The sequence below is a fragment of the Mesorhizobium sp. M0618 genome, from assembly GCF_040320765.1.
Taxonomy (GTDB): domain Bacteria; phylum Pseudomonadota; class Alphaproteobacteria; order Rhizobiales; family Rhizobiaceae; genus Mesorhizobium.
In genome coordinates this window covers 113,662-162,149 of sequence record NZ_JAMYQH010000016.1, presented here as the reverse complement: position 1 = coordinate 162,149, position 48,488 = coordinate 113,662, and the positions used below count along the sequence as shown (strand labels likewise).

Sequence of the window (48,488 nt, the reverse complement as noted above, 5' to 3'; positions counted from 1 at the left end):
TGAACTCGCCGTCATAGTGGCTGAGCTTGCGAGCGAGGCCGGCAACCCCGTGCGCTTGATAGCTCGCAACCCATTTGCGCACCGTCGCAGCATCTACGCAGTCGGCTGCACCGGCGCTCGCATAGCTCTCTTCACCACTCAAATAACGATCAACAACAGTGCGCTTCAAACTCTCGCTGTGTTTGGACATGAAAACCCCCGAAGGTTGATGTCCAACTTTCGGGGGTCAGTTCATTGTGGCGGGTTTTTTGTTGCGGCGCGGCGCTACTCGGCCAGCAATTCCCTTAGCGCCATGCGCTTGTAGGCGGCGACCAGCCTGTCGCCCTCCTGGCGCTCAACCGAGATCGCCAGCCGCATGGCGGCCTCGCCCATCTGCCAGACCAGAAACGCCGTGGTTTCCAGTGTCGCCGGATCGACCGCCGGCCGCAGCCGTTTCAGCACCGCGGTGAGGAATTCGGCGTTGGCGCGGCTGTCGGCGAGTTCGAGTTGGCGCAGCGCCTTGTCGGCCTGCGTGCCCGACCAGATGTCGCGCATCACCGGCTCGGCCAGGAACAGCCGGTAATAGATGTCGACTAACTCTGAAAACGCGGACTGCAGGCCTTCGGCGTCGCTGACGCCGGCGAGTGCCGCCGAGATGCAGGCTTGGCTTTCGGCGGTGTAGCGCTCGGCCAGCGCCCAGATGATCGCCCGCTTGTCCGGAAAGAACTGGTAGAGCGAGCCGATCGACACACCGGCCCGTTCCGCCACTTCTCCCATGCGCATGGCATCGCTGCCTTGCTCGGCGATCAGCGCCGAGGCAGCCGCCAGCATGCGCTCGACCCGCTCGCGGCTGCGCTGCTGGCTCGGCGCCCGGCGCGGTGAAGCAACCTGCTCCTGCGGGGAAACGGGGGCTGCCGTGTCTTCCAATGACTGACTCCAAATGCATCAAAATCGCTTGACTCACAAAATACGAGGGTTTATCACGTTTTGCAAACGTGAGGATTATTCATGTTTTGGTGCGAAGGAAAACATAACGGGCATATGGAGCAAATGACACGATCGCGAAACTTCTTCCCACCCTCATCTTCATTGCCGCACTCGGCTCAGGCGTCGTCGGCGGCGTCTTCTTTGCTTTCTCCAGCTTCGTCATGCCGGGCCTCGCCCGCATGCCGGCCGCAAGCGGCATTGCCGCGATGAATTCGATCAATGTCACAGCTGTGACCCCGCTGTTCATGACAGCGCTGTTCGGCACGGCGCTCGTCTGCATCGTTGTCGCCATCGGTGCGGTGATTGGCTGGAGCCAGCCGGGTTCGCTCTGGCTGATTGCCGGCAGCCTGCTCTATCTCATCGGCATCGTGGTGGTGACGATGATCTTCAACGTCCCGCTGAATGATGCGCTCGCCGCCGTCGATCCAGCCAGCAGCAATGGCGCAGCCCTGTGGCCACGCTACCTCAATGAATGGGTGATGTGGAACCATGTCCGCGCCATCAGCGGCATGGCCGCGCTGGCATCCTTCTGGTTCGCCACGCGTTGACGACGATGGAGCGACCGATGAAGGATCAATACGCAAATATGGCCTTCGGCATGGCAATCGGAGTTGGTGTCGGTGCCGCGATCGGCACCGCTCTGGATGACCTTCCGATGGGCGCCGCCGTGGGTATTGCGATTGGCGCCGCCTTCGGTGCGTGGCCACGCAAGTGACGGCAGCGCCGGCGACCTCTACGCCTTTGTCTTCCGATCGGAATGACCGAGGTCGCGATCCGGGTCGATGACGTCGCGGACCAGTTGCTTCAGTTTGGCCGCGTCCGGAAAACCGCCGTCGCGCTTGCGGTCCCAGACCAGCACGTCATTGCAGCTGATGGTGAAGATGCCCCCAGTGCCGGGCACCAATGTCACCTCGCCGAGATCGGTGCCGAAGGTCGACAGCAGTTCCTGAGCCATCCAGCCGGCGCGCAGCAGCCAATGGCACTGCGTGCAGTAGGTGATGCGGATGGCGGGGAGTATCTGCTCGCTCATGCCGGGCTTCCGCTCATGCCGCGCTGAGCTTGGCCATGGTCTCGTCGTCGACTTCGAAGTTGGCGTAGACGCTTTGCACGTCGTCGTCATCCTCGAGCGTGGCAACCAGCTTCATCAGCGACTGTGCCCGCTCCTCGTCGACTGGAACATTGTTCTGCGGCTGCCAGATCAGCTTCACCGATTCTGCCTCGCCGAGCGCGGTTTCCAGAGCCTTCGACACCTCGCCGAGATTCTCGAAGGCGCAATAGATCGTGTGGCCTTCCTCGTCGGTTTCCACGTCGTCGGCGCCGGCTTCGATCGCCGCTTCCATGACCTTGTCGGCGCTGCCGGCCGATGCCGGATAATAGATCTCACCGACGCGGTCCCACATGAACGACACCGAGCCGGTTTCGCCCATCGCGCCGCCGGCCTTGGTGAAGGCGGCGCGCACATTGGACGCCGAACGGTTGCGGTTGTCGGTCAGCGCTTCGACGATGACGGCGACGCCGCCCGGACCATAGCCCTCATAGCGCACGGCTTCGTAGTTCTCTGCATCGCCCATCGAGGCCTTGTTGACGGCGCGCTGGATGTTGTCCTTCGGCATCGACACCGCCTTGGCGTTCTGGATCGCCAAGCGCAAGCGCGGGTTCATCGATGGATCGGGCGTGCCGCTCTTGGCGGCGACGGTGATTTCGCGCGCCAGCTTGGAAAACATTTTAGACCGCACCGCATCCTGGCGGCCCTTGCGGTGCATGATGTTCTTGAACTGTGAATGGCCAGCCATGGCACCCCTGTCGTCTTCTCGGCTAGAGCATCCCGAAGCGAAGTGATCTGACCTCGTCTGCCGCAATGCCCGAATTCAAAATTTCAGAGCGTCCCAGGTGCAACTCGTGGAAGCACGGCGTTCTCTGTCGGAATGGCCGGCTTATAGATAAATCGGCTCAATTCGTCCAGCCGCACCGCGCAAGACATGGCACTGCATGGCATGCTGCGGCCGCTCACGCCTCGAGGTCCGACTTCAGCCGGTCGATGATGCTGAGCGCATGTCCGGCATACTGGCTGATCCAGCGGTCGTGGATCTGCTTGATCGGCAGCGCGTTGAGATGGTTCCAGCGCTCGCGGCCGTCGCGCCGCGCAACGATCAGGTCGGCCTCCTCCAATACCTTGAGATGCAGCATGACGGTGCAGCGATCGATTTCGGGAAAGGCCTCGCACAGCATGCCGGTCGTCTTCGGCGCGTCCTTCAGCTGATCCAGTATTTCACGCCGGCGCGGATGCGCCAGCGCCTTGAAAACATTGTCGTCTTGCGATCGGCTTGACATGTTATGTTTCTATAACATATTGTTGGGCCGATCAAGGGAAGGAGTTGTGGATATGTCACTTGGATTCAGTGTTTCCGGACGCATCGGCAAGCCGGTCGCCGACGTCTTCGACGCAGTCGTCAATCCGAAGAAACTGAGCGGCTACTTCACCACGATCGGCGGCGCCAGCGCCCCGCTGGAAGCTGGCGCCGGCGTCGTCTGGTGGGGCAAGGTGCCGGTCGAGGTCGACGAAGTGGTCAAGGACAGCCGCATCGTGCTGCGCTGGGATGCCACCGACGCCGACGGCAAACCCGCCTACAAGACCCGCATCGAGATGAATTTCGAGCCGCTCGACGACGGCGGCACCTTCGTCACCATCGCCGAGAGCGGTTGGCAAGAAGGCGCGGTCGGCCTGAAGAAGTCCTACCTCAATTGCGAGGGCTGGTCGCAGATGCTGGCCTGCATGAAGGCCTATGTCGAATACGGCATCAATTTGCGCGACGGCTACTACCGCAGCGAGATGAAGGGCGAACCCGCCAACGAGACCAATATCTGAGCGGCCCCCATATCTCACCGCCAGGGAGCAAGACGGAGGTCAACGATGAAGAAAGTAACGCCATTCCTGATGTTCGAGGGCAAGGCCGAAGAGGCAATGACGCTCTATTGCGAGACCATTCCTGACAGCGGCGTCCTTGACGTCACAAATTACGGCCCCGGCGAAGATGGCTCGGACGGAACGGTCAAGCTGGCGCGCGTGTCGATCGCTGGCCTGGAAGTCATGGTCTTCAACAGCCCCGTGCACCACGCCTTCACGTTCACGCCGTCGGTCTCGCTCTATGTGGACTGTTCCTCTGAGGACGAACTGAACCGAATTGTCGAGACACTGGCAAAGGACGGCGGGTTTCTGATGCCGCCCGACAATTACGGCTTCAGCCGCCGCTTCGCATGGCTGAACGACAGGTTCGGGGTCTCCTGGCAGGTCAATCTCGCATAACCAGCCTGGGCAAAGCCGACCAACAACAGCTGAACACGACAAGGGAGCCAGCTATGACCGCGAAGATCACCGGCGGCATCAACATCGCCATGAAGGTGCCGCCGCACCAGTATCAGGCGACGATCGCCTTCTACCGCGACGTCGTCGGCCTGAAGCCTTTCACGGACAAGGCGCCGGCCATCGGCTTCGAGCTTGGCCCCAACCGCCTGTGGATCGATAAGGCGCCGATGATGAGCCAGGCCGAGGTGTGGCTGGAGCTGTTCACCAAGGATTTCCCCATGGCTGCGGATCATTTAGCCAAGGCCGGCGTTGTGCGTTGCGATGCCATCGAGCCCTTGGGCGAGGGCTTCCGCGGCGGCTGGATCACCAACCCCGCCAATATCATCCACATGCTGCGCGAACCGGACGCCTGGTGAGCGCCAAGCCACGAAAGGAGCATCCGATGGACATTCAGGAAAAACCGACCGCCGAAGCCGGCATGCTGATCCGGCGGCCTGTCGCCGAGGTGTTCGAGGCCATCGTCGACCCCGCCATTACAACGAAATTCTGGTTCACTCATGGCAGCGGCCGGCTGGACAGCGGCAAGCAGATCCGCTGGGAATGGCGCATGTACGGCGTGTCGACGACGGTCGACGTCAGCGAGATCGTCGCGAACGAAAAGATCGTCATGCAATGGAGCGATCCGCCGACCACCGTGGTCTGGACTTTCACGGAAATGCCTGGCGAGACGACCTTTCTCGAGGTTCGCAATTTCGGCTTTGCCGGCGATGGCGACGAGCAGGTGAAAGAGGCCGTCGGCTCAACCGGCGGCTTCACGCTGGTGCTGGCCGGCGCCAAGGCGTGGCTGGAACAAGGCCTGACGCTCGGCCTGATCGGCGACCGTCACCCGAAGGGCGTGCCAGGACATTAGGTATTCAGGGTCTGCCTAATGCCCGCCGCCCGACTTCTTACGTCGCCGCGCCAGCATGTTGAGCCCCTCGACCAATGCCGAAAAGCCCATCGCCGCATAGATGTAGCCCTTGGGCACATGGTAACCCATGCCGTCTGCGATAAGCGTCATGCCGATCATCAGAAGGAAGCCCAGCGCCAGCATGACAATGCTCGGGTTCTTGGCGATGAAGTTGGCCAGCGGCCCGGCCGCCAGCATCATCACGCTCACCGCCACGATCACGGCGATGTACATGATGGCGATCTCGTCGGTCATGCCGACGGCGGTTATGATTGAATCGATCGAGAAGACCAGGTCGAGCAGCAATATCTGGAAGATCGCGCCGGCAAGGCTGATCTGCAGCGTCTCGCCCATCATCGTATCCTTGTGGTCGTCGGGATCGACCGTGTGATGGATCTCCTTGGTCGCCTTCCAGACCAGGAACAGGCCGCCGGCGATCAGGATCAGGTCGCGCCAGGAAAAACCGTGGCCGAAGGCCGTGAACACCGGCGTGGTCAGCTGGACGATGATCGAAATGGTGGCCAGCAGCACCAGCCGCATGATCAGCGCCGCCGAGATGCCGAGCCGGCGGGCACGGGCCCGTTGTGCTTCCGGCAGCTTGTTGGTCAGGATCGAGATGAAGATCAGGTTGTCGATGCCGAGCACGACCTCGAGCACAATCAGCGTCAGCAGCGCGACCCAGGCGGTCGGGTCGGACACGAATTGGAAATGCGGCGCCAGGAATTCGATGAGCTGCATGGAGGTCGTCCCCTCTTTTAACGATCTAGAGCAGTGTCGCCGGCAGTTAGGTACTAAGCGTGCCTATATCAATGTCACGACCAGAAGGACGGTGCGGTTTCTTCCAGCCGTGGCCCGCGACGAAACGGCGCGATCCGCTCGGTCAGCCCTGTGCGGTCGGAAATATCGACGCCAACGCCGCACAAGGTCGCCGGTCCGGTCGCCGCCTCGAAGCGGCCTTTCGGCACCTTCGACAGGAACCGGTTGAGCGGCTCCTCCTTGTCCATGCCGAGCGAGGAATCGTAGTCCCCGCACATGCCGGCGTCGGACATATAACCGGTGCCGCCGTTGAGGACCTGGTGATCGCCGGTCGGCTGGTGGGTGTGGGTGCCGACGACGAGGCTGGCGCGGCCGTCGACGAAATGCGCGAAGCACATCTTTTCCGAGGTCGCCTCGGCGTGGAAGTCGATAATCACGGCATCCGCCTGCTCGCCGAGCGGACAGGCGGCAAGCTCGCGTTCGCCGGCCTGGAACGGATCGTCGAGCTCGGGATGCATGAACACCCGGCCCATGATGTTGGCGACCAGCACGCGCGCGCCGCTCCTGGCGATGTAGACGCCGGAGCCGCGCCCGGGCGTGCCCTTTGGAAAATTGGAGGGACGCAGGAAGCGCTCTTCGCGCGGCGCGAAGGCAAGCGCGTCGCGCTGGTCCCAGACATGGTTGCCGGTTGTGACGACATCCGCACCGGCCGCGATCGTCTCGCGAAAAATATCTTCGGTGATGCCGAAGCCGCCGGCGGCGTTCTCACCGTTGACGATGACGAAATCGAGTTTGAAGTCGGAGATCAGGCCGGGCAGTTGTTCCCACACCGCCGTCCGTCCTGTCTTTCCAACCATGTCACCGAGGAAGAGAAGTCTCATATGATCCCGCACCGAAGGTCAGCGAAGCAAAAGCTGCATGACGTTTGTGAAAGATCATGCGTCCTTTTTATCTACAATTTTGGCGCGAAGCGGCGCAACCCGCTCTCGGTCAGTATTTCCGGAATGACGACGTCATGTTCCTCATCCGGCACCATTGCCACCTCCTGGCAGTCGAAGGCGATGCCGACCAGCCGCGGCGGCTGTCCCTTGTCGATCAGCTTGGCGATGGCGCGGTCGTAATAGCCGGCACCATAGCCGATGCGATGGCCGCGCGCATCGAAAGCGGCGAGCGGCACCAGCATCACAGAGGGGTCGAGCACCTCGGCTTCCTCGTGAGGGCCGACCGTGCCGAAACCCATCTCGACCATCGGCGCGCCGCGCACCAGCTCGCGAAAGACAATGGTGGTCTTGTCGAGAATGGCCGGCAGGCAAAGCCGCGCGCCCTTTTCACGCAAGACAAACATCAACGGCCGAACGTCGACTTCGGAACGCATCGGCCAGAAGCCGGAAACGATCTGGCCCGGCTCGACGTGGAGGCGGTCGCGTGCCGTCTCGGCCATTTCAAGCGCGACCTCCACCCGCCAGAACTCATCGAGCGCATCGCGGCGTCCGAGGGCCTTACGGCGAAGCTGCTTTTTCAGGTCTTTGAGAGAGGTCATGCAGCCAGGGTAGAAAAGGTCAGATCTGGATGGAGTTTTGGGAGCGACGTTTTCCACCGCAATCATCCACCGAAATGCGGGACGCGTGGCAAGTAAGTGACGATCCACACAACCGGTGGAGAGAGCGATCCCGGGAACCTACAAAGTAGGTGGGCGCCGTGTGAGAAAACCCACGGGTCTTCCCAGGGACAGCTCCCTAAGGATCGTTAAGGCCCCGGGGAAAATGTTCTCCTGCCGGGAAGCACAGACCGTCCCGCCCAATATAGGCTGCCGGCCGGCTAAGCGCCAGTGAGACGGGCATATGTTTCCATCAGGGTTCAAGCCCATTCGTCGCGGCCGGCGCACCCTTGCACAGGGTGAGCCGCGTCCTTACGGTTGCCATGATCAACCGAGGAGCAAGAATGCGTTTCGAAGGCACGGCGGCCTATGTCGCCGACAAGGATCTGATGGTGGCCGTCAACGCGGCGATCGCGCTGGAGCGGCCCTTGCTGGTCAAGGGCGAGCCAGGCACCGGCAAGACGGAGCTGGCCCGCCAGGTGGCGTCAGCACTTGGCCTCGACCTCATCGAATGGCACGTCAAGTCGACCACCAGGGCGCAGCAGGGCCTTTACGAATATGACGCCGTCTCGCGCCTGCGCGACAGCCAGCTTGGTGACGAGCGCTTCAACGACATCAGGAACTACATCAAGCGCGGCAAGCTCTGGGAGGCGTTCGCCGCCGGCAGGAAGGTCGTGCTTTTGATCGACGAGATCGACAAGGCCGACATCGAATTCCCCAACGACCTCCTGCAGGAACTCGATCGGATGGAGTTCTTCGTCTACGAGACCGGCGAAACCATCCGCGCCGCCGTCAGGCCGATCGTCATCATCACCTCCAACAACGAGAAGGAGTTGCCGGACGCGTTCCTGCGCCGCTGCTTCTTCCACTACATCCGCTTTCCCGACGTCGACACGCTGCACAGAATCGTCGATGTCCACTATCCCGGCATCAAGCAGAACCTGGTGCGCGCGGCGCTGACCCAGTTCTACGAAATCCGCGACGTGCCCGGCTTGAAGAAGAAGCCGTCGACCTCCGAGGCGCTCGACTGGATAAGGCTGCTGGTCGCCGACGACATCGCGCCGGAAGATCTGCGCGCCGATCCGAAGAACGCCCTGCCCAAGTTGCATGGCGCATTGCTGAAGAACGAGCAGGACGTGCATTTGTTCGAGCGGCTGGCGTTCATGGCACGAAGGCAGCAATAGGTAGCAGCAGCGCTTTCCCTTCTGTGGACCGTTGCCGGCAGCCGAACAGGCAGGCAGCTTCGGCCAAACCTTGAGAGGAGATGACATGGCTGAGATTATCGTCCGCCCGCTCGCGCAGTCCGACCACGCCGACTGGCGGCGCCTGTGGACCGACTACCTCACCTTCTATGAGACGAAGCTGCCGGAAGAGGTCTACGCCGTCACCTGGAAGCGGCTGTTCACCGAAGGTGAGTTCGAGCCGAAAGGCTTCATCGCCACGCTGGACGGCAAGGCGGTTGGCCTCACCCACTATCTCTACCACCGCTCCGGCTGGTCGGAAAAAAACAACTGCTATCTGCAGGACCTGTTCGCCGACCCTGACGTACGCGGCAAGGGCATCGGCGCTGCGCTGATCGAGGCAGTGAAACAGGAAGCCGAAAAAGTCGGCGTCAAGAACGTCTACTGGATGACACACGAGACCAACACCACCGCGCGCAAACTCTACGATCATGTCGCCCGCCGCACCGGCTTCATCGAGTATGATCTGCTGTGAAGAAAACGGACGATTGAAATAGTCGCCAGTGCGCAATATATTGCGCATATTCGGGAATGCGAATGCCGTTGATCGAGACCAGTACGCGCAAAATTATCACAGGCTTTTGCGCGATGGCTGGGAAAGTGTCGGAGGCGGCAAGCATGACAAGTATGAGCATCCGGACCGACCTGAGGTGATGATCATCGTGCCCAGGCACCGCGAACAATCTCCGGGTGTCGCACGGTCGATCGCACGGCTAGCTGGATGGATCTGAGGAAGAATCACATGACGCACTATGTTGGAATTCTCGATGGCGCTGATGATGTCTGGGGGGTGCGGGTTCCTGATCTTCCCGGCTGTCACGGAGGCGGCGCAAGCCCCGAAGAGGCCATTGCCGATGTGACTTCCGCCGTGCGCGAATGGGTCGAAGCACGTGCACCGAAACATCCGCAGTTGCCGGTCTCGCGTACGGTGGCGCAACTGCTCCTGGATGACGAACTCGATACGGCCGCGGGCGAATCCGCGGTAATAATCCCGGTGCTGATCGACTCCGGCCGGCCGGTCCGAGCCAATCTGTCGCTCGACGCCGGTCTGCTGGCGGCGATCGACGAAGAAGCAGGCCGGCGTGGCCTGACGCGCTCCGCATTCATTGCAAGTGCCGCACGAGAGAAAATCGAAGGCCACAGATAGCCAAGCATGTTCATCCCCTTCTTCCTCGAACTGAAGGCAGCGCGCGTTCCCGTTTCGCTGCGGGAATATCTGTCGCTGCTCGAGGGGCTGGAAGCCGGGCTGGTCGACTATGATGTCGAAGGTTTTTATTACCTCGCCCGTGCGGCGCTGGTGAAGGACGAGCGCCATATCGACCGCTTCGACCAGGTGTTTGCGCATGTCTTCAAGGGCATCGAAGCGCTGGGCGGACCGGATGCCGTCGATGTCGCTGACATCCCCGAGGAATGGTTGCGCCGCCTCGCCGAAAAGCACCTGACCGACGAAGAGAAAAAACTGGTCGAGGCGCTGGGCGGTTTCGAGAAATTGATGGAGACATTGAAACAGCGGCTGCAGGAGCAAAAAGGACGCCACCTGGGCGGCTCGAAATGGATCGGCACCGGCGGCACCTCGCCCTTCGGCGCCTATGGCTACAATCCCGAAGGTGTGCGTATCGGCCAGCATGAAAGCCGCAACCGCCGCGCGGTGAAGGTGTGGGACAGACGTGAGTTCAGGAATTTCGATGATGCCGTCGAACTCGGCACCCGCAACATCAAGATCGCGCTGAAGCGCTTGCGTCGCTGGGTGCGCGAAGGCGCCGAGGAGGAATTCGACCTGCCCGGCACCATCCACGCCACCGCCGAACATGGCTATCTCGACGTGCAGACGCGGCCCGAACGGCGCAACGCGGTGAAGCTTTTGATGTTCTTCGATGTCGGCGGCTCGATGGACGACCACATCAAGAGCGTCGAGGAGCTGTTCTCGGCCGCCCGCGCCGAATTCCGCCAGCTCGAATATTTCTATTTCCACAACTGCCTCTATGAGGGTGTGTGGAAGGATAATCGCCGCAGGCATGCCGAGGTGATTCCGACCTTCGACCTCCTCCACAAATATGGCCCGGACTACAAGGTGATCGTCGTCGGTGACGCCTCGATGAGCCCTTACGAGATCGCTCATCCCGGCGGTTCGGTCGAGCACTGGAATCCGGAGGCAGGCAGTGTCTGGCTCGGCCGTCTGCTGCAGCAATGGCCGAACGCGGTATGGCTGAACCCCGAAGACCCCAAGAACTGGGGCTACACCCATTCGATTGCGATGATCCGCGACATCTTCGGCGGCCGCATGTTCCCGCTGACTTTGGCCGGGCTTGAGGGCGCGACCAGGCAGCTTTCAAGAAAACACTGAAAGACTGACAGGAGATCCGATGACCTGCTTTCTCTGCCTGCAATGCGGCGTCCAGTTCGCGGCGACAGAGACGCCTCCAAAACATTGCCCGATCTGCGAGGACGAGCGCCAATATGTGCGCTGGGAAGGGCAGGCGTGGATCACGCCGGAGGAACTTGCTGAAGGGCATCGGCTTGTGATGAAGGATGATGCCGGCGTTCTCGCCTTCGGCATCGAGCCGCGCTTCGCCATCGGCCAGCGGGCGCTGCTGGCACAGACGCCACACGGCAACGTGCTGTGGGACTGCGTTTCGATGGTCAGCGACGAGGCGGTGGCCGAGATCAACCGCCGCGGCGGCCTGGCGGCGATCGCCATCTCGCACGGCCATTATTATTCGGTGATGGTCTGTTGGAGCGAGGCGTTTGGCGGCGTGCCGATCTATCTCACGCCGATGACCGCCAGTGGATCATGCGGCCGCACAAGGCGATCGTCAGCTGGGAAGGCGAGACGCTGGCCATAAACCCTTCGCTGACGCTCATCCGCTGCGGTGGCCACTTTGCCGGCGGTCAGGTGCTGCACTGGAAACGCGATGGCGGCGACGTCTTGCTGGCCGGCGATATCCTGCAGGTGACGCCGACGCGCCGCCATGTCAGCTTCATGTACAGCTATCCGAACTACATTCCGCTCAATGCAGCGGCCGTGCGCCGCATCGCGGCGGCGATGGAGCCATTCGCGTTCGACCATATCTACGGCGCGTGGTGGAACCAGAATGTCATCGGAGGCGCAAAAGCGGCGTTGGCTGCTTCGGTCGATCGCTATCTGGCGGCGATCGCATGAAGATCACGATCGAAAATGCGGGAAAATGCCGTAACAAATGCCTATCTTGGTGCGAATATGAGGTTGCAATCCGCGCATGACCCCGAGCCTCCGGTTCGGAAAGGATCATGCGCAAAACCAAAGTGCTACAGCGTCCCTTGCGCGTCCGATGGACGCGCGGCGCTGTAGGAGCGAGCCGGCAAGGCTGAGGAGATCACATGGACACCCACACCTACCCTGTAACCCGCACCGACGCCGAATGGCGCGCCCGGCTGACGCCGGAGCAGTATGCCGTCATGCGCGGTCACGGCACCGAGCGGCCGGGAAGCTGCGCTTTGCTCTACGAGAAGCGCGCCGGCACCTTTTCCTGCGCCGGCTGCGACCAGCCTTTGTTCGAATCCAAGCTGAAGTTCGAGAGCGGCACCGGCTGGCCGAGCTTCAACGACCCGGTGCCGGGCTCGGTCGAAAACACCGTCGACCGCAGCTACGGCATGGTTCGCACCGAATGCCATTGCGCCCGCTGCGGCAGCCATCTCGGCCATGTCTTCGAGGACGGCCCGCCGCCGACCGGCCTGCGCTATTGCATCAACGGCGTGGCGCTGAAATTCGAGCCCTCGGCTTGAGCCATCCGGGTTCGACACTATAGGGCGGCATCTGTCGCCCTTTTCGTTTAAATATCCGTCGCCCCCCTCTGGGCAGACGATCAGACCACGATCATCGCCACCAGCCACAGCGTGGCGCCAAGCGTCATCATCCAGGCCTTGGCCCCGGGAATCTTTTCGGTGGTCCGCCACACCGCCAAGGTCAGGAACAGGCTGTAGGGCACCGACGCGAAATGCACTGCCAGCACAAGCCCGAGCGGCAACTTCAATCCGAGCAAGACGAGCGCCAGCACCGATGCGGCGATGCTGACCGCGGTGCCGACGAGGACAAGGTCGCGCCAGAACAGCCGATCGAGCGGCACCTGGCCTTGCCAGCGTGAGCGGAAAAAGGAGCCGATACCTTCTGGCAACACCGGATGTCTATCCCTGCCCCAGGACTTCGGTTACCGCACGCTCGAAGCGCGAACATTCGGTCACCAGCCAGTCGGCCATGGCTGGCCAGTTGTCCTCGGCATAGCAGTTCACCCGCCACATCGAATTGATGCCGAGGCCCTCGCAACTCTGTTCCGGCCTGAGCTTCAGCCTGTCTTCGATTTCACGCTGAAACGGCTTCAGCCGCGACCAGGCTTGCGTGGCGCCGAATTTCTCGTTGCGACCGAAGAAGACGCCGACCTGGCTCTGCGCAGGCGCGACATACATGGAAAGGACCAAGGCGAAGTCGGGCAGCCCGCGCTGCCAGAACCAGGGTCCGCGCCGCGCCATCAGAGCCCTTTCTTCCGGATGCCGCTCAGCGAACAGCGTCCAGAAGCCGCGCTGGCGGAATTCAGAGGCGCGGCGGGCGCCGAAGTCGAATTCGCTCATGGCTCAAACCGTATCTCCGGCAACCGTGTCGGTGCCGGGGCCGGCTGATCTTACACCATGCCGAGCGCGGCCTTGTACAGATCGAGGATGGTTTCCTCTTCCTGCCGCTCGGCCTGGTCCTTCTTGCGCAGCCGGATGATCGTGCGCATCGCCTTGGTGTCGAACCCAGTGCCCTTGGCCTCGGCGAACACTTCCTTGATATCGTCGGAAATGGTTTTCTTCTCTTCCTCGAGCCGCTCTATGCGCTCGATGAAGGCACGCAGCTGGCCGGCGGCAACAGTCTGGCTGGTATCGGTGATATCGTCGGCCATATTTTTCTCCAAAAGCATCGGCTCCGCGACTCGCGGACGACTGCGGCAAAATTTGAGCCGGTTCGATGCCCGACCGGCGGCGACGGGTCAAGCCGTTATCGACCAAGCCACGCGGGCTGCCGCCAGAAGCCGACAACCAGTCCGTTTTGCGAACTCTAATTGAAAGCGATCAGCAGATCCTTGGCATCGATCTGGTCGCCTGCCTTGACCAGCACCTCGGCGACCGTACCGTCGCGCTCGGCATGCAGCGCCGTCTCCATCTTCATCGCTTCGATGGAAAGCAGCACGTCACCGGCCTTCACAGCTTGGCCGGCAGCCACCGAAAGCGCCGAGACGACGCCCGGCATCGGTGCGCCGACATGCGCCTCGTTGCCGGGTTCGGCCTTGCGGCGGGCCTTGGCGGCGGACGCGCCATGCGCCCGGTCGGGCACCTTGACACGACGCGGCTGGCCGTTGAGCTCGAAGAACACGGTGACCATGCCCTTTTCGTCGACATCGCCGATGGCAAGGCATCGGACCACCAGCGTCTTGCCTTTCTCGATGTCGACGAAGATCTCGTCTTCCGGCTTCATGCCGTAGAAATAGGTCGGCGTCGGCAGGACGCTGACCGGCCCATAGGTTTCCTGCGCTCCGGCGAAATCCGTAAACACCTTTGGATACATCAGCCACGAGGCGAATTCGAACTCCGATAGCTTGCGCTCGAGCTTCTCCTCGATTTCCTTGCGGTTGGCCTTTAGGTCGGCTGGCTTGAGCAGTGAGCCGGGCCGCACCGTGATCGGCTTGTCGCCCTTCAGCGCCTTCCCCTGCAGCGCCGCCGGCCACCCGCCTGGCGACTGGCCAAGGTCGCCGCGCAGCATCGAGACGACCGAATCCGGGAATGCGATATCCTTGTCCGGGTTTTCGACATCGGCAACGGTGAGATCCTGGCTGACCATCATCAATGCCATGTCGCCGACGACCTTGGAGGACGGCGTCACCTTGACGATGTCGCCGAACATCAGATTGACGTCGTGATAGGTCTGCGCCACCTCGTGCCAGCGCGTCTCCAGTCCGAGCGAGCGCGCCTGTTCCTTCAAATTGGTGAACTGCCCGCCCGGCATCTCGTGCAGATAGACTTCCGAAGCTGGCCCCTTGAGGTCGCTTTCAAAGGCGGCGTACTGGTTGCGCACCGCTTCCCAGTAGAACGAGATTTTCCTGATCCATTGCGGGTCGAGACCGGGGTCGCGTTCGGTGCCCTTCAGCGCCTCGACGAGCGAGCCAAGGCATGGCTGCGAGGTGTTGCCGGAGAAAGCATCCATCGCCGCGTCTATGGCGTCGACGCCGCTTTCCACCGCCGCCAGCACCGTCGCCGCCGACAGGCCCGACGTGTCGTGGGTGTGGAAATGGATCGGCAGGTCGGTCGCCTCGCGCAGCGCCTTGAACAGCACGCGTGCCGCCGCCGGCTTCAGCAGTCCGGCCATGTCCTTGACGGCAATGATGTGGGCGCCGGCCGCCTGCAATTCCCTGGCCAGGCCGACATAGTATTTGAGGTCGTATTTCGCCCGCGCCGGATCGAGGATGTCGCCGGTGTAGCAGATCGCCGCTTCGATCAGCTTACCCTCGGCGCCGACCGCATCCATGGCGACGCGCATATTGTCGACCCAGTTCAGGCAATCGAAGACCCGGAACAGGTCGATGCCACCGCTTGCTGCCTGCTTGACGAAATGCTGCACGACATTGTCGGGATAGTTGGTGTAGCCGACGCCATTGGCGCCGCGCAGTAGCATCTGCAACAGCAGATTGGGCGCCGCCTCGCGCACCAGCGACAGCCGCTCCCACGGATCCTCGGTGAGGAAGCGCATGGCGACATCGAAGGTGGCGCCGCCCCAGCATTCCAGCGATAGAAGCTGCGGCAAGGCACGCGCATAGGTACCGGCGATGCCGGCAATGTCATGCGTTCGCACACGCGTGGCGAGCAACGACTGGTGGCCATCGCGCATCGTCGTGTCCGTGACCAGCACTTGCCTCTGATCGCGCATCCAGGCGGCGAACTTCTCCGGCCCGAGCACATCCAGCTTCTGCTTGCTGCCGCCGGGCACATTGCCGTTGAGGTAAGGCACCACGGGTGCGGCCGCATCGGCCTTCGGCTGCGGCCGGCCGCGCGTCTCGGGATGGCCGTTGACGCTGACGTCGGCGAGATAGTTGATGAGCTTGGTGGCGCGGTCCTGGCGCTTGACCTGCTGGAACAGTTCCGGCGTCGTGTCGATGAACTTGGTCGTGTAGGAATTGTCGGCGAAGCTCGGGTGGTTGATGATCGCTTCGAGGAAGGTCAGATTGGTGGCGACGCCGCGGATGCGGAACTCGCGCAGCGCCCGGTTCATGCGGGCGATCGTCTCGGCCGGCGTCGGCGCCCACGCCGTCACCTTCTCCAGCAGCGGATCGTAGAAGCGGGTGATGACAGCGCCCGAATAGGCGGTGCCGCCATCGAGGCGGATGCCGAAGCCTGTTGCGCCGCGATAGGCGGTAATGCGTCCGTAATCGGGGATGAAATTGTGCTCGGGGTCTTCCGTGGTGATGCGGCACTGCAGCGCGTGGCCGTTCAGCCTTATGTCCTTCTGCGCCGGCACGCCTGATTCCGGTGTGCCGATGGCAAAGCCGTCGAGGATATGGATCTGCGCCTTGACGATATCGATGCCGGTCACCTGCTCGGTGACGGTGTGCTCGACCTGGATGCGCGGGTTGACCTCGATGAAATAGAATTTGCCGGTGTCGGCATCCTGCAGGAACTCGACCGTGCCGGCGCCGATATAACTGGTCTCGCGGGCGATCTTCAGCGCATGGCCGCAAAGCTCCTCGCGCTGCGACATTTCGAGATAGGGCGCCGGCGCCCGCTCGACGACCTTCTGGTTGCGGCGCTGGATCGAACAGTCGCGCTCGAACAGGTGCACCGCATTGCCATGGGTGTCGCCCAGCACCTGCACCTCGACATGGCGCGCGCGTTCGATCAGCTTTTCGAGATAGACCTCGTCCTTGCCGAAGGCGGCTTTCGCCTCACGCTTGCCTTCGGTGACTTCACGGGCAAGGTCGGCTTCGGCGCGGATGGCGCGCATGCCGCGGCCGCCGCCACCCCATGATGCCTTCAGCATCACGGGATAGCCGATTCCCTTGGCCAGTTTCTTGACCGCCTCCATGTCATCCGGCAACGGATCGGTGGCGGGGATCACCGGCACCCCGACCTCGATGGCGAGATTGCGCGCCGCGACCTTGTTGCCGAGCCGCCGCATCGTGTCCGGCTTCGGCCCGATGAAGGTAATGCCGGCTTCGGCACAGGCGTCGGCGAATTCGGGACTTTCCGACAACAATCCGTAGCCGGGATGGATAGCATCGGCACCCGACAGCCTGGCGACGCGGATCACCTCCTCGATCGACAGATAGCTTTCGATCGGCCCCATGTCCCGGGTCAGATGCGGTCCGCGCCCGACCTGGTAGCTCTCGTCGGCCTTGAAGCGATGCAGGGAGTATTTGTCTTCTTCGGCCCAGATCGCCACGGTTTTGAGGCCGAGTTCGTTGGCCGCGCGAAAGACGCGAATGGCGATTTCGGACCGGTTGGCGACGAGGATCTTCGTGATGGCCAAGGACTGGGCTCCAGCAACGGAAGGAAGAGAAATCGGCGCAATGATTAGCGTGAAAATGCTGCAGTGCAAACAAATTTGACGCGCATTTAAACCGATTGAAATGGAAACATTGCGCCAGAGGCCATCGCATTCATCCAAACAGCCAGAAAAAGCGCCGGCTCTGCCGTGACGCACGATCATTCCCGGCTAAGGGACCCGGCTCCATCGGTCGCCCCCTGAATGGCAAAAGAAAATGCCCGGCGCGAGGCGCCGGGCATCCGCAAACGGTCTGGAGACTGACGAGTCTTACATCTTCTGGATGTAGGTGTACTTGCCGTCGTCGCCCTTCTTCCATTCGTACATCACGTAGCCGGGCAGCGTCGGGTCGCCCTTGGCGTCATAGGACAGATCGCCGAGCACGGTCTTGAACGGGCCGTTTTCATGCAGCGCCTTGGCAACTGCCTGCGGGTCGTTCGACTTGGCAGCGGTCGCTGCCTCGGCGATAGCCTGTACTGCGGCGTAGGAGTAGAGCGTATAGGCTTCCGGTTCGAAACCCTGCGCGCGGAACTTCTCGACGAGTTCCTTGTTGGCGGGGATCAGGCGCGGATCCGGACCGAACGTGTTGAGCGTGCCTGCAACAGCGTCGCCCGCGATCGAAGCCAGTTCGTTCGACACGATGCCGTCGCCGGAAATCAGTGTCGCCTTGAGGCCCTGGTCGGCCGCCTGGCGGATGATCAGGCCTGCTTCGGTGTGCAGGCCGCCCCAGTAGATGATCGAAACGCCGGCTTCCTTCATCTTGGCGATCAGCGCCGAGAAGTCCTTGTCGCCGACATTGATGCCTTCATACATGACTTCCGTCAGGCCCTTGGCATTCATTGCCTTCTTGGTTTCGTCGGCAAGACCCTGGCCATAGGTGGTCTTGTCGTGGATGACGGCGATCTTGGCGTCCTTGAAGTTCGCGGCGAGATAAGCACCGGCAATGCTACCCTGCTGGTCATCGCGTCCGCAGGTGCGGAACACATTCCACAGGCCGCGCTCGGTGAACTGCGGGTTGGTCGCGGCCGGCGTCACTTCGACAATGCCGTTTTCCGCATAGACTTCCGAAGCCGGAATCGAAACGCCCGAGTTGAAGTGGCCGACCACGAACTTGACGCCGTCGCCGACGAACTTGTTCGCAACCGAGATGCCCTGCTTCGGATCGGAGACGTCGTCGCCGACTTCGAGCTTGATCTGCTCGCCGTTGATGCCGCCCTTGGCATTGATGTCGGCGACGGCCGCTTCCGCACCCTTCTGAAGCTGTGCGCCGAAGGCGGCGTTCGGACCGGTGATCGGACCGGCGACGCCGAACATGACGTCAGCCCACGCGTTGCCGCCGAACGCGACCAGCGCGGTCAGGGCGACGGCGGACAAAAGTGACTTTTTCATTTAAACGCTCCCATTTACGGAGTGGGCGTGGATGAAGCTTTCATGCGATGCCCACCCTTATCGCAGAAAGCATAGTTTGCCGATTTTCAGGCACTTGTCACGCCGATTCAATTTCGAGACGGCGTTAATGATGAACGTCAACCTTTCGGTTTCCAGCTCAAGAGTGAAGCTCTTTCGTAGAGCCAATTATACTGTGTCACCATCTGGTTGGTGCGCGTGTATTGATAGCCGACGAAGCCGAGGATCATCAGCACGATGGTGTCGACGACATAATAGTGCAGCGAGAACATGGTGCCGCCGAACAGCGCGTGATGGATGAAGCGGATGGCGATGCCGAGGCCCAGCATATAGGCGAACAGCTGGATGAAGCTGCGCCATGTCTGGGCACTGGCCTTGCCGGTCATCCACGCCGCCCAGCCGCCGAGCAGACAGGTGACGAAGAAGAACTGCCAGATCGAGGGTTCCTCGTAAAGAATGCCCTGCATGGTGAAGTCTCCTTAGCATGATCCCGAAAAGTTGCGGACTTTCCGGACAAGATCATGCGACAAACAAACAATCTGGAGCGGAATGGCGAATGCACGCATTCCGCTCCGAACTCAGTGGTGTCCGCCTTCGAGATAGGCGGCGCGCACTTCCGGATTGGCGAGCAGCTCCTTGCCGGTGCCGCTCATCGTCACATTGCCGTTGACCATGACGTAGCCGCGCGTGGCGAGCTTGAGCGCGCCGAAGGCGTTCTGCTCGACCAGGAATACGGTCAGCCCCTGGGTGCGGTTCAGTTCGCGGATGGCGTCGAAGATCTGCTTGACGATCAGCGGCGCGAGACCCAGCGACGGCTCGTCGAGCAAAAGCAGCTTCGGTCGTGCCATCAGCGCGCGTCCGATCGACAGCATCTGCTGCTCACCGCCCGACAGCGTGCCGCCGCGCTGGGTGATGCGCTCTTTCAAACGCGGGAACAGCGTGAACACCTTCTCGACGTCCTCGTCATAGTGCTTGAGGTTGTCGAGGCTGGCGCCCATCTGCAGGTTTTCCATCACCGTCATGCGCGGAAAGATCCGCCGGCCCTCGGGCGACTGGGCAATGCGCATGCGCGCGATCTCGTGCGTCGGCATCTGGGTGATGTCGGTGCCGGCAAAGGTGATGGTGCCGGCGCGAGCCCGCGGCGCGCCGAAAATGGTCATCATCAGCGTCGACTTGCCGGCGCCATTGGCACCGATCAGCGCCACGATCTCACCCTGCTTGACGGTGACATCGACGCCGTTCAGCGCCCGGATGTTGCCGTAATAGGTCTGCACGCCCTTGATATCGAGCAGCGTTGTCGCGGCCATCACTTGCCCCCTCCACGCTTGCCCGCCACGGGCTTGGCAGCGGTCTTGCTCGCGGTCTTTCCGGAGGCTGCCTTTGCAGTCTTTGCGGAAGCATGGCTTGTCGCCACCTTGCCCGCGTCGACGCGGCGCGAGAATTCCGTGTCCTTGCCCTGGCCGAGCAGCCTGGCCTGTTTGACCCATTCCTCGCGCGCGATACGTCCGTCAAAGGCGAGATAGGCTTCGGCGGCCTCGACGTCGGCCTTTTTCCAGGCGCCGATCTGGTCGAAGTGGAAGATGCCGTGATCGTTGAGCTTCTTCTCGTTGACCGTACCGATGCCCTTGATGCGGGTCAAATTATCGGCCTTGCCGCCGCGAGGCGCCGCCAGCCGATTGGAGATCTCTCCAGCCTTCGCCGTGGCCTTGACTGCCGGCTTGGCCGACGCGGTCGACTTCGCCGCCGTGCCGGTTGCCGCCTTTGAAGCCGCTTTCGGAGTAGGCTTTGCCTTCGCCGCCGGTACGGCTGCCAGCGAGGCTGCCTTGTTTGCCGCGGCGAGCGACCTGGCGTCGACCTGACCGGCCTTTGACGCTCCCTTGGCCACCGTAACCCGCTCGCCCGAACTGTGGCCGACCGTGTCGGTCACCGGCCCGGCGAGATAGGACGACGATGTTCCCGGACCATGCTCGGCATCCGGCCCTGTATCGAGCTGTTCGATGACATCTTCGTCGCCGACTTCGGTAAGGACGGCTTCGACTTCTTCGTCGTCGACGCCGAGATAGGCGGCGATGACGCGCGGATCGGTGCGCACAGACTGCGGACTGCCGTCGGAAATCTTGCGGCCATACTCCAGCACCACGACATGGTCGGAGATTTGCATGACCACCGACATGTCGTGCTCGATCAACAGGATCGAGGTGCCGGATGTGTTCTTGATGTCGATCAGCAGCTCGTTGAGCGCCGCCGATTCCTTCGGATTGAGGCCGGCCGCCGGTTCATCGAGGCACAGAAGCTCGGGTCCCGTGCACATGGCGCGAGCGATCTCGAGACGGCGCTGCGCGCCATAGGGCAGGTCGCCGGCCGGGTCGTCGGCACGGTCGACAAGATCGGCCTTTTCCAGCCAATGCTTGGCGAGATCCACCGATTCGGCCGAGGCCTTGCGATAGCCGCTGAAGCCGAACAGGCCAAGCACCGTGTAGCCCGATGCCTTCATCAGTTTGTTGTGCTGGGCGACCAGCAGGTTCTCCAGCAGGGTCATGCCGGAGAACAGGCGGATGTTCTGGAAGGTGCGCGCCACCTTGGCGCGCGCCGGGATCTCATGGTTGGGCAGCCGCTCGAGCAGGAAGGTCGAACCATCGTTCCGGTTGAGCGTGATCATGCCTTCCGAGGGCTTGTAAAAGCCGGTGATGCAGTTGAACACCGTGGTCTTGCCGGCGCCGTTGGGGCCGATCAGCGCGGTGATCTCGCCGCGCTTGGCGGCGAAAGACAGATCGCCGATGGCCACCAGGCCGCCGAACTTCATCGACAGATGATCGACCTGCAGGATAGCGTCGTTCACGCCGGAATTGGCCTTCTGAACAGGGTTCGCATTCATCAGCCGTGTCCTTCCTTGGTGAAGGAGCTTGAGACAGCCTTTCGCTCCTTGAGGAAGGCGGTTGGTTCACGACTGCCGACGAAGCCGCGCGGCTTCCACAGCATGACGATGACCATGGCCATGCCGAACAGAAGCATGCGGTAGAGTTCCGGTGTGAAGTCCGGTCCGAAGACCTGCTTGAGGAAGTCGAGTTCGCGCAACGCCTCGGTACCGCCGATCATCACCATTGCGGCGACCGCGATGCCGACCAGCGAGCCCATGCCACCGAGAACGACGATGGCCAGGATGATGGCCGATTCCAGGAAGACGAAGGATTCCGGGCTGACGAAGCCCTGCCGTGCGGCGAAGAACGCGCCGGCGAAGCCGCCGAACATCGCACCCGTGGCAAAGGCTGTAAGCTTCGTAGTGGTGGTGTTGATGCCGAGCGAACGGCAGGCGATCTCGTCCTCCCGCAACGCTTCCCAGGCACGGCCGACCGGCATGCGCCGCAGCCGGATGGTGACGAAGGCTGTCAGCAGCGCCAGCGCCAGGATCAGGTAATAGAGGAAGATCTTGTAGTAGGCGCTCGATGTCGCGAGATGCAGCACCTTGGCGATGTAATTGGGGTCCGACACGTTGAAGGTCATCAGGCCGAAGAAGGTGACCTTCGGAATGCCGGAAATACCGGCCGAACCGTTGGTGACCTCACGCCAGTTGATCAGCACCAGGCGGATGATCTCACCGAAAGCCAAGGTGACGATCGCCAGATAGTCGCCACGCAGGCGCAGCACCGGAAAACCGAGCAGCACGCCCCAGAAGGCGGCCATGGCGCCGGCGGCCGGCAAAAGGATCCAGAACGACAGGCCGTATTGCGTGCCGAGCAGCGCATAGGCATAGGCGCCGACCGCGTAGAAAGCGACATAACCGAGGTCGAGCAGGCCGGCGAGGCCGACGACAATGTTCAGGCCCCAGGCCAGCATCACATAGATCAGAATCTGGATGCCGAAATTGTCGACCCATTTCAGCGAACCTTGCAGCCCGCCGACGAACGACCAGGACATCAGCGACAGGATAGCCACCACCAGGATCGGATAGAGGATCAGCGCGGCAATGCCGAGTTTGGTGAAGTTGGCATGGATGAAGCCCCGGAAATAATAGATCACGCAGGCTAGCACATAGATGACTGCCAGGGCGCGCAGGAACTGCAGATAGCCGGCCGGCTCGGCTCCCACCCATCCGACGAGAGAGCTGTTGACCGCAAACAACACCACTGCCGCGACCAAGGCCACGATGAAGGCCGGCAACTGGAAGAAGCGTGACGCCACGCTGGCCGGCAGCAGGCCGGTGGCGACGTCGGTGATCTTCTGGTTGGCCAGGAAGGGCTGTCCATAGGCGACATAGAGGAAGCGCCCGACAGCCGTGGCGATCACCACGGCGGCAAGCAGGCCCCAGCGTGTCGTCAGGACCAGTTCATTGGAAATGTTCTGGCCGGTCTTCAGGCCGATGAACAGCACGAACAGGCCGAACGATATGGCAGCGGCATAAAGTGCCTCGCGCAACGCGCGCTGCATGGGGGTGGCGACGGTGTCGCGCTCCGGAGATACGGTGACGGCCATGGTCTCAGACCTTTTCGACTTCTGGCCGGCCCAATATGCCGGAAGGCAGGAAGATCAGCACGATGGCCAGGATCGAGAACGCCGCGACGTCCTTGTAGTCGATCGAGAAATAGGCCGACCACATGCTCTCGATGAAGCCGATCATCAGCCCGCCGACCACCGCCCCAGGCAGCGAACCAATGCCGCCCAGCACCGCCGCCGTGAAGGCCTTCACGCCCGGCGTGAAGCCATCCGAGAAGGCAATGACGCCGTAATACATCAGGAACAAAGTGCCGGCGACCGCGGCAAGGGCCGCACCCATGATGAAGGTGATCGAGATGGTACGGTCGACATCGATCCCGAGCAGCGCCGCCATCTTGCGGTCCTGCTCACAGGCCCGTTGCGCTCGCCCGAGCGAGGTCTTGTTGACCAGATACCAGAACAGCGCCAGCAGCAGCGCCGTGACGACGACGATGATGATCTGCTTCAGCGACACGCTGATGCCGTTGATGTTGTAAACCTGGCTGACCATCGGCGGGATCGGCTTGTTGCGTGGACCCTGCGTCACCTGGACGAAGTTCGACAGCGCGATCGACATGCCGATGGCAGTGATCAGCGGGGCCAGTCGGAACGAACCGCGCAACGGCCGGTAGGCGACCTTTTCGATCGTCCAGTTATAGAGGCTGGTGAGCAGCATCGCCACGATCATCATGATCAGCAGCGCCAGCACAACCGGCACCGAATAGAACAGCGCGCCAAGGGCGAGGAAGACGATCAGTGCCGTGAAGGCACCCACCATGAAGATGTCGCCATGGGCGAAATTGATCATGCCGATGATGCCGTAGACCATCGTGTAGCCGATCGCGATCAGCCCATAGATCGATCCCAGCGTCAGCCCGTTGATAAGCTGCTGGACAAAATACTGCATGTGTACATGGCTCCCCTGGAATGTCGCCCATGCAGACGCATTCCTTTTCGTATTTCCCCTAGTCGTAAAGTTTCGAGCCCGGATTGCAACGTCATTTTTCAATCGTCATGCGTGTTTTCGAAGCACGCTGTCCGATTGCCCGTTTGCCATCATCCAGCCCCTGGACTATCGCGGACCCTATCATTGGCATAACGCAATGTCTTTGACGATTCGACCGCATCATGCGCTCCGTTTCGAAGAAATCACCGTCAAAATTAGGTGATGAAAGGAATCCTTGCGTTTTTTGCACGGTCCATTTTTCAAGCCGTTGCTTTCCGCAAGGTCAGGATCCCCATCACTTGACAACGAATCCGTGAGCGAACGGGTCGCGGTCGTCGATGAAGATGGTGTTCAGTCCGGTCATCCGCGCCCAGCCGCCGATCGAGGGAATGATGGCCGGCTTGCCGGCCACGCTAACATCCTTTTCGACCCTGCCTTCGAACAGCGAACCGATGATCGATTCATGGACGAAGCTGTCTCCGGCCTTGAGTTTGCCCTTGGCATGAAGCTGTGCCATGCGCGCCGAGGTGCCGGTTCCGCAGGGCGAGCGGTCGATCGCCTTGTCGCCGTAGAAGACGGCATTGCGGGCATCCGCCCCATCCACCGTCGGCGCGCCGGTCCACAGCATGTGCGACAGCCGGTTGATGCCTGGGTTCTCGGGATGCACGAAAGAATATTTGTCGTTGAGCCGCTGCCGCACCACCGGGCTCCAGGCGATGAAGTCGCCCGCCGAATAATCGGCCATGTCGCGATAGTTCTCCTGCGGCTCGACGATGGCGTAGAAGTTGCCGCCATAGGCGACATCGACGGTGATTTCGCCGAGCCCAGGGCATTCGACCGTCAGCCCTTCGGCATGGAGGAAGGACGGCACATTGGTGATGCGCACCTCCTCGACATAGTCGCCGACCTGTTTGTATTCGGCGATGACCAGGCCGGCCGGCGTGTCGAGCCGAAGCACGCCCGGCGTCTTCGGCTTGATCAGTCCGTGTTCGATGGCCATCGTCACCGTACCAATGGTGCCATGACCACACATCGGCAGGCAGCCGGAGGTTTCGATGAACAGGATGGCGATATCGCAATCCTCGCGCGTCGGCGGATAGAGGATCGAGCCGGACATCACGTCGTGGCCGCGCGGCTCGAACATCAGTCCGGTGCGGATCCAGTCATACTCGGCCAGAAAATGCGCACGCCGCTCCATCATAGTCGCGCCCTGCAGCAGCGGGCCGCCGCCAGCGACCAGCCGCACCGGATTGCCGCAGGTGTGGCCGTCTATGCAGAAGAAGGATTTCTTGGCCATGACGCTCCTCGAAAATCAAAAACCCGAAAAATCAAAATCGTTGCGGACTGAAGGGGGCCAGATCGATCGGTGGAGTCTGCCCCAGGACAAGATCCCTGATCAACCGTCCGGTGGCCGCCGCCTGGGTCAGGCCGAGATGGCCATGGCCGAAGGCATAGACCACCGACCGCTTTCCCGGCGCGCCGCCGATGACGGGCACTGAATCCGGCAGCGAGGGGCGGAACCCCATCCATTCGCGCCCACCCGAGGGATCGAGCCCCGGCAAGAATTTCTGTGCCTTCCGCAGCAGCGCTTTCGACCTGGCATAATTGGGCGGCCGCTCGATGCCGCCGAGTTCAACGGCGCCACCGACACGCAGGCCCGTTTCGAGCGGCGTGACGACGAAACCATGGCCGGAGAAGATCAGCATCCGCTTCACGTCGAAGGCACTCGTCGGCAACGTGGTGTTGTAGCCGCGCTCGGTCTCCAGCGGAATGCGATCGCCGAGCTGCCGCGCCAGCAGATGCGACCATGCGCCGGCGGCGACGACAAGTTGTCGCGCCTGCCTTGTGGTGCCGTCTGCCAACGTCAGCGTCGCACCATCCTGATCCGCCGCGACTTGGCTGATCCGGGCCAGCTCAAAGCGGGCGCCCTTGGCCTGCGCATAGGCCCACACCGCCTTGCCCAGCAGTTTCGGGTCGGCGACCGTCTTCCATCCCGGCACGAACGTGCCTTTGATGAAGCGCGGCGACAGCCCCGGCTGCAAGGCGGCCAGTTCCTCGCCCTCGACATGGCGGAAACCGATGCCGAAACGCTCACGCGCCGCCCAGCCAGGCAGCCCGGCCTGAAATTCGGCTTCGCTTTCATAGAGCTCCAGTGAACCGTCCTCGCGCAGCATCGACCGCGTACCGGAGCGATCGAGCAAGCCCATCCACTCCGCCTCGGCGAGCTTCATCATGCCCGCCTGAGCGGCAAGGCTCGCCTCGTATTTCCCGGGCGCCCCGGCGCGCCAGAAGCGGATTAGCCAGGGCAGAAGCCTCGGCAGATGGGCGGGCGGAATGCTGAGCGGGCCAAGCGGATCGGCCAGCCATTTCGGCAGCTGCCGGATCATGCCCTTGTGGGCCAGCGGCAGCACGTCGGAGAAGGCGAAGGCGGCGGCATTGCCGGAGCTCGTCTCCTCGCAAATGCCGGTGCGGTCGAAGACGGTGGCCCTGCGTCCGGCCTCGGCGAGAGACGCAGCGGCACAGATGCCGATGATGCCGCCACCGATGATGGCGATGTCGATTGGAACATCGCTATTCATCTTTGTACGTCACCCCTGCATGCATGTCCCAGTCTCCGCCCCGCTCGCTTCATACCAGCTCAGAACTGCGGCAGTGTCGGCCGCACGGCGAGCGCATCCTTGACGATCTTCTCGACAGCCTTGCGGCGCTCTCCAGACAGCGGCTGGCGCGGCATGCGAACGCGGTCATTTGTGTTGATCGCGAACACTTCGGCAAGCTTGATGTTTTGGACCAGGTAAGTCGAGACATCGAGATCGAGCAGCGGCCGGAACCAGCGGTAGATGGCGAGCGCCTCCTCGCGGCGGCCCTGCTTCATCAGCTGGTAGATGGCGACCGTCTCGCGGGGGAACGCGGTGACCAGTCCGGCCACCCAGCCGATGGCGCCAACCGACAGCGCTTCGAAGGCGAGATTGTCGACGCCGGTGAACAGGTCATAGCGGTTGCCCAGGCGATTGATGATCTCGGTCGAACGACGGATGTCGTCGGAGGATTCCTTGATCGCGACAAAGCGCTTGTCCGACGCCAGCTCCTCCATCTGGTCGACGGTGACGTCGACACGGTAGGCGAGCCGGTTCGAGTAGATCATGACCGGCAGGTCGCCCGCCTCGGCGACCGCACGAAGCGCTGCAACCGTCTCTTCCGCATTGGTGTGGTAGATCGGGCTCGGCACGACCATGAGGCCATTGGCGCCTTCCCGGCTCGCGCGCTTGGCGATGCTGGCCGCCTCGCGTGTGCCGGCCTCGTTGACGGTCAGCAGCACCGGCTTCTTGCCGGCGACCTTCTGTGCGGTCTTCAGCACCTCGATCTTCTCGTCGGGCGACAGCATCGGCCCCTCGCCGAGCGATCCGCAGACGATGATGCCGTCGCAGCCGGCCTCCATCTGCAGGCTGAAGCAGCGCTCCATCTCGGCATGATCGAGACGATCATCCGCGGTGAATTTGGTCGTGACGGCAGGAAAAACTCCGGTCCACATGATCATCTCTCCATCTGATATATCAGTGGTATATCTATTAACAAACCCGCTGTCAATGCGGATTCCGTTATGATATATTCAAGATATATCAGGAGAGCGCATTTGATAGCCATGGCAGCAAACACCTCGGCGGAGCCAGCCGCGACCAGGGCCTACCATGTGCTCGAGCACATGATCGTCACGCTCGAACTGGCCCCGGCAAGCTTCGTCACCGAGGGCGCTCTGATCGACAGGCTCGGGCTTGGCAGGACACCAGTGCGCGAGGCGATCCAGCGGTTGGCCTGGGAAGGGCTGCTTGACATCAGGCCGCGCGCCGGGATCGCCATCGCCCCGCTCCATGCCGGCGACTGGCTGCGCGTCCTCGATGCACGTCGCGGCGTCGAGGTGGTGCTCGCCCGCTCGGCCGCCCGCTTCGTCACCCGCGAAGCCGCCGACTTGTTTCACGAAGCAGCGCTCGCCATGCAGAAAGCGGTGATCTCGGGCAATGTGCTTGCCTTCATCCAGGCCGACAAGGCTCTCGACGAAGCGCTGGCGCTGGCTGCCGACAATCCCTTCGCCGCCCGTTTGGCCGCCCCCTTGCAGACCCACAGCCGCCGCTTCTGGTTCCGCTACAAGGCCGAAACCGGTCTTGCCGAATCCGCCGAGCACCATGTAGCGCTGATCCGCTCAATCCTTGCCGGCGACGAGGAGGCCGCGGCCAAGGACGCCAAACGCCTGATGGCGCTGTTGCGCGGCCACGCCGAGACGGCCGCCACGCGCTGAACGTCCTTTTATATCCGCTGCGCTCTCGTCGTTGGCGCTTCCTCGAAGCTCGGGTTAAGTCCCGGGCAAGGCAGCCGCCGCCATCAACGGACCGTCCCAGCCTTCGCCTGCCGTGATGACGCAGCTCTGACCATGCGTGTCGGTGGCAAGAATTGTCCAGGTGCCCTGGTCGGAGACGAATATCTCAAGAATCAGGCTCGGGTTGACCAGGCCCCGCGCCGCTTCGCTTTCGTGGAATTTTTCCCCGAGCGCTTTGATCATATCCGCACGGGCCGCGCATTGCTCTGCCATCGCCGGGGCGGCCGGAAACGCGGAAACCGCCGCGAAAAATAGCGTTGCCACAAGACGGGTCATCTGACACCTCCTTGCGCCAAACGATGTCCCCGAAGCTGTCGCCAGCGCCGTTGCTTGATCTGCCGTACCTCCTTGCGGCAGGACTGCAAACCAAGACGGCAGATGCTACTTGGTTCCATCACATTAGCGTTCAACGGATAGGGTCGCCACCGATTGCAAAAAAACGCCCGGGCGCGAGCGCCCGAGCGTTGAATCCAAACCAATTTGTTGTCCGCTCAGTTCATCGTCGGGATGACGAATTCAGCACCGTCCTTGATGCCCGCCCGCGCGACCGCAGCCGAAGGCGAGGACGCGCAACCAAGAAGTCGTCCGGCTCAGTTCATCGTCGGGATGACGAATTCGGCACCGTCCTTGATGCCGGACGGCCAGCGCGAGGTCACCGTCTTGGTCTTGGTGTAGAAGCGGAACGCGTCCGGGCCATGCTGGTTGAGGTCGCCGAAGGAAGATGCCTTCCAGCCGCCGAAGGTGTAGTAGGCGATCGGCACCGGGATCGGCACGTTGATGCCGACCATGCCGACCTGGACACGGCTTGCAAAGTCGCGCGCAGCATCGCCGTCACGGGTGAAGATGGCGACGCCATTGCCCATCTCGTGATCGTTGGCGAGCTTGATCGCGCTCTCATAGGTCGGCGCGCGCACAACAGAGAGCACCGGCCCAAAGATCTCTTCCTTGTAGATGCGCATATCGGCGGTCACGTTGTCGAACAGGCAGCCACCCATATAGTAGCCGTCTTCATAACCCTGCATCGAGAAGCCACGGCCGTCGACGACCAGCTTGGCGCCTTCCTTGACGCCGGTGTCGACATAGCCCTTGACCCGCTCCAGCGCCTGGGCCGTCACCAGCGGGCCAAAATCGGCCGAAGAGTCGGTCGAAGGACCGACCTTCAGGCTCTCGACGCGCGGGATCAGTTTTTCCATCAGCCGGTTGGCGGTATCGTTGCCGACCGGGACGGCGACCGAGATCGCCATGCAGCGCTCGCCGGCCGAGCCGTAGCCGGCGCCGATCAGCGCATCGACGGTCTGGTCCATGTCGGCATCGGGCATGATGATCATGTGGTTCTTGGCACCGCCGAAGCACTGCACGCGTTTGCCGGCGGCCGTGCCGCGCGAATAGATGTAATGGGCGATCGGCGTCGAGCCGACAAAGCCGATGGCCTTGATGTCGGGATCGTCGAGGATGGCGTCGACCACGTCCTTGTCGCCATTGACGACGTTGAGGATGCCTGCCGGCAGGCCGGCTTCGAGGAAAAGTTCGGCGATACGCATCGGCACGCCGGGATCGCGCTCCGAAGGCTTCAGGATGAAGGCGTTGCCGCAGGCGATGGCCGGCGCGATCTTCCACAGCGGGATCATTGCCGGGAAGTTGAACGGCGTGATGCCGGCGACGACGCCGAGCGGCTGGCGCATCGAATAGACGTCGATGCCGGGGCCGGCGCCGTCGGTGAATTCGCCCTTCATCATATGCGGCGCGCCGATGCACACTTCGACCACTTCGAGGCCGCGCTGGATGTCGCCCTTGGCGTCGGCGATCGTCTTGCCATGCTCACGCGCCAGGATGTCGGCCAGTTCGTCATAGTCGCGGGCGACCAGTTCGAGAAACTTCATCAGCACGCGCACGCGGCGCTGCGGGTTGGTCGCGGCCCATTTCGGCTGCGCTGCCTTGGCATTCTCGACCGCCGCGCGCAGTTCCGCCTGCGAGGCCAGCGCCACCGTGCCGCGCACGGAGCCGTCCATCGGCTGCATGACATCCTGCTTGCGGCCGCTGGTCCCGGCGACATGCTTGCCGCCGATGAAATGACCATAGTCGATCATGATTTCTCTCCCTTGTTTGTGATGCTGCATTGTCCGCCTTTGGCCGGCGGATGGCAACGCGAGTGAGAACGCAACCGTTGTGCGAAAAGTAGATAGCGAGAGGCACCTGTGCATCAATTGCCGCAAATGATAGGGTGCGCCCGTCTTTACAGGATTTCTCAAGGTTGAGCTTCGTCACACCCCCCTCTGTCCTGCCGGACATCTCCCCCGCAAGGGGGGAGATCGGATGCAGCGGTCGCTTTCGCAAATCTTCAGCTCCGCAAAAGAGGCTCTGTCAGCGGAGCTGCCAATCTCCCCCCTTGCGGGGGAGATGTCCGGCAGGACAGAGGGGGGTGGGCGGGAACGCGACGCTCGTCATTAGATCGGACCATCCCCATGAACTGGGATGACGTCCGCATCTTCCTCGCCGTGGCGCGCGCCGGCCAGATCCTTGGCGCGGCCAAACGGCTGGAGCTCAACCACGCCACTGTCTCGCGCCGCATCGCCGCACTCGAGGATGCGCTGCGGACAAAGCTGTTTCGCCGGTTGACCACCGGCAGCGAGCTGACGCCTGCCGGCGAGCGCTTTCTCGACATTGCCGAGCGCATGGAAGGCGACATGATCGCCGCACGTTCGACCGTTGCCGGCGAAGGCGACGATGTCTCCGGCACGGTGCGCATCGGCGCGCCGGACGGGTTTGGTGTCGCCTTCCTGGCCAAGCGCCTTGGCGCGCTGACCGCCCTGCACCGCGAGCTGACGATCCAGTTGGTGCCGGTGCCGCGCTCCTTCTCTCTGTCGCGGCGCGAGGCCGACATCGCCATCACCGTCGAGCGGCCGACGGAGGGTCGGCTGGTGGCGGGAAAGCTGGTCGACTACTCGCTCGGCCTGTTTGCCTCCCGCGCCTATGCTGACGTGCATGGTTTGCCCCAAACCGCCGCCGAGCTTGGCCAGCACACATTGATCGGCTATGTGCCGGACCTCATCGTCAGTCCCTCGCTCGACTACGCGGCCGAATTCAGCGCCGACTGGCGCACCAGCTTCGCCATCTCCTCGGCCCTCGGCCAGGCCGAAGCGGTGCGCTCGGGCGCCGGCATCGGCATCCTGCACACATTCGTCGCCCGCTCGATGCCGGAACTTGTGTCCGTCGATGCTGTCGCGCCCATCCGCCGTGCCTACTGGCTGGTCTATCACGAATCGGTCAGGCCGCTGCGCCGCGTCCAGATCGTTGCCAGCTTCATCACCAAGGCAGTGGAGCGGGAGCGAAACCTGTTTGTCTGATGCATGTCGCCCAAAAGTGATCTCGGTTTTGGGAGAACGACATGCATAAACAAAGACGCTAAAGCGCATCGCATGAATCCTTTCAAACGCGCTGCGCTTTAGCCGTGCGCCTTTTCCTTGCCACAAAACCGGCGAGTGTGGCATCAGGCGCGCGGTCGCCGCGTAGGGACATCTTTCAGAAAGCTGGCGCGGATAGACATGCGAGCCGTTCTTGCCATCCTGCCGCTGCTTTTCGTTTCCGCTTGCGCCAATCCGTGGACGAAGGTCCCGGAGGCCGAACTGCCCAAACCGATCCGCAACGCCATGGCGCGGCCTTCGCCTTTCGTCTTCGGCAATTATTGCGGCCCCGGCACCCGCACCGGCGATCTGTCGTTCCGGCCGGTCAACCGCCTCGACACGGCCTGCCGGACGCATGACGCCTGTTACATCGCCCGCCACAACCATTGTGACTGCGATGGCGCCCTCGTCACCTCCGCGAAAGCGATACGCGACGACAAGACAGCGCCGCGCAAAATGCGCGGCGAGGCCGAATTACTGATCGCCACCTTCGCCATCCCCGTCTGCAAGGTCTTCCCGCAGGGCTTCATGCCGCCGCGTGACCCGGCGCAACTGAGCGTCCTGAATGCCGGAGCGGCCGGGTGAAGGGCCGCGCATCTGTCGCCCTCGTTCTATTCGGGCTGGCCGCCCTTGGCGGCTGTGCCGGCGGCGCTGGTCGCAGTGCCTGCGATCTCCTGCAAGGCCAGACGGCCTGCGCTCGACCCTCGCTATCGGCCAGGACACCCGGGCCGCAGATCGCCGCCGCGCAGTTTTTCGGCGACGCCAGCACAAGCGACTACGAAAAGCGGTTCCTGGCGCTGCTCGCCCACCACCAGCTCGGCGCGATGGACCGCGCCAACGGCACCGGCCCTTTCGGTCACGACCGCTATGAGATCCGCAATGGCGATTTCCAGGCGACTTACCGGACACTGCAGCAACTGGCCGGGCCGGTTGCCGAAACGCATCTGCCGCCGGCCAGCGGCAGCAGCGGCGACGGCCATTTCGACGGACGCTGGCGGGTGTCGCGGCAGACGCTCTACATCGATGCGGCAGCGCAGCCTTCGACGCCCAGGATCTTCGATTTCTCCGGTCTGCAGGCGCGCAGCGTCGAGATCGTGCTGCGCCAGGCTGGAAAGCAACCGGCCGACATCGAGGGCACCTGCGACGGCTCGCTGGCGATCCGTGCCGGCGGCGGTTCACGCACAATCGCCACGGGCACCGCATTCCGCTTTCGCCTGTCCGGCGAGGACGACACGGTCAGCCTGTTCCCGAGTGACGGCCTGAACCGCTGCACGGCAAGGATCCGCTCCAGCCTTGCCCCGGCCGGCGCGCCGCTCACCATCCAGCGCGAAGAGACCGCCGATCCGGCTCTCGCCGCCTTCGACAGCCGCTACGAGCGTTGCCCGACGCCAGACCCAACCGGCCTCGATCCGCTCAGCCGCGCCTTCTATGCCAGCCGCTGGCTCTCGCAGACCTGTGCCTTGCCGATCGGAAAGCCGCGCCTGCTGCGCAAATCGCGCGACGGCTTCAACGCCAAGGTCGAGGCGCTGATGGGAGCACCACTGTCCGACAGCGCCATCGACAAGGGCGACCCGGAACTGCCGCTCGATTTCTCCAGGGCGCCAAGGCTGAAGCTGATCTATCTGTCGTCGCTGGAGTTCAAGGCCGACTTCTCCGGTCGCATCATCGAGCGGTTGATCCGCCATCATGCAGCACTAGGCACCAAGGTCCGCATCATCGTCACCGACGTTCTGGAGCGCGACAAGGACGACGCCCTGCTGCACCGGCTGGCCGCCGAATTCCCCAATGTCGAATTGCAAGAATATCGCTGGCGGGCGGACCATGGCGCGCCGATCGACGAGCAGACCTCACAACTGCACAAGGTCCATCACGTCAAGATGCTGGCAACGCTTGCCGACGATCCCGGGCGCTCACGCGCCATCATCGGTGGCCGCAACATCCATGACGGCTTCCTGTTCCACCAGCCGATCGATCTGTCGCGCTATCCAGACCTTGAGCAATACGACAAGACCGACGGGTTTTCGCTGAACTACTATTCGAACTGGAGCGACTTCGACATCGAGTTCGCCGATCCGGCCACGGTCGAAACGCTGGCTGCGCATCTTTCGACAATGTGGCTGCGCGACGCCGACACCAATCTGGCGCGCCCCTTCTCCATTCCGGTCCGGTCCGACGGCGCCCGCCCGTCAGGCACGGCACGACACTTCATTTCGGTGCCTTACGAGGATGGTCATGCGCTGGAGGACTATTTCGTCGAGCTGGTCGACGCCGCCCGGCACCATATCCAGATCGTCAACCCCTACCTCAACCTGACGCCCAAGCTTGCCCAGGCTGTTGACCGGGCGCTCGCCCGCGGCGTCAGGATCGACATTGTCGGCCGCATCGATCTCAAGGGCGATATCGGCGGCAAGTTTCTCACCGCGCTCAACAAGCTGTTCGTCGAGAAATATGGCGACCGCATCAACATCCGCGAGTTCAAGTCGCCTGACGTGGTGCTGCATTCCAAGATCATGATGATCGACGAAAGGCTGGTCGCCATCTCGTCGGTCAATCTCAACAACCGCAGCTTCTTTCACGACTCGGAGAACGGCATGATGGTGCTCGATCCGGCCTTCTACACCAGGATGAAGCCGATCTATGACGACTATGTCGCCCACTCGAACCCGGTCGCCACCAATGTGACGATACCGTGGGCCTACCGGCTGCTGTTCGACGAGGACTGGGTCCGACAGGCGTTCTGACCTTCTACCGCAGATAGCGCTCCTGCGCGAGGTCGCGGACGTCGATGTCGGGCACCCGGCTGGAGATGATGTCGGCCAGCACCTTGCCCGAGCCGCAAGCCATGGTCCAGCCGAGCGTGCCGTGGCCGGTGTTGAGATAGAGATTGGAGAGCTCGGTGCGGCCGATCAGCGGCGGACCGTCCGGCGTCATCGGCCGCAGCCCGCACCAGAACGTCGCGTCCCGCATCGCGCCGGCGCCCGGAAAGAGATCGCCGACCGAGTGTTCCAGCGTGCGCCGCCGCGATTCGTGCAGCCTGAGGTCGAAGCCGGAAATCTCGGCCGTACCGCCAACCCGGATGCGGTCGCCGAGCCGGGTGATCGCCACCTTGTAGGTCTCGTCCATCACCGTCGACACCGGCGCCGCGGCAGCGTCCTTGATCGGCACGGTGATCGAATAACCCTTTACCGGATAGACCGGGATCGGCCGCTTCACCCGGCGCATGAAACCTGCCGAATAACTGCCCAGCGCCATCACATAGGCGTCGGCGGCCTTCCAGCCCTTGCTGGTGCTGAGATTGGCAATGCGGTTACGGCTGCGGATGACCCGCCAGATCGTCACGTCGTATTCGAACTTGACGCCGCGCGCCACGCAAAGCTCGGCCAGCCTGTCGGTGAACATCTTGCAGTCGCCGGTCTCGTCGTGCGGCAGCCTGAGGCCGCCGACGAACTTTTCGCGCACCCCGGCAAGGCCAGGCTCAGCCGCGATGCAGCCGTCCTGGTCGAGGATCTCGTAAGGCACGCCGTACTTCTTCAGCACCTCGACATCGCCGCCGGTGCCGTCGAGCTGCTTTTGCGTACGGAACAGCTGCAGCGTGCCCTGGGTACGCTCGTCATAGGCGATGCCGGTCGCTTCGCGCAGCGCCTTCAGCGTGTCGCGGCTGTATTCGGCGAGCGGCACCATGCGCGCCTTGTTGATCGCATAGCGCTCGGCCGTGCAGTTGCGCAGCATCTTGATCAGCCATGTCCACATATGCGGGTCGAAGGCCGGCCGCACCACCAGCGGGCCATGCTTCATCAGCAGCCATTTGATCGCCTTCAGCGGAATGCCGGGTCCGGCCCAGGGCGAGGCGTAGCCGGGCGAAATCTCGCCGGCATTGGCGAAGCTGGTTTCCAGCGCCGGGCCTTTCTGGCGGTCGAGAACCGTCACCTCGTGGCCGGCCTCGGCAAGGAAGTACGCCGTGGTCACTCCGATGACGCCGCCGCCCAGCACCATGATCTTCATCGTTCACTCCTTGCCGCGCCGCACGTCCTAGGGACGCCTGGACGCGGCCGCATTTCCGATTTGCGCACGATCCCCGGCGAAAATCGATGCCGACTTTCGGGATCGTGCAGTGTTGCCTGTTCACGCCGCCGTGGGACCGGGGTCGTCATCCCCTGTCTGCCGCATTCCGGCCCTTTCGCCAAGGGGCCGCCAATCGGCTGCGGCGCTGTAGACGAGGGTGAGCCCATGCGGCCGTCGCGCCTCGACTTGGGATCTCTCCCTGACGGCACGCCGCGCGGCCTCCGGCTGGTAGAGCACGGTTGCGACCAGGACCGACTCCCGCCTGCCGTCGGCCTGTTCGATCCATGCAGTCCGGCCCTCGGCCATGCCGAGCATGCAAAGCCCCCGCCTTGTCATGATCGACAGGCTGGAGCCGACCGGACCGCGCACCTCGTTCTGCACCAGGGTCCGGGTCTGGGCAGGGCCGGCATCGACACGAAACACCAGCCTGCTGTTCAGCGTCACGATATCGGATCCGACCGAATCGATCGCGACGACCTCGGCTTTGGAAAGCTTGTCTTCAAGCATTGGAACAATCGGATCCGCGAAAGCCCGCCGACGCTCCAACATGATCTCGAGGACGGCGAAGTCCTTTGTCGTCAGCCGGAAATTCGCGCCTGTCATCGCCGTTTCCATGATCAGGACCCTTCCCGCCCGCAGGCCGGCGCATCGACCACTTCGATGGTCGCCGACAGTTCCCGGCCGCCACGACTGCTCCAGCGCACTGTCTGCCCGATGGTGGCGCCGATGAGCGCCGTCCCCAACGGCGTCAGCACCGAGATCCTGTTTTCACTGATGTCGGCATCGCCGGGATAGACCAGTGTGATGCGCTCCCCGCCATCGTTGCGGATTGTCACCGTCGAACCCATCCGCACCACGTTGGCCGGCATGGAAGCCGCTGCCGTGACGATGGCGCGGTCCATTTCCGAAAGCGGTTCTTCGGCCGTCTCGGGGACGCGGTCGAGCGACGCCCGCGCCAGGCCCGTGAGCCTGTGGTGGTCGGCATCGCTGACCAGAAGCCGGCTCGGTGGACGCAATCCTGTTGCATGTTGCATGGCAAACCTCATGAGTTGGCGCATCGAACAGACGCGCGCCTGCCGCCGCACGAACGGTGGCTTGATGAAAAGCCGGCAGCCGCGAAGCTGTCTGGCTCGGGAATGATGATCAGGTAGAAATGCCCCGGTTCGGACGGACGCCAAAAGGCGGCCGCGCCGGGGCTACGATCCCGCGATCGGGCAGACCCTGAACAAGGTTCTGATATAAGCTGGGTTGCTCATGCAAGGAGCCTTGCCGACAGGCGTCCGCTTGTCAAGCGTGGCCAAACCGCTCAACCGCCGACATAGCGCCGATGGAAGCGCGAGCCGAGGCTGGTCAGAATCTCGTAGCCGATGGTGCCGGCATGGCCGGCAGCGTCGTCGACACTTTGCGAGGGACCGAGCAGTTCGACGAGATCACCCTCGCGCAGCCTGCCGGCCGGCAGGGCGGAAATGTCGAGAATGATCGAATCCATCGACACCCGCCCGAGGAAAGGCAGCCGCACGCCCTCGAACCAGGCGGCGGACGCGGCGCGGCGTTGCCAGCCATCCGCGTAGCCGAACGAAATCGTCGCCAGCCTGAGCGGGCCTTGCGCATGATAGGTGTGGCCATAGCCGACGCCGGCGCCTTTTTCGACGCTGCGCGTCTGTGCCACCTTTGCCTGAAGCCGCACCACCGGCAGCATCGGATTGGGCTTGGCCGGCGTCGGATTGATGCCGTAGAGGGCGGCACCGGGGCGGGCGAGATCGTAGTGAAAGGATGGCCCGAGAAAGATGCCGGACGAATTGGCGAGCGAGGCTGGCGTCGCCGGCAGCATTGCGCGCAGCCGCTCGAACGCCAGCCGCTGCCGTTCATTGGCCGGATGCTCCGGCTCGTCGGCGCAAGCCAGATGACTCATCACGAACCGGATGTCGATGCCGTCGAAGGCCTGCGGATCGGCGGCAACGCGCTCCACATCCCGGGGCGCCATGCCGAGCCGCGACATGCCGCTGTCGACCTGGATCGCGGCCGGCAGTTTTCGGCCGGCGCGGCGAGCCGCCACACGCCAGGCCACCAGTTGCTCGGGGCTGTTAATGACAGCGCAAACGTCCGCTGCCACGGCGTCCGTCTCGGCACCGGACGGAACGCCGTTCAACACGAAAATGGCAGGGCCCGGACCAAGCGAGCGGCGCAGGGCGACGCCTTCGCCCAGAAGCGCAACGAAGAAGACATCGCAGCCTTCGCGCAGCAGCGCCGCCCCGACCTGGCCGGCGCCAACGCCGTAGCCGTCCGCCTTGAGCACACCAGCGCAGCGAACATCGCCCAACCGCGCTTTCAGCCGCCGGTAGTTTTCACGGATTGCACCGAGATCGATGGTGAGGATGGCCCCAGCCGCCACTTCGCTTGTGGCGGTGACCTCTTCTGGCGGCGGCTTTTGGGGGGCGTCGTTCATGGCGACCCTTCGCGTGGAGTGGATACATCAATAGGACCGCCGGGCCGGCGCGGCAACCGCGGTTGTTGTATAGCGGCTATTGCACCAGATGCCGGAACGCCGCCACCACATCCTCATAGACATGGCGCTTGAACGGCACGATCAGGTCGGGCAAATCCTGCATAGGCCGCCATGCCCATTCGTCGAACTCTGCGGTGTGGCCGCCCGGCGGCGGGTTGATCTGGATCTCGCTGGTGTCGCCGTGGAAGCGAAAGGCGAACCATTTCTGCGTCTGGCCGCGATACCGGCCCTTGAAGGCGATGCCGACGAGATGGTCCGGCAAATCATAGTTGATCCAGTCCGGCGCCTCGGCCAGCAGCGAGACGCCTCGCATGCCGGTCTCCTCATGGAGTTCGCGCTCGGCCGCCTGCAGCGGCTCCTCGCCCTTGTCGATTCCGCCTTGCGGCATCTGCCAGAGCTGCGTCGTGCCGGCAAATTCGCTGTCCGGTTCGGCAATCCGGTGCCCGACCCAGACAAGGCCCTCGGCATTGAGGATCATCAGCCCGACACAGGGACGATAAGGCAGCGTTTCGCGATCAATCTTTTTAGCCATGCGTGATGGGGTCCAGCCGTTTTGAGAATTCGCTCCGGTGAGGCAGGTGGCGAGCGTTTTCGAGAACCGGAGCGGAGCGTACTTAAAGTACGTGAGCACCGGAAGCGCAGAAAACGTCGCCAGATGCCCGCCGGAGTAGAATTATCAAGACGGCTGTTAGCCTTTTTGGGGGTCAATGGCCACCGCTGAAATCGGCACGATCTCGATGCCGCGCTTCTTGGCTTCGACCACCCAGGACGACACGGTATCGACCGTCAGGTCGAAGGCCGAACCGATGCCGACGGCAGTGCCTTTGGCCCGCGCGGTCGCCTCCAGGCTGTCGAGCTTCTTCAGGATTTCGCCGCGATCCTGCACGGCATCGATCGCCATGTCGCCGGAGACGAAGGGCACGCCATCCCTGAGCGCCAGGTCCGGCGCCAGGCTGCGAGCCGACGAGCCGTCATCGATATAGGCGAGGCCGCGTTTGCCGAGCTCGGCGATGAACGGCTCCATCGCCGCCGCGTCGGCGGAAAAGCGGGCGCCCATATAGTTCATGACGCCGGTGTAGTTGGTCGTCCGCGACAGCGCCCAGTGCAGGCTTTTCAGGTTCTCATCCGCGCTCGCCGCCACCGTCAGCGTGTTGCGTCCCGGATTGACCTTGGGATAGTCGAACGGTTCGAGCGGCACCTGCATGACGATCTCGTGGCCGCTCTGCCTGGCTGCCTGCATCCAGCGGCCGATGCTGTTGCCTTGCGGCGCGAAAGCCAGCGTCACTTCCGCCGGCAGCTTGGCGATGGCCGCCTGGGTGCCGGTCTGCGAAACCGAAAGCCCGCCGATGACGATCGCCACCCGTGCGCCGCGCCCGCCCGACCAGGGCCGCGCATAGACGTCGAACGGCCGCCTGCCATCGGCGGCGCGCACCGGCAAAGGCCCGGTCTCGCTGGCTTCGATCAGCGCCTTGTCTGGAATGTGCGCGATCTTCAGGTTCTGGCCGATGGTCGACGGATCGCGAATGACGATCGCTGCCTTGGGCGGCCCATCGCCCTCCTCCGTCTGCACATGGATGATCTGCGGCCCGCCTGATTTGACCGGCGCCTCCGGCTTCGGTGCCGCCGGGGCCAATGCAGGCGGCGCAGGGGCAGGTTCGGCCGCCGCGGTCACTTTCGGCGTTGAAACTGCAACCTCTTGCGGCTTTCGAAACGGCTTTTCCCTGAGCGCGATCGCGCCGGAGACGCCTGCCACCGCCAGCACGGCCACGGTCGCCATGATCGCACCGCCGCTGAGCTTGCCGGCGGCGCGCGGCGACCGGACTGCCTGTCCGAGCGGGCGTTCGATGTCCTTGCCGATATCAGCCAAGCCTAATCCCCGGGCGCATGGCTCCGAAGGCGAAGCCGCTTCGAAAAGACATGCGCGAATTCATCAATCCCGGCGCACCCCGCGCCATGTCTTGGGAGCTTTGCCTCGCCCCCCGAATCAAACTGCCGGAACCTTTCGGTCCCGGCAGCATCGCATTGCTTCCATCAGGCTCAAACAGAAAGATGGAGCGGCGCGTGGCCGCTCCAGATCCTTACTGGTTGAGAACCGCCTTTTGCGGATTGGGCGGGAAGGCCGGATCGGTCTTCTGGCCGCGCAGCAGCTGCTCGGCATAGATGAGCTGCAGATCGTCTTTCGGATCCGGCGGCACATAAGCTGCCGAGCCCGAACCGGTCGTGCTCTCATCGGCGCCCTTGATATGGCCCTTGAGGTCGGATTCGCCGCGCGTCAGGTCCCTGCCCTGCAGTTCCGGCGGCAGCGGCTGGTCGACCTTGATGTCGGGCGTGATGCCCTTGCCCTGGATCGACTTGCCGGACGGCGTGTAATAGAGCGCCGTCGTCAGCCTGAGCGCACCATTCTCGCCGAGCGGAATGATGGTCTGCACCGAACCCTTGCCGAAGGACTGCGTGCCGACCACCGTGACGCGGCGCAGATCCTGCAGCGCGCCGGCGACGATTTCCGAGGCACTGGCCGAACCGCCATTGACCAGGACGATCATCGGCTTGCCGTTGATGTCGTCGACCTGCTTGGGCTTGGCGTCGAAGCGGGTGACGTCCTTGGGGTCGCGGCCACGCGTCGAAACGATCTCGCCGCGGTTGAGGAAGGCATCGGACACGCTCACCGCCTGGTCGAGCAGGCCACCCGGATTGAGGCGGAGATCCAGAACGTAGCCCTTCAGCTTGTCGTCGGGAATCTGCTTCTTGATGGTGTCGATGGCGTTCTCGAGGTCGTCATAGGTCTTTTCGGTGAAGGAGGTGATCTTCATGTAGCCGATGTCGTTCTCGACCCGGAACTTGACCGCCTTGACCTTGATGATGTCGCGTACGACCGTCAGTTCAATCGGCTTGTCGGCGCCCTGGCGCAGGATGGTCAGCTTGATCGGCGTGTTGACCAGGCCGCGCATCTTGTCGACCGCATCATTGAGGGTCAGGCCGCGAACCTCTTCGCCATCGATCTTGGCAATGTAGTCGCCGGCCAGCACGCCTGCCTTGGCGGCCGGCGTGTCGTCGATCGGCGTGATCACCTTGACCAGATCATTCTCCATGGTGACTTCGATGCCGAGGCCGCCAAACTCGCCCTTGGTCTGGACGCGCATATCCTGCGCCTGCTCGGCATTCATGTAGGAGGAGTGCGGGTCAAGCGAGGCCAGCATGCCGTTGATGGCGTTCTCGACCAGCGACTTGTCGTCGGGCGGTGTCACATACTGTGCCCGCACCCGCTCGAAGATATCGCCGAAGATCGCCAGTTGCTTGTAGGTCTCCGACCCTGCAGCGTTCGCCGCCGAGCCGGGTGCGCCATAGACCAGGCTCATGGCGGACGCGCCCATCAGCGCACCGGCAAACAGAAGCGACAGTTTCCGCATTATTCACGTCCTTCCAGAAAAACGGTCCGCCCACCATGGGGCCGGATCGACGGGTTTTCCATCCTTGCGGAACTCGACATAGAGTTCCGGCGTGGCATTTCCATTCTTCGAAACCGAGGTGCTCGCCACCCGGGCCTCTCCCATCGCACCGATCGGCTCTCCTGCAAGCACTGATTGACCGGTCGCGACGCTGATTCTGCTCATCCCCGCCAAAACGACATGATAGCCGTCGCCTGCGTTCAGGATCAAGAGTTGACCATAAGAGCGAAACGGCCCCGCATAAAGCACATTTCCATCCGCCGGCGCGGTAACGATGGCTCCCGATTGTGTCGCAACCATGTCGCCAAGCATCACCGCGCCGTTACCGTCATCGGCGCCGTATCGCCGTTTGATGCGGCCGGTCACCGGCAGCGCGATCTGTCCTTGCAAGGCTGAAAAGGGTGCCGCGGCGGCAAGTTGGTTGCCTTCCGGCACCGGCAGCGACGCCAATTCCGCCGGCGCAGATGCGTTGTCGCCATCCGCCGTCTTCTGCTCGGCGGCCTTGGCCGCATCGGCGGCCTTGCGGCTCTTGTCGGCCTGCGCTTCGAGCGAGGCGATCAACTCTTTCAGGCTGCCGGCCTTGGCCGCCAGCGCTTCGGATCGCTGCTTTTCCGCGGCCATTTGCGTTTGCGTGTCGGCTTCGAGCTTCTGCTTGGCCTCCAGCAGCATGCCGAGCCGCTTCTTTTCCGCCGTCTGGTCGCCGACCGCCGCTGTCAGCCGCGCCCGTTCGGCCTCGATCGACGCCGTAATCCTGGTCTGTTCCTTGAGATCGGCAAGCAGGCTATCGGTCTGCTGGCGCAGTTCGGGTACCACCGCGCCGAGCAGGATGGCGCTGCGCACCGACGACAGCGCGTCCTCGGGCTTGACCAGGATCGCCGGCGGCGGGTTGAGGCCCATGCGCTGCAACGCGCCCAGCACTTCGGCCAGAACGTCGCGCCGCGCCATCAGCGAGGCGCGGATCTTCTGTTCCTGGCCCTTCAGTCCTTCCAGCCGAGCGCCGATGTCCTCGATGTCCTGGCCGAGCTTCTGCTCGGTCATCGCCGACTGGATCAATGCGGCGGTGATCGAGGCGTGATCCTTCTTGATCGTCGCGATATCGGCGGAGAGTTTGGCCAATCGTTCCGACGACAGCGTGATCTCCTTCGAGACCCGTTCATATTCGGCCCGGCTCTGATCCGGATCGGGAGCCATGTCGAGCGTGTTTTCCGCCCGCCCCGCATGCAGCGACAGCACAAGTACCGCCGCCGCGATGCCGCAGCGCGCGCGCCAGGAGCCCGTTCTTGATTTGCTGTCTTCAGACATTGAAGCCCGACTCTATGCGTGGCTTCGTTAACGAACAATCAACCATGTTCGAAACCGCCCACTCGATGCAATCTTGCCTCGGCATTGGGGCGGAAATCCGGGTGTGTCGCACCAATTCACCGGTTTACGAGCGATGGTAGGGATGTCCCGAAAGGATGGTGGCCACACGATAAAGCTGCTCTCCCAGCATCACGCGCACCAGTTGATGCGGCCATGTCAGCAATCCGAACGACATCACTAGTTCGGCCTGGTCGCGCAGCGACTGATCGTGGCCGTCGGCGCCGCCGATGGCGATGACCAACGCCTTGCGGCCACCGTCACGCAACAGGCCGAGGCGCCCGGCGAAATCTTCCGAGGAAAAGCTTTTGCCGCGTTCGTCAAGGAGGATCAAAGCGGTTCCGGGCTGCAACTGCGTCTGCAGTTTCTGGCCTTCCTCACGCCGCCGCTCGTTGGCGGTCTGGCCGCGCCCCTCGGCAATCTCGGCAATGCCGCCAAATTCAAGCCCCACTACCGGGCCGCTCTTGGCGAAACGCTCGAAATAGCGGTCGGCCAGCAGCTTTTCGGGGCCGGCTTTCATCCGGCCCACGGCATGAACTGATATCTTCATCCTCGCCTTGTAAGCCGCGCGAACGACTTAGTGGAGCGTTTCTTCCTCGAGGTCCGGCGCCTGCCACATCTTTTCGAGATTGTAGAATTCGCGGACTTCGGGGCGGAAGACATGGACGATGATGTCGCCAGAATCGATCAGGACCCAGTCGGCGCCGGATAGCCCCTCGACGCGCGCGGTGCCGAGACCGGCATCCTTGATCGCTTTGAGAAGATGATCGGCGACAGCCGCGACATGACGGTGCGATCGGCCCGAAGCGACGACCATGTAGTCGCCGAGGCTCGATTTCCCCTGGATGTCGATGGAGACAATGTTTTCGGCCTTGGAGTCTTCCAGACTGGCAAGGACTGTCTTGATGGCGCGGGACACGGCGTCGTCTACGCTGATCCTGGCCGGCGAAGGCATGATATCGGCCTTCTTCCGCAGTGCTGTTCTCAGTGTATTTCCTTTCGCAGCAAGAACAACCGAATCACCCTTTGAAGCAGGTGACACCACTTAGATAGGCAGAGTTCCCTGACAGTTTCAAGACGGGACCCTGCCTCGCACGAACGTATTGTCGCTCTTGTGGTTCCGCCGCACGCCGGAAAAGATCGGAACCCTCACCGCCCGCATGGGTTATCGGCTCACCGACCAACCGGATTTCCCCCATGCCGATCGACCCGCAAAACGCTTTTCTCAGCGTCCAGGCTGGCCTCGCCCAACTGAGCACGCTGATTGTTTCGTACTCCTTCTCGGCCATCGGTGCCGTCATCCTCTTGATTGTCGGCTACATCGTCGCCGGTCTTGCCGAACGTTCGATCTTCGCTGGTCTCGGCCATATCCATGGTTTCGACGCGACGTTACGGCATTTCTTCTCGAAGATCGTCCGCTACGCCATCCTGATCCTCGTCACCATCATGGTGCTCGGCCAGTTCGGCGTGCAGACGGCCTCGATCATTGCCGCGATCGGTGCCATTGGCCTCGCCATCGGCCTGGCGTTGCAGGGCACGCTGCAAAACATCGCCGCCGGCATCATGCTTCTGGCGCTGCGGCCGTTCCGCATCGGCGAATCCGTCGAGGTCGGTTCGATCGCCGGTACGATCGAGGAGATCGGCCTGTTCGCGACCAAGCTCAGGACGGCCGACGGGGTCTACATATTGGCGCCGAACTCGACGCTGTGGAACCAGCCGGTGCGCAACTTTTCGCGCAACGGCGTACGCCGCAGCGACATCATACTCAGCATCGGCTCCTGGAACGACATCGACAGGGCGCAGAAAGCCTTGCTTGCCATTGCCGCGGCCGAACGGCGAGTGAAACGTGAGCCGGCACCGATCGCTTTCGTCTCGACATTGGGCGACAGCACTGTTTCGATTGCCTTGCGCTATTGGACTTCGTCGGCGGACTTCTTCGCCACCCAGACCGATCTCACCAAGCGCGCCAAACAGGAATTCGATAGCGAAGGCATATCGATCCCGCTGCCGCCACCGGAAGCGCCCCAACCGGAAGCCCGTCGACAATAGTCGGTTGGCTCAGTGCCGGCCCTCATCGTCCGGTGCGAAGGCAAGTTCGACCGGCAACGGCGCCTGCGCCGTCATCGGTGCGAAGCTGCCGGTTTCACCGACCGGGACCGCACGCGTCGTGAACACGCGCAAAAGCACGAACAGGCAGAAGGCTGCGGCGATGAGAACAGCCACATAGATGAAAGCCTGCGTTCCGAAGACGGCTGAAAGCGCCGTCACGATGCCGGGCACGACGAAACCCGACAGCGACCAGGCAAACAAAAGCGAACTGGACAGCGCCACCATGTCGTCCTTGCCGGCGCGGTCGGCGGCATGTGCGCTGGCCAGCGAATAGATCGATTCCGAGGCGCCGTCCCACACGATATAGATCACAACCAACGCGGCCAACGGGCCGCCATCGAACCCGAGCGCAAACAGGCCGGCAACCATGGCGAGCGCGGATGCGGCGATCAGCACATAGCGGCGGTCGGTTCGGTCGGAAATCCAGCCAAGCGGGATCTGCAGGATCAGCGTGCCGAGAGGCATCGCCGAAAGCAGCAGCGCCACATCGGCCTGGCTGTAGCCCTTGGCCGTGGCGTGGATCGGCGCGAAGCCCGCAATCGACATCGACAGGCCGCCGACCGCAAGCATGCCGGCGACGCCGACCGGTGAAACCCGCCAGGCACGGCGCAGCGCCACCGAGGCCGCCTGCGGTGCCGGCGGCTGGGCAAGTTTGGTCATCCCGACAGGGAGGATCGATAGCGCGGTGAAGACGATGCCGATCAGCGGCGCATCCGCTGTCCTGATATCGACCAGCGCCAGCGTCGCGTAGCCGACGCCGAGCCCGGCGACATAGGCAACGTAGAAGAAAGCCATCACCCGGCCGCGGATGGCGTTGGCAACGGCATCGTTGAGCCAGCTCTGCGCGACGATGAACAGGCCGCAGATGGCAAAGCCGTAGAGCGCGCGGGCGGCTATCCACAGCAGCGGATGGACCCCGGCGCCGACCGCGGCGTTGGCCAGCGCGATCAGCGCCGACAACACCATGAAGGCACGGGCATGGCCGACCCTTCGCACCAGCGGTCCGGTCAGGATGCAGCCCGCCAGCCCGCCGGCCGAAAGTCCGGTGATGATCAGCCCGGCCCAGGTCGGATCGAAACCCTCGGCGCCGAGCCGAACCGGGATATAGGCAAACACCAGCCCGTTGCCGACGGCAATCAGTGCCATCGACACGATGACGCTGGCAATCGCGATCAGCGGCGTGGGCTCGGCGCCCTGCTCGGCTTCGCTGCGGGTTTTCCTGGGAATCGACATGCCTGCTCAGGATTGCCCATGAAACGGGCAAAGGGAGCGATAAAAGCGACATGGCCGGGCGGTCGGGCTCACCCCTTCGCCAGCTTGCGGATCGCGCTCGATGACAGCGACGAGCGCGGGCCGTGGATGAAGGTCCAGGCCGGTGCCTTCATGCGGGCAAGCCGCGGCGCATCGCCCTCGTCGATGCGGGCATAGTCGAAGGTCTTGGCGACGACCGAGGACAGGAACGACAGCGTCGCGCCCGGGCGGTCGATGACGGCGATCGGGAAGGTCATGACGATCTCGCGCCAGCGCTGCCAGCGGTGAAAATCGCGCAAACTATCCGCACCCATGATCCAGACGAAGTCGACACCGGGATTGCGCGCCTTGACCAGCGCCAGCGTGTCGGCGGTGTAGCGGACGTGATGCGCCGCCTCGAAGGCGGTGACCTTGATCTTCGGGTTCTTGGCGATCTGCTCGGACAGCTGCAGCCGCTCGCCCAGCGGCGCCAATTCCCTGGTGTTCTTCAGCGGATTGCCCGGCGTCACCATCCACCACAGCTGGTCGAGCGCCAGGCGCCGCAGTGCAATCTCGGCGACCAGCGCGTGGCCGGCATGCGGCGGATTGAACGAGCCGCCGAACAGGCCGACGGCGAGGCCTTTCTCGGCATGCGGCATTTTGAGATAATGGGAGGGAACGGGGGGGTGGGAAGGGGATAGCATTGCGCTAGGCACCCCCCTCTGCCCTGCCGGCCATCTCCCCCGCAAGGGGGGAGATCAGCAGTTTCGGCGAAGGCGTAAATCTTGCCGCGTTGGAGATCGGCGAAACCCGAAATGCCAGCCAATCTCCCCCCTTGCGGGGGAGATGTCCGGCAGGACAGAGGGGGGTGGCTGGGCGCAAGCTTCAGGCCCTTTGGGCGAAATACGTCAAGGCCTCACCTGTCCAGACCCGCGCACGCGGTATTTGAACGACGTCAGTTGCTCGACGCCCACCGGTCCGCGCGCATGCATCTTGCCGGTGGCGATGCCGATCTCGGCGCCCATGCCGAACTCGCCGCCGTCGGCGAACTGCGTCGATGCGTTGTGCAGCAGGATCGCCGAATCGATCTCGTTGAAGAATTTTTCGACCGCTTGCGCATCCTCGGCGACGATCGCCTCGGTGTGATGCGAGGAAAACGTCTCGATGTGATCGATCGCACCCTTGATACCGTCGACCAGCTTCACCGCGATGATGGCATCGAGATATTCAGTCACCCAGTCGGCATCGGTCGCCGGCCTGGCGTCGAAAAACACTTTCAGCACCTCGGCATCGGCATGGATCTCGCAGCCGGCCGCGCGCAGTGCGTTGAGGATCGGCACCAGATGCGTGGAGGCGACCGCGCGGTCGACCAGCAGCGTCTCTGCGGCACCGCAGACGCCGGTGCGCCGCATCTTGGCGTTGACGGCGATCCGCACCGCCATTTGGAGCTCGGCCGAACGGTCGATGTAGAGATGGCAGATGCCTTCGAGATGCGCGAAGACCGGCACCCGTGCCTCGGCCTGCACCCGCCCGACGAGGCTTTTGCCACCGCGCGGAATGATGACGTCCAGCATACCGCCCAAGCCTTTCAGCATCTCGCCGACGGCGGCGCGGTCGGTGATCGGCACCAGTTGGATGGCGTCCTCCGGCAGGCCGGCTTCCTTCAGCCCTTCGACCAGGCAGGCGTGGATGGCGGCCGAGGAATTGAGCGAATCCGAGCCGCCGCGCAGGATTACCGGATTGCCGGCCTTGAGGCACAGCGCGCCGGCATCGGCGGTGACGTTCGGGCGGCTCTCATAGATGACGCCGACGACGCCGAGCGGCG

At 63.0% G+C, this 48,488-nt stretch carries 52 protein-coding genes, 1 other RNA gene and 2 pseudogenes (1 of these 55 running past the window's edge); 18 read left to right on the top strand and 37 right to left on the bottom strand.

Features of this window, described 5'->3' with window-relative positions; all coding sequences use genetic code 11:
* Both NKJ04_RS18715 and NKJ04_RS18710 read right to left on the bottom strand, forming a co-directional pair.
* Positions 1–190 (bottom strand): annotated as a pseudogene (locus NKJ04_RS18715) (helix-turn-helix domain-containing protein); the annotation flags it as partial.
* A 74-nt stretch (positions 191–264) separates the two neighbouring features.
* Positions 265–906 (bottom strand): TetR family transcriptional regulator, encoded by a 642-nt coding sequence (locus NKJ04_RS18710; RefSeq protein WP_352554263.1) that lies wholly within the window; start codon positions 904–906, stop codon positions 265–267.
* 131 nt (positions 907–1,037) lie between these two features.
* Here NKJ04_RS18710 and NKJ04_RS18705 point away from each other — a divergent pair, with 131 nt between their 5' ends.
* Both NKJ04_RS18705 and NKJ04_RS18700 read left to right on the top strand, forming a co-directional pair.
* The gene (locus tag NKJ04_RS18705; RefSeq protein ID WP_352677062.1) at positions 1,038–1,514 is read left to right on the top strand and encodes an anthrone oxygenase family protein; all 477 of its coding nucleotides are present in this window, start codon (positions 1,038–1,040) and stop codon (positions 1,512–1,514) included.
* Between the two features lie 5 nt (positions 1,515–1,519).
* Positions 1,520–1,681 (top strand): glycine zipper domain-containing protein, encoded by a 162-nt coding sequence (locus tag NKJ04_RS18700; protein ID WP_502897943.1) that lies wholly within the window; start codon positions 1,520–1,522, stop codon positions 1,679–1,681.
* An 18-nt stretch (positions 1,682–1,699) separates the two neighbouring features.
* Here the strand turns inward: NKJ04_RS18700 and NKJ04_RS18695 are convergent, their stop codons facing one another.
* The 3 genes from NKJ04_RS18695 to NKJ04_RS18685 form a co-directional block, all read right to left on the bottom strand.
* Positions 1,700–1,996, bottom strand: a complete 297-nt coding sequence (locus NKJ04_RS18695) for an Rdx family protein (RefSeq protein ID WP_352440973.1) — start codon at positions 1,994–1,996, stop codon at positions 1,700–1,702.
* Positions 1,997–2,009: 13 nt separating this feature from the next.
* Positions 2,010–2,759, bottom strand: a complete 750-nt coding sequence (locus NKJ04_RS18690) for a YebC/PmpR family DNA-binding transcriptional regulator (RefSeq protein WP_352677059.1) — start codon at positions 2,757–2,759, stop codon at positions 2,010–2,012.
* Between the two features lie 214 nt (positions 2,760–2,973).
* Positions 2,974–3,297 carry an ArsR/SmtB family transcription factor gene (locus NKJ04_RS18685; RefSeq protein ID WP_352677058.1) on the bottom strand — a complete coding sequence of 108 codons (324 nt, stop codon included), beginning with the start codon at positions 3,295–3,297 and terminating at the stop codon, positions 2,974–2,976.
* Between the two features lie 52 nt (positions 3,298–3,349).
* On the opposite strand from NKJ04_RS18685, the gene NKJ04_RS18680 reads away from it, so the two are divergent.
* The 4 genes from NKJ04_RS18680 to NKJ04_RS18665 are packed head-to-tail and all read left to right on the top strand — an operon-like array spanning position 3,350 to position 5,180.
* Complete coding sequence (locus NKJ04_RS18680; RefSeq protein ID WP_352440976.1) at positions 3,350–3,832, top strand: SRPBCC domain-containing protein; 483 nt, start codon at positions 3,350–3,352, stop codon at positions 3,830–3,832.
* A gap of 45 nt (positions 3,833–3,877) precedes the next feature.
* A complete protein-coding gene (locus NKJ04_RS18675) occupies positions 3,878–4,270 on the top strand; it encodes a VOC family protein (RefSeq protein WP_352611387.1) in 393 nt (130 codons plus the stop codon).
* 53 nt (positions 4,271–4,323) lie between these two features.
* Positions 4,324–4,686: a hypothetical protein gene (locus NKJ04_RS18670; RefSeq protein WP_352611386.1), complete on the top strand. Its 363-nt coding sequence runs from the start codon at positions 4,324–4,326 to the stop codon at positions 4,684–4,686.
* A 26-nt stretch (positions 4,687–4,712) separates the two neighbouring features.
* A complete protein-coding gene (locus NKJ04_RS18665; RefSeq protein WP_352677057.1) occupies positions 4,713–5,180 on the top strand; it encodes an SRPBCC family protein in 468 nt (155 codons plus the stop codon).
* A 15-nt stretch (positions 5,181–5,195) separates the two neighbouring features.
* On the opposite strand, the gene NKJ04_RS18660 is transcribed toward NKJ04_RS18665, so the two are convergent.
* The 4 genes from NKJ04_RS18660 to ssrS form a co-directional block, all read right to left on the bottom strand.
* On the bottom strand, positions 5,196–5,957 hold the full coding sequence (locus NKJ04_RS18660) for a TerC family protein (protein ID WP_128305329.1): 762 nt from the start codon (positions 5,955–5,957) through the stop codon (positions 5,196–5,198).
* 74 nt (positions 5,958–6,031) lie between these two features.
* Positions 6,032–6,856 (bottom strand): TIGR00282 family metallophosphoesterase, encoded by an 825-nt coding sequence (locus NKJ04_RS18655; protein ID WP_023811815.1) that lies wholly within the window; start codon positions 6,854–6,856, stop codon positions 6,032–6,034.
* A 71-nt stretch (positions 6,857–6,927) separates the two neighbouring features.
* Entirely contained in the window at positions 6,928–7,515 is a 588-nt protein-coding gene (locus NKJ04_RS18650; protein WP_352677056.1) for a 5-formyltetrahydrofolate cyclo-ligase, read from the bottom strand.
* A gap of 97 nt (positions 7,516–7,612) precedes the next feature.
* Positions 7,613–7,768, bottom strand: a non-coding RNA gene (gene ssrS, locus NKJ04_RS18645) — 6S RNA.
* Between the two features lie 148 nt (positions 7,769–7,916).
* On the opposite strand from ssrS, the gene NKJ04_RS18640 reads away from it, so the two are divergent.
* From NKJ04_RS18640 to msrB, 7 genes and pseudogenes are all read left to right on the top strand, one after another.
* Positions 7,917–8,756, top strand: a complete 840-nt coding sequence (locus NKJ04_RS18640; protein ID WP_023811813.1) for an AAA family ATPase — start codon at positions 7,917–7,919, stop codon at positions 8,754–8,756.
* 85 nt (positions 8,757–8,841) lie between these two features.
* Positions 8,842–9,288, top strand: coding sequence for a GNAT family N-acetyltransferase (locus NKJ04_RS18635; RefSeq protein ID WP_352677055.1), 447 nt, complete (start codon positions 8,842–8,844; stop codon positions 9,286–9,288).
* A gap of 28 nt (positions 9,289–9,316) precedes the next feature.
* A complete protein-coding gene (locus NKJ04_RS18630; protein WP_352677054.1) occupies positions 9,317–9,544 on the top strand; it encodes a type II toxin-antitoxin system HicA family toxin in 228 nt (75 codons plus the stop codon).
* Positions 9,545–9,555: 11 nt separating this feature from the next.
* A complete protein-coding gene (locus NKJ04_RS18625) occupies positions 9,556–9,960 on the top strand; it encodes a type II toxin-antitoxin system HicB family antitoxin (protein ID WP_127296243.1) in 405 nt (134 codons plus the stop codon).
* A gap of 6 nt (positions 9,961–9,966) precedes the next feature.
* Positions 9,967–11,157 (top strand): vWA domain-containing protein, encoded by a 1,191-nt coding sequence (locus tag NKJ04_RS18620; protein ID WP_352677053.1) that lies wholly within the window; start codon positions 9,967–9,969, stop codon positions 11,155–11,157.
* A 19-nt stretch (positions 11,158–11,176) separates the two neighbouring features.
* A pseudogene (locus NKJ04_RS18615) lies at positions 11,177–11,973 on the top strand (MBL fold metallo-hydrolase).
* 197 nt (positions 11,974–12,170) lie between these two features.
* Complete coding sequence (msrB, locus tag NKJ04_RS18610) at positions 12,171–12,575, top strand: peptide-methionine (R)-S-oxide reductase MsrB (protein ID WP_127270383.1); 405 nt, start codon at positions 12,171–12,173, stop codon at positions 12,573–12,575.
* Between the two features lie 80 nt (positions 12,576–12,655).
* On the opposite strand, the gene NKJ04_RS18605 is transcribed toward msrB, so the two are convergent.
* The 13 genes from NKJ04_RS18605 to NKJ04_RS18545 all read right to left on the bottom strand — a co-directional run bounded on the left by NKJ04_RS18605 (position 12,656) and on the right by NKJ04_RS18545 (position 27,710).
* Entirely contained in the window at positions 12,656–12,967 is a 312-nt protein-coding gene (locus NKJ04_RS18605; RefSeq protein ID WP_127270382.1) for a hypothetical protein, read from the bottom strand.
* Positions 12,968–12,974: 7 nt separating this feature from the next.
* Positions 12,975–13,415 (bottom strand): hypothetical protein, encoded by a 441-nt coding sequence (locus NKJ04_RS18600; protein ID WP_352440983.1) that lies wholly within the window; start codon positions 13,413–13,415, stop codon positions 12,975–12,977.
* Positions 13,416–13,465: 50 nt separating this feature from the next.
* Positions 13,466–13,726, bottom strand: coding sequence for a DUF2312 domain-containing protein (locus tag NKJ04_RS18595; RefSeq protein WP_013529099.1), 261 nt, complete (start codon positions 13,724–13,726; stop codon positions 13,466–13,468).
* Between the two features lie 155 nt (positions 13,727–13,881).
* A complete protein-coding gene (gene pyc / locus NKJ04_RS18590) occupies positions 13,882–17,340 on the bottom strand; it encodes a pyruvate carboxylase (protein ID WP_352611380.1) in 3,459 nt (1,152 codons plus the stop codon).
* Between the two features lie 285 nt (positions 17,341–17,625).
* The gene (locus tag NKJ04_RS18585) at positions 17,626–18,744 is read right to left on the bottom strand and encodes a branched-chain amino acid ABC transporter substrate-binding protein (RefSeq protein ID WP_023811805.1); all 1,119 of its coding nucleotides are present in this window, start codon (positions 18,742–18,744) and stop codon (positions 17,626–17,628) included.
* A 137-nt stretch (positions 18,745–18,881) separates the two neighbouring features.
* The gene (locus NKJ04_RS18580; protein WP_023811804.1) at positions 18,882–19,229 is read right to left on the bottom strand and encodes a DUF6867 family protein; all 348 of its coding nucleotides are present in this window, start codon (positions 19,227–19,229) and stop codon (positions 18,882–18,884) included.
* Between the two features lie 111 nt (positions 19,230–19,340).
* Positions 19,341–20,069: an ABC transporter ATP-binding protein gene (locus NKJ04_RS18575; RefSeq protein WP_013529095.1), complete on the bottom strand. Its 729-nt coding sequence runs from the start codon at positions 20,067–20,069 to the stop codon at positions 19,341–19,343.
* On the bottom strand, positions 20,069–21,637 hold the full coding sequence (locus NKJ04_RS18570; RefSeq protein WP_352677052.1) for an ATP-binding cassette domain-containing protein: 1,569 nt from the start codon (positions 21,635–21,637) through the stop codon (positions 20,069–20,071). The genes NKJ04_RS18575 and NKJ04_RS18570 overlap by 1 nt, the downstream gene beginning before the upstream one ends.
* Positions 21,637–23,232 (bottom strand): high-affinity branched-chain amino acid ABC transporter permease LivM, encoded by a 1,596-nt coding sequence (gene livM / locus NKJ04_RS18565; protein ID WP_023811802.1) that lies wholly within the window; start codon positions 23,230–23,232, stop codon positions 21,637–21,639. The genes NKJ04_RS18570 and livM overlap by 1 nt, the downstream gene beginning before the upstream one ends.
* 4 nt (positions 23,233–23,236) lie before the next feature.
* Positions 23,237–24,139 carry a branched-chain amino acid ABC transporter permease gene (locus tag NKJ04_RS18560; protein WP_013529092.1) on the bottom strand — a complete coding sequence of 301 codons (903 nt, stop codon included), beginning with the start codon at positions 24,137–24,139 and terminating at the stop codon, positions 23,237–23,239.
* 334 nt (positions 24,140–24,473) lie between these two features.
* Positions 24,474–25,475, bottom strand: a complete 1,002-nt coding sequence (locus NKJ04_RS18555; protein WP_352677049.1) for a 4-hydroxyproline epimerase — start codon at positions 25,473–25,475, stop codon at positions 24,474–24,476.
* 31 nt (positions 25,476–25,506) lie between these two features.
* Positions 25,507–26,757 carry an NAD(P)/FAD-dependent oxidoreductase gene (locus NKJ04_RS18550; RefSeq protein WP_023811800.1) on the bottom strand — a complete coding sequence of 417 codons (1,251 nt, stop codon included), beginning with the start codon at positions 26,755–26,757 and terminating at the stop codon, positions 25,507–25,509.
* 59 nt (positions 26,758–26,816) lie between these two features.
* Positions 26,817–27,710 carry a dihydrodipicolinate synthase family protein gene (locus tag NKJ04_RS18545; RefSeq protein WP_128305321.1) on the bottom strand — a complete coding sequence of 298 codons (894 nt, stop codon included), beginning with the start codon at positions 27,708–27,710 and terminating at the stop codon, positions 26,817–26,819.
* 111 nt (positions 27,711–27,821) lie between these two features.
* Here NKJ04_RS18545 and NKJ04_RS18540 point away from each other — a divergent pair, with 111 nt between their 5' ends.
* Positions 27,822–28,472 carry a GntR family transcriptional regulator gene (locus NKJ04_RS18540; RefSeq protein ID WP_245486341.1) on the top strand — a complete coding sequence of 217 codons (651 nt, stop codon included), beginning with the start codon at positions 27,822–27,824 and terminating at the stop codon, positions 28,470–28,472.
* A 54-nt stretch (positions 28,473–28,526) separates the two neighbouring features.
* Here NKJ04_RS18540 and NKJ04_RS18535 read toward each other — a convergent pair whose 3' ends face one another.
* Together NKJ04_RS18535 and NKJ04_RS18530 are read right to left on the bottom strand one after the other, a co-directional pair.
* On the bottom strand, positions 28,527–28,826 hold the full coding sequence (locus NKJ04_RS18535; RefSeq protein WP_023811797.1) for a hypothetical protein: 300 nt from the start codon (positions 28,824–28,826) through the stop codon (positions 28,527–28,529).
* Positions 28,827–29,140: 314 nt separating this feature from the next.
* Positions 29,141–30,637, bottom strand: coding sequence for a CoA-acylating methylmalonate-semialdehyde dehydrogenase (locus NKJ04_RS18530; RefSeq protein ID WP_023811796.1), 1,497 nt, complete (start codon positions 30,635–30,637; stop codon positions 29,141–29,143).
* 375 nt (positions 30,638–31,012) lie between these two features.
* On the opposite strand from NKJ04_RS18530, the gene NKJ04_RS18525 reads away from it, so the two are divergent.
* The 3 genes from NKJ04_RS18525 (at position 31,013) to NKJ04_RS18515 (ending at position 34,692) form a co-directional block, all read left to right on the top strand.
* A complete protein-coding gene (locus NKJ04_RS18525) occupies positions 31,013–31,894 on the top strand; it encodes a LysR family transcriptional regulator (RefSeq protein ID WP_023811795.1) in 882 nt (293 codons plus the stop codon).
* 198 nt (positions 31,895–32,092) lie between these two features.
* Positions 32,093–32,536: a phospholipase A2 family protein gene (locus NKJ04_RS18520; RefSeq protein WP_023811794.1), complete on the top strand. Its 444-nt coding sequence runs from the start codon at positions 32,093–32,095 to the stop codon at positions 32,534–32,536.
* Positions 32,533–34,692 carry a phospholipase D-like domain-containing protein gene (locus tag NKJ04_RS18515; RefSeq protein WP_352677046.1) on the top strand — a complete coding sequence of 720 codons (2,160 nt, stop codon included), beginning with the start codon at positions 32,533–32,535 and terminating at the stop codon, positions 34,690–34,692. Before NKJ04_RS18520 ends, NKJ04_RS18515 begins: the two co-directional genes overlap by 4 nt.
* 4 nt (positions 34,693–34,696) lie before the next feature.
* Here the strand turns inward: NKJ04_RS18515 and NKJ04_RS18510 are convergent, their stop codons facing one another.
* The 10 genes from NKJ04_RS18510 to rsfS form a co-directional block, all read right to left on the bottom strand.
* On the bottom strand, positions 34,697–35,953 hold the full coding sequence (locus tag NKJ04_RS18510) for a D-amino acid dehydrogenase (protein ID WP_023811792.1): 1,257 nt from the start codon (positions 35,951–35,953) through the stop codon (positions 34,697–34,699).
* 120 nt (positions 35,954–36,073) lie between these two features.
* Positions 36,074–36,616, bottom strand: coding sequence for a GreA/GreB family elongation factor (locus tag NKJ04_RS18505; protein WP_352677044.1), 543 nt, complete (start codon positions 36,614–36,616; stop codon positions 36,074–36,076).
* Between the two features lie 14 nt (positions 36,617–36,630).
* Complete coding sequence (rnk, locus tag NKJ04_RS18500) at positions 36,631–37,047, bottom strand: nucleoside diphosphate kinase regulator (RefSeq protein ID WP_352677042.1); 417 nt, start codon at positions 37,045–37,047, stop codon at positions 36,631–36,633.
* 272 nt (positions 37,048–37,319) lie between these two features.
* Positions 37,320–38,459, bottom strand: a complete 1,140-nt coding sequence (alr, locus tag NKJ04_RS18495) for an alanine racemase (RefSeq protein ID WP_352611373.1) — start codon at positions 38,457–38,459, stop codon at positions 37,320–37,322.
* 76 nt (positions 38,460–38,535) lie between these two features.
* Entirely contained in the window at positions 38,536–39,051 is a 516-nt protein-coding gene (locus NKJ04_RS18490; protein WP_352554282.1) for an RNA pyrophosphohydrolase, read from the bottom strand.
* A gap of 156 nt (positions 39,052–39,207) precedes the next feature.
* Entirely contained in the window at positions 39,208–40,386 is a 1,179-nt protein-coding gene (locus NKJ04_RS18485) for a divergent polysaccharide deacetylase family protein (RefSeq protein ID WP_352677040.1), read from the bottom strand.
* A 211-nt stretch (positions 40,387–40,597) separates the two neighbouring features.
* The gene (locus tag NKJ04_RS18480; RefSeq protein ID WP_023811786.1) at positions 40,598–41,929 is read right to left on the bottom strand and encodes a S41 family peptidase; all 1,332 of its coding nucleotides are present in this window, start codon (positions 41,927–41,929) and stop codon (positions 40,598–40,600) included.
* Positions 41,930–43,267, bottom strand: coding sequence for a murein hydrolase activator EnvC family protein (locus tag NKJ04_RS18475; RefSeq protein ID WP_352677039.1), 1,338 nt, complete (start codon positions 43,265–43,267; stop codon positions 41,930–41,932).
* A 124-nt stretch (positions 43,268–43,391) separates the two neighbouring features.
* Positions 43,392–43,874, bottom strand: a complete 483-nt coding sequence (rlmH, locus tag NKJ04_RS18470; RefSeq protein WP_023811784.1) for a 23S rRNA (pseudouridine(1915)-N(3))-methyltransferase RlmH — start codon at positions 43,872–43,874, stop codon at positions 43,392–43,394.
* Between the two features lie 27 nt (positions 43,875–43,901).
* On the bottom strand, positions 43,902–44,279 hold the full coding sequence (gene rsfS, locus NKJ04_RS18465) for a ribosome silencing factor (RefSeq protein WP_013529073.1): 378 nt from the start codon (positions 44,277–44,279) through the stop codon (positions 43,902–43,904).
* Between the two features lie 242 nt (positions 44,280–44,521).
* On the opposite strand from rsfS, the gene NKJ04_RS18460 reads away from it, so the two are divergent.
* Entirely contained in the window at positions 44,522–45,373 is an 852-nt protein-coding gene (locus tag NKJ04_RS18460) for a mechanosensitive ion channel family protein (RefSeq protein ID WP_352440995.1), read from the top strand.
* A 9-nt stretch (positions 45,374–45,382) separates the two neighbouring features.
* Here the strand turns inward: NKJ04_RS18460 and NKJ04_RS18455 are convergent, their stop codons facing one another.
* The 3 genes from NKJ04_RS18455 to NKJ04_RS18445 all read right to left on the bottom strand — a co-directional run.
* A complete protein-coding gene (locus NKJ04_RS18455) occupies positions 45,383–46,666 on the bottom strand; it encodes an MFS transporter (protein ID WP_352677036.1) in 1,284 nt (427 codons plus the stop codon).
* 68 nt (positions 46,667–46,734) lie between these two features.
* The gene (locus tag NKJ04_RS18450; RefSeq protein WP_352440997.1) at positions 46,735–47,367 is read right to left on the bottom strand and encodes a nicotinate-nucleotide adenylyltransferase; all 633 of its coding nucleotides are present in this window, start codon (positions 47,365–47,367) and stop codon (positions 46,735–46,737) included.
* A gap of 204 nt (positions 47,368–47,571) precedes the next feature.
* A protein-coding gene (locus tag NKJ04_RS18445) for a glutamate-5-semialdehyde dehydrogenase (RefSeq protein ID WP_352440998.1) crosses the window boundary here: on the bottom strand, positions 47,572–48,488 show its 3' portion. Its footprint extends 370 nt past the window's final position; the window shows 917 of its 1,287 coding nt (coding positions 371–1,287); its start codon lies beyond the right edge, outside the window; the stop codon is at positions 47,572–47,574.

What these genes read in the sequence shown, in the direction of transcription:
- NKJ04_RS18700 (WP_502897943.1), top strand. Translation starts at nt 1,520, where the DNA reads ATGGAGCGACCGATGAAGGATCAATACGCAAATATGGCCTTCGGCATG.
- NKJ04_RS18695 (WP_352440973.1), bottom strand. Translation starts at nt 1,996, where the DNA reads ATGAGCGAGCAGATACTCCCCGCCATCCGCATCACCTACTGCACGCAG.
- NKJ04_RS18690 (WP_352677059.1), bottom strand. Translation starts at nt 2,759, where the DNA reads ATGGCTGGCCATTCACAGTTCAAGAACATCATGCACCGCAAGGGCCGC.
- NKJ04_RS18685 (WP_352677058.1), bottom strand. Translation starts at nt 3,297, where the DNA reads ATGTCAAGCCGATCGCAAGACGACAATGTTTTCAAGGCGCTGGCGCAT.
- NKJ04_RS18680 (WP_352440976.1), top strand. Translation starts at nt 3,350, where the DNA reads ATGTCACTTGGATTCAGTGTTTCCGGACGCATCGGCAAGCCGGTCGCC.
- NKJ04_RS18675 (WP_352611387.1), top strand. Translation starts at nt 3,878, where the DNA reads ATGAAGAAAGTAACGCCATTCCTGATGTTCGAGGGCAAGGCCGAAGAG.
- NKJ04_RS18670 (WP_352611386.1), top strand. Translation starts at nt 4,324, where the DNA reads ATGACCGCGAAGATCACCGGCGGCATCAACATCGCCATGAAGGTGCCG.
- NKJ04_RS18665 (WP_352677057.1), top strand. Translation starts at nt 4,713, where the DNA reads ATGGACATTCAGGAAAAACCGACCGCCGAAGCCGGCATGCTGATCCGG.
- NKJ04_RS18660 (WP_128305329.1), bottom strand. Translation starts at nt 5,957, where the DNA reads ATGCAGCTCATCGAATTCCTGGCGCCGCATTTCCAATTCGTGTCCGAC.
- NKJ04_RS18655 (WP_023811815.1), bottom strand. Translation starts at nt 6,856, where the DNA reads ATGAGACTTCTCTTCCTCGGTGACATGGTTGGAAAGACAGGACGGACG.
- NKJ04_RS18650 (WP_352677056.1), bottom strand. Translation starts at nt 7,515, where the DNA reads ATGACCTCTCTCAAAGACCTGAAAAAGCAGCTTCGCCGTAAGGCCCTC.
- NKJ04_RS18640 (WP_023811813.1), top strand. Translation starts at nt 7,917, where the DNA reads ATGCGTTTCGAAGGCACGGCGGCCTATGTCGCCGACAAGGATCTGATG.
- NKJ04_RS18635 (WP_352677055.1), top strand. Translation starts at nt 8,842, where the DNA reads ATGGCTGAGATTATCGTCCGCCCGCTCGCGCAGTCCGACCACGCCGAC.
- NKJ04_RS18625 (WP_127296243.1), top strand. Translation starts at nt 9,556, where the DNA reads ATGACGCACTATGTTGGAATTCTCGATGGCGCTGATGATGTCTGGGGG.
- NKJ04_RS18620 (WP_352677053.1), top strand. Translation starts at nt 9,967, where the DNA reads ATGTTCATCCCCTTCTTCCTCGAACTGAAGGCAGCGCGCGTTCCCGTT.
- msrB (WP_127270383.1), top strand. Translation starts at nt 12,171, where the DNA reads ATGGACACCCACACCTACCCTGTAACCCGCACCGACGCCGAATGGCGC.
- NKJ04_RS18600 (WP_352440983.1), bottom strand. Translation starts at nt 13,415, where the DNA reads ATGAGCGAATTCGACTTCGGCGCCCGCCGCGCCTCTGAATTCCGCCAG.
- NKJ04_RS18595 (WP_013529099.1), bottom strand. Translation starts at nt 13,726, where the DNA reads ATGGCCGACGATATCACCGATACCAGCCAGACTGTTGCCGCCGGCCAG.
- NKJ04_RS18585 (WP_023811805.1), bottom strand. Translation starts at nt 18,744, where the DNA reads ATGAAAAAGTCACTTTTGTCCGCCGTCGCCCTGACCGCGCTGGTCGCG.
- NKJ04_RS18580 (WP_023811804.1), bottom strand. Translation starts at nt 19,229, where the DNA reads ATGCAGGGCATTCTTTACGAGGAACCCTCGATCTGGCAGTTCTTCTTC.
- NKJ04_RS18575 (WP_013529095.1), bottom strand. Translation starts at nt 20,069, where the DNA reads ATGGCCGCGACAACGCTGCTCGATATCAAGGGCGTGCAGACCTATTAC.
- NKJ04_RS18570 (WP_352677052.1), bottom strand. Translation starts at nt 21,637, where the DNA reads ATGAATGCGAACCCTGTTCAGAAGGCCAATTCCGGCGTGAACGACGCT.
- livM (WP_023811802.1), bottom strand. Translation starts at nt 23,232, where the DNA reads ATGGCCGTCACCGTATCTCCGGAGCGCGACACCGTCGCCACCCCCATG.
- NKJ04_RS18560 (WP_013529092.1), bottom strand. Translation starts at nt 24,139, where the DNA reads ATGCAGTATTTTGTCCAGCAGCTTATCAACGGGCTGACGCTGGGATCG.
- NKJ04_RS18555 (WP_352677049.1), bottom strand. Translation starts at nt 25,475, where the DNA reads ATGGCCAAGAAATCCTTCTTCTGCATAGACGGCCACACCTGCGGCAAT.
- NKJ04_RS18550 (WP_023811800.1), bottom strand. Translation starts at nt 26,757, where the DNA reads ATGAATAGCGATGTTCCAATCGACATCGCCATCATCGGTGGCGGCATC.
- NKJ04_RS18545 (WP_128305321.1), bottom strand. Translation starts at nt 27,710, where the DNA reads ATGTGGACCGGAGTTTTTCCTGCCGTCACGACCAAATTCACCGCGGAT.
- NKJ04_RS18540 (WP_245486341.1), top strand. Translation starts at nt 27,822, where the DNA reads ATGGCAGCAAACACCTCGGCGGAGCCAGCCGCGACCAGGGCCTACCAT.
- NKJ04_RS18535 (WP_023811797.1), bottom strand. Translation starts at nt 28,826, where the DNA reads ATGACCCGTCTTGTGGCAACGCTATTTTTCGCGGCGGTTTCCGCGTTT.
- NKJ04_RS18530 (WP_023811796.1), bottom strand. Translation starts at nt 30,637, where the DNA reads ATGATCGACTATGGTCATTTCATCGGCGGCAAGCATGTCGCCGGGACC.
- NKJ04_RS18525 (WP_023811795.1), top strand. Translation starts at nt 31,013, where the DNA reads ATGAACTGGGATGACGTCCGCATCTTCCTCGCCGTGGCGCGCGCCGGC.
- NKJ04_RS18520 (WP_023811794.1), top strand. Translation starts at nt 32,093, where the DNA reads ATGCGAGCCGTTCTTGCCATCCTGCCGCTGCTTTTCGTTTCCGCTTGC.
- NKJ04_RS18510 (WP_023811792.1), bottom strand. Translation starts at nt 35,953, where the DNA reads ATGAAGATCATGGTGCTGGGCGGCGGCGTCATCGGAGTGACCACGGCG.
- NKJ04_RS18505 (WP_352677044.1), bottom strand. Translation starts at nt 36,616, where the DNA reads ATGACAGGCGCGAATTTCCGGCTGACGACAAAGGACTTCGCCGTCCTC.
- rnk (WP_352677042.1), bottom strand. Translation starts at nt 37,047, where the DNA reads ATGCAACATGCAACAGGATTGCGTCCACCGAGCCGGCTTCTGGTCAGC.
- alr (WP_352611373.1), bottom strand. Translation starts at nt 38,459, where the DNA reads ATGAACGACGCCCCCCAAAAGCCGCCGCCAGAAGAGGTCACCGCCACA.
- NKJ04_RS18490 (WP_352554282.1), bottom strand. Translation starts at nt 39,051, where the DNA reads ATGGCTAAAAAGATTGATCGCGAAACGCTGCCTTATCGTCCCTGTGTC.
- NKJ04_RS18475 (WP_352677039.1), bottom strand. Translation starts at nt 43,267, where the DNA reads ATGTCTGAAGACAGCAAATCAAGAACGGGCTCCTGGCGCGCGCGCTGC.
- rlmH (WP_023811784.1), bottom strand. Translation starts at nt 43,874, where the DNA reads ATGAAGATATCAGTTCATGCCGTGGGCCGGATGAAAGCCGGCCCCGAA.
- rsfS (WP_013529073.1), bottom strand. Translation starts at nt 44,279, where the DNA reads ATGCCTTCGCCGGCCAGGATCAGCGTAGACGACGCCGTGTCCCGCGCC.
- NKJ04_RS18460 (WP_352440995.1), top strand. Translation starts at nt 44,522, where the DNA reads ATGCCGATCGACCCGCAAAACGCTTTTCTCAGCGTCCAGGCTGGCCTC.
- NKJ04_RS18455 (WP_352677036.1), bottom strand. Translation starts at nt 46,666, where the DNA reads ATGTCGATTCCCAGGAAAACCCGCAGCGAAGCCGAGCAGGGCGCCGAG.
- NKJ04_RS18450 (WP_352440997.1), bottom strand. Translation starts at nt 47,367, where the DNA reads ATGCTATCCCCTTCCCACCCCCCCGTTCCCTCCCATTATCTCAAAATG.